58 protein-coding genes and 1 pseudogene (1 of these 59 only partly in view) are annotated in these 55,683 nt (G+C 63.2%); 31 read left to right on the forward strand and 28 right to left on the reverse strand.

Going from position 1 to position 55,683, the window contains the following annotated elements; genetic code table 11:
- The 10 genes from EOA13_RS02120 to EOA13_RS02165 all read left to right on the forward strand — a co-directional run.
- On the forward strand, positions 1-556 hold the 3' portion of the coding sequence (locus EOA13_RS02120; protein ID WP_127289271.1) for a DUF1428 domain-containing protein. 161 nt of this gene lie to the left of the window's left edge; only the last 556 of its 717 coding nucleotides appear in the window; the start codon falls outside the window, past its left edge; the stop codon is at positions 554-556.
- A 45-nt stretch (positions 557-601) separates the two neighbouring features.
- Positions 602-967, forward strand: a complete 366-nt coding sequence (locus EOA13_RS02125) for a YciI family protein (protein WP_127289273.1) — start codon at positions 602-604, stop codon at positions 965-967.
- A complete protein-coding gene (locus EOA13_RS02130; RefSeq protein WP_127289275.1) occupies positions 964-2,193 on the forward strand; it encodes an RNA polymerase sigma factor in 1,230 nt (409 codons plus the stop codon). Before EOA13_RS02125 ends, EOA13_RS02130 begins: the two co-directional genes overlap by 4 nt.
- A 226-nt stretch (positions 2,194-2,419) precedes the next feature.
- Positions 2,420-3,910 (forward strand): replicative DNA helicase, encoded by a 1,491-nt coding sequence (locus EOA13_RS02135; RefSeq protein WP_127261333.1) that lies wholly within the window; start codon positions 2,420-2,422, stop codon positions 3,908-3,910.
- 57 nt (positions 3,911-3,967) lie between these two features.
- On the forward strand, positions 3,968-5,371 hold the full coding sequence (gene radA, locus EOA13_RS02140; RefSeq protein WP_023813748.1) for a DNA repair protein RadA: 1,404 nt from the start codon (positions 3,968-3,970) through the stop codon (positions 5,369-5,371).
- Between the two features lie 63 nt (positions 5,372-5,434).
- Positions 5,435-6,094 (forward strand): CvpA family protein, encoded by a 660-nt coding sequence (locus EOA13_RS02145; RefSeq protein ID WP_127289277.1) that lies wholly within the window; start codon positions 5,435-5,437, stop codon positions 6,092-6,094.
- A 105-nt stretch (positions 6,095-6,199) separates the two neighbouring features.
- The gene (purF, locus tag EOA13_RS02150; RefSeq protein ID WP_013532528.1) at positions 6,200-7,669 is read left to right on the forward strand and encodes an amidophosphoribosyltransferase; all 1,470 of its coding nucleotides are present in this window, start codon (positions 6,200-6,202) and stop codon (positions 7,667-7,669) included.
- A gap of 44 nt (positions 7,670-7,713) precedes the next feature.
- Positions 7,714-8,454 carry an SDR family NAD(P)-dependent oxidoreductase gene (locus EOA13_RS02155; RefSeq protein ID WP_013532529.1) on the forward strand — a complete coding sequence of 247 codons (741 nt, stop codon included), beginning with the start codon at positions 7,714-7,716 and terminating at the stop codon, positions 8,452-8,454.
- Positions 8,455-8,590: 136 nt separating this feature from the next.
- Positions 8,591-9,220 (forward strand): hypothetical protein, encoded by a 630-nt coding sequence (locus EOA13_RS02160; RefSeq protein ID WP_127289279.1) that lies wholly within the window; start codon positions 8,591-8,593, stop codon positions 9,218-9,220.
- A 167-nt stretch (positions 9,221-9,387) separates the two neighbouring features.
- Positions 9,388-9,609 carry a hypothetical protein gene (locus EOA13_RS02165; protein WP_013532531.1) on the forward strand — a complete coding sequence of 74 codons (222 nt, stop codon included), beginning with the start codon at positions 9,388-9,390 and terminating at the stop codon, positions 9,607-9,609.
- Positions 9,610-9,612: 3 nt separating this feature from the next.
- Here the strand turns inward: EOA13_RS02165 and EOA13_RS02170 are convergent, their stop codons facing one another.
- Positions 9,613-10,119 carry an OsmC family protein gene (locus EOA13_RS02170; protein ID WP_127289281.1) on the reverse strand — a complete coding sequence of 169 codons (507 nt, stop codon included), beginning with the start codon at positions 10,117-10,119 and terminating at the stop codon, positions 9,613-9,615.
- Between the two features lie 214 nt (positions 10,120-10,333).
- Here EOA13_RS02170 and aguA point away from each other — a divergent pair, with 214 nt between their 5' ends.
- Genes aguA through EOA13_RS02180 form a run of 3 tightly spaced genes read left to right on the forward strand, consistent with a single transcriptional unit; the run spans position 10,334 to position 12,577 of the window.
- Positions 10,334-11,440 (forward strand): agmatine deiminase, encoded by a 1,107-nt coding sequence (gene aguA, locus EOA13_RS02175; protein ID WP_127289283.1) that lies wholly within the window; start codon positions 10,334-10,336, stop codon positions 11,438-11,440.
- A gap of 45 nt (positions 11,441-11,485) precedes the next feature.
- Positions 11,486-11,785, forward strand: coding sequence for an extracellular solute-binding protein (locus tag EOA13_RS38510; RefSeq protein WP_245490285.1), 300 nt, complete (start codon positions 11,486-11,488; stop codon positions 11,783-11,785).
- Between the two features lie 15 nt (positions 11,786-11,800).
- Positions 11,801-12,577 (forward strand): extracellular solute-binding protein, encoded by a 777-nt coding sequence (locus EOA13_RS02180; RefSeq protein ID WP_245490286.1) that lies wholly within the window; start codon positions 11,801-11,803, stop codon positions 12,575-12,577.
- Between the two features lie 24 nt (positions 12,578-12,601).
- On the opposite strand, the gene EOA13_RS02185 is transcribed toward EOA13_RS02180, so the two are convergent.
- Positions 12,602-13,351: a LuxR family transcriptional regulator gene (locus tag EOA13_RS02185; RefSeq protein WP_127289285.1), complete on the reverse strand. Its 750-nt coding sequence runs from the start codon at positions 13,349-13,351 to the stop codon at positions 12,602-12,604.
- Between the two features lie 105 nt (positions 13,352-13,456).
- Here EOA13_RS02185 and EOA13_RS02190 point away from each other — a divergent pair, with 105 nt between their 5' ends.
- From EOA13_RS02190 to EOA13_RS02200, 3 genes are all read left to right on the forward strand, one after another.
- On the forward strand, positions 13,457-14,974 hold the full coding sequence (locus EOA13_RS02190; protein ID WP_127289287.1) for an alpha/beta hydrolase: 1,518 nt from the start codon (positions 13,457-13,459) through the stop codon (positions 14,972-14,974).
- 178 nt (positions 14,975-15,152) lie between these two features.
- Positions 15,153-16,040 carry a DMT family transporter gene (locus EOA13_RS02195; RefSeq protein WP_127289289.1) on the forward strand — a complete coding sequence of 296 codons (888 nt, stop codon included), beginning with the start codon at positions 15,153-15,155 and terminating at the stop codon, positions 16,038-16,040.
- Between the two features lie 60 nt (positions 16,041-16,100).
- Positions 16,101-17,009 (forward strand): DMT family transporter, encoded by a 909-nt coding sequence (locus EOA13_RS02200; protein WP_127289291.1) that lies wholly within the window; start codon positions 16,101-16,103, stop codon positions 17,007-17,009.
- 167 nt (positions 17,010-17,176) lie between these two features.
- On the opposite strand, the gene EOA13_RS02205 is transcribed toward EOA13_RS02200, so the two are convergent.
- A complete protein-coding gene (locus EOA13_RS02205; protein WP_127289293.1) occupies positions 17,177-18,034 on the reverse strand; it encodes a LysR substrate-binding domain-containing protein in 858 nt (285 codons plus the stop codon).
- A 113-nt stretch (positions 18,035-18,147) separates the two neighbouring features.
- Between EOA13_RS02205 and EOA13_RS02210 the strand changes: the two genes are divergently transcribed.
- Positions 18,148-18,555, forward strand: coding sequence for a 4-oxalocrotonate tautomerase family protein (locus EOA13_RS02210; RefSeq protein ID WP_127289295.1), 408 nt, complete (start codon positions 18,148-18,150; stop codon positions 18,553-18,555).
- Positions 18,556-18,679: 124 nt separating this feature from the next.
- Entirely contained in the window at positions 18,680-20,902 is a 2,223-nt protein-coding gene (locus EOA13_RS02215; protein ID WP_127289297.1) for an AMP-binding protein, read from the forward strand.
- Between the two features lie 224 nt (positions 20,903-21,126).
- On the opposite strand, the gene EOA13_RS02220 is transcribed toward EOA13_RS02215, so the two are convergent.
- The 6 genes and pseudogenes from EOA13_RS02220 to EOA13_RS02245 all read right to left on the reverse strand — a co-directional run bounded on the left by EOA13_RS02220 (position 21,127) and on the right by EOA13_RS02245 (position 26,666).
- Entirely contained in the window at positions 21,127-21,873 is a 747-nt protein-coding gene (locus EOA13_RS02220; protein WP_224621703.1) for a phosphatidylcholine/phosphatidylserine synthase, read from the reverse strand.
- Positions 21,874-21,948: 75 nt separating this feature from the next.
- Positions 21,949-22,647: a phosphatidylserine decarboxylase gene (locus tag EOA13_RS02225; protein ID WP_127289299.1), complete on the reverse strand. Its 699-nt coding sequence runs from the start codon at positions 22,645-22,647 to the stop codon at positions 21,949-21,951.
- 282 nt (positions 22,648-22,929) lie between these two features.
- Positions 22,930-23,277 carry an antibiotic biosynthesis monooxygenase gene (locus EOA13_RS02230; protein ID WP_127289301.1) on the reverse strand — a complete coding sequence of 116 codons (348 nt, stop codon included), beginning with the start codon at positions 23,275-23,277 and terminating at the stop codon, positions 22,930-22,932.
- 106 nt (positions 23,278-23,383) lie between these two features.
- Positions 23,384-25,264: an ABC transporter ATP-binding protein/permease gene (locus EOA13_RS02235; protein ID WP_127289303.1), complete on the reverse strand. Its 1,881-nt coding sequence runs from the start codon at positions 25,262-25,264 to the stop codon at positions 23,384-23,386.
- Positions 25,265-25,334: 70 nt separating this feature from the next.
- On the reverse strand, positions 25,335-25,667 hold the full coding sequence (locus EOA13_RS02240; RefSeq protein WP_127289305.1) for a metalloregulator ArsR/SmtB family transcription factor: 333 nt from the start codon (positions 25,665-25,667) through the stop codon (positions 25,335-25,337).
- A gap of 67 nt (positions 25,668-25,734) precedes the next feature.
- A pseudogene (locus tag EOA13_RS02245) lies at positions 25,735-26,666 on the reverse strand (LysR family transcriptional regulator).
- 96 nt (positions 26,667-26,762) lie between these two features.
- On the opposite strand from EOA13_RS02245, the gene EOA13_RS02250 reads away from it, so the two are divergent.
- Complete coding sequence (locus EOA13_RS02250) at positions 26,763-27,554, forward strand: NAD(P)H-dependent oxidoreductase (protein ID WP_127289307.1); 792 nt, start codon at positions 26,763-26,765, stop codon at positions 27,552-27,554.
- Between the two features lie 27 nt (positions 27,555-27,581).
- On the opposite strand, the gene EOA13_RS02255 is transcribed toward EOA13_RS02250, so the two are convergent.
- On the reverse strand, positions 27,582-29,033 hold the full coding sequence (locus EOA13_RS02255) for a LysM peptidoglycan-binding domain-containing protein (protein WP_127289309.1): 1,452 nt from the start codon (positions 29,031-29,033) through the stop codon (positions 27,582-27,584).
- A 143-nt stretch (positions 29,034-29,176) separates the two neighbouring features.
- Here EOA13_RS02255 and EOA13_RS02260 point away from each other — a divergent pair, with 143 nt between their 5' ends.
- A complete protein-coding gene (locus EOA13_RS02260) occupies positions 29,177-29,788 on the forward strand; it encodes a TIGR00730 family Rossman fold protein (protein ID WP_127289311.1) in 612 nt (203 codons plus the stop codon).
- Between the two features lie 72 nt (positions 29,789-29,860).
- On the opposite strand, the gene EOA13_RS02265 is transcribed toward EOA13_RS02260, so the two are convergent.
- Positions 29,861-30,745, reverse strand: a complete 885-nt coding sequence (locus EOA13_RS02265) for a LysR substrate-binding domain-containing protein (protein WP_127289313.1) — start codon at positions 30,743-30,745, stop codon at positions 29,861-29,863.
- A gap of 108 nt (positions 30,746-30,853) precedes the next feature.
- On the opposite strand from EOA13_RS02265, the gene EOA13_RS02270 reads away from it, so the two are divergent.
- Entirely contained in the window at positions 30,854-31,144 is a 291-nt protein-coding gene (locus EOA13_RS02270; RefSeq protein WP_127289315.1) for a muconolactone Delta-isomerase family protein, read from the forward strand.
- A gap of 177 nt (positions 31,145-31,321) precedes the next feature.
- Positions 31,322-32,320, forward strand: a complete 999-nt coding sequence (locus EOA13_RS02275; protein ID WP_127289317.1) for a transporter — start codon at positions 31,322-31,324, stop codon at positions 32,318-32,320.
- Between the two features lie 16 nt (positions 32,321-32,336).
- Here EOA13_RS02275 and EOA13_RS02280 read toward each other — a convergent pair whose 3' ends face one another.
- The 9 genes from EOA13_RS02280 to cysS all read right to left on the reverse strand — a co-directional run bounded on the left by EOA13_RS02280 (position 32,337) and on the right by cysS (position 40,131).
- Positions 32,337-33,023, reverse strand: coding sequence for a glutathione S-transferase (locus EOA13_RS02280; RefSeq protein ID WP_127289319.1), 687 nt, complete (start codon positions 33,021-33,023; stop codon positions 32,337-32,339).
- 10 nt (positions 33,024-33,033) lie between these two features.
- On the reverse strand, positions 33,034-33,960 hold the full coding sequence (gene rarD / locus EOA13_RS02285; RefSeq protein ID WP_127289321.1) for an EamA family transporter RarD: 927 nt from the start codon (positions 33,958-33,960) through the stop codon (positions 33,034-33,036).
- 83 nt (positions 33,961-34,043) lie between these two features.
- Positions 34,044-35,660, reverse strand: a complete 1,617-nt coding sequence (gene cimA, locus EOA13_RS02290) for a citramalate synthase (protein ID WP_127289323.1) — start codon at positions 35,658-35,660, stop codon at positions 34,044-34,046.
- A 197-nt stretch (positions 35,661-35,857) separates the two neighbouring features.
- Positions 35,858-36,817, reverse strand: a complete 960-nt coding sequence (gene pip, locus EOA13_RS02300) for a prolyl aminopeptidase (protein WP_127289325.1) — start codon at positions 36,815-36,817, stop codon at positions 35,858-35,860.
- Positions 36,814-37,290: a GFA family protein gene (locus EOA13_RS02305; protein WP_127289327.1), complete on the reverse strand. Its 477-nt coding sequence runs from the start codon at positions 37,288-37,290 to the stop codon at positions 36,814-36,816. The genes pip and EOA13_RS02305 overlap by 4 nt, the downstream gene beginning before the upstream one ends.
- The gene (locus EOA13_RS02310; RefSeq protein ID WP_127289329.1) at positions 37,287-37,778 is read right to left on the reverse strand and encodes a GFA family protein; all 492 of its coding nucleotides are present in this window, start codon (positions 37,776-37,778) and stop codon (positions 37,287-37,289) included. The genes EOA13_RS02305 and EOA13_RS02310 overlap by 4 nt, the downstream gene beginning before the upstream one ends.
- 6 nt (positions 37,779-37,784) lie before the next feature.
- Entirely contained in the window at positions 37,785-38,171 is a 387-nt protein-coding gene (locus EOA13_RS02315; RefSeq protein ID WP_023812897.1) for a VOC family protein, read from the reverse strand.
- Complete coding sequence (locus EOA13_RS02320) at positions 38,168-38,653, reverse strand: endonuclease domain-containing protein (protein ID WP_245490287.1); 486 nt, start codon at positions 38,651-38,653, stop codon at positions 38,168-38,170. Before EOA13_RS02320 ends, EOA13_RS02315 begins: the two co-directional genes overlap by 4 nt.
- 41 nt (positions 38,654-38,694) lie before the next feature.
- Positions 38,695-40,131, reverse strand: coding sequence for a cysteine--tRNA ligase (gene cysS / locus EOA13_RS02325; protein WP_127289331.1), 1,437 nt, complete (start codon positions 40,129-40,131; stop codon positions 38,695-38,697).
- A 391-nt stretch (positions 40,132-40,522) separates the two neighbouring features.
- On the opposite strand from cysS, the gene EOA13_RS02330 reads away from it, so the two are divergent.
- Positions 40,523-40,669 (forward strand): hypothetical protein, encoded by a 147-nt coding sequence (locus tag EOA13_RS02330; RefSeq protein WP_127289333.1) that lies wholly within the window; start codon positions 40,523-40,525, stop codon positions 40,667-40,669.
- Between the two features lie 71 nt (positions 40,670-40,740).
- Here the strand turns inward: EOA13_RS02330 and EOA13_RS02335 are convergent, their stop codons facing one another.
- Positions 40,741-41,502 (reverse strand): SOS response-associated peptidase, encoded by a 762-nt coding sequence (locus EOA13_RS02335; protein ID WP_127289335.1) that lies wholly within the window; start codon positions 41,500-41,502, stop codon positions 40,741-40,743.
- 127 nt (positions 41,503-41,629) lie between these two features.
- Between EOA13_RS02335 and EOA13_RS02340 the strand changes: the two genes are divergently transcribed.
- From EOA13_RS02340 to EOA13_RS02355, 4 genes are all read left to right on the forward strand, one after another.
- Positions 41,630-42,064: an NUDIX hydrolase gene (locus EOA13_RS02340; RefSeq protein ID WP_127289337.1), complete on the forward strand. Its 435-nt coding sequence runs from the start codon at positions 41,630-41,632 to the stop codon at positions 42,062-42,064.
- A gap of 82 nt (positions 42,065-42,146) precedes the next feature.
- Positions 42,147-42,524, forward strand: a complete 378-nt coding sequence (locus EOA13_RS02345; RefSeq protein ID WP_013532565.1) for a TIGR02301 family protein — start codon at positions 42,147-42,149, stop codon at positions 42,522-42,524.
- A gap of 355 nt (positions 42,525-42,879) precedes the next feature.
- Positions 42,880-43,137, forward strand: coding sequence for a hypothetical protein (locus EOA13_RS02350; protein ID WP_008874920.1), 258 nt, complete (start codon positions 42,880-42,882; stop codon positions 43,135-43,137).
- Positions 43,138-43,207: 70 nt separating this feature from the next.
- On the forward strand, positions 43,208-43,996 hold the full coding sequence (locus tag EOA13_RS02355; protein ID WP_164779946.1) for a hypothetical protein: 789 nt from the start codon (positions 43,208-43,210) through the stop codon (positions 43,994-43,996).
- 35 nt (positions 43,997-44,031) lie between these two features.
- On the opposite strand, the gene EOA13_RS02360 is transcribed toward EOA13_RS02355, so the two are convergent.
- On the reverse strand, positions 44,032-45,363 hold the full coding sequence (locus tag EOA13_RS02360) for a dihydroorotase (RefSeq protein ID WP_164779947.1): 1,332 nt from the start codon (positions 45,361-45,363) through the stop codon (positions 44,032-44,034).
- Positions 45,364-45,438: 75 nt separating this feature from the next.
- On the opposite strand from EOA13_RS02360, the gene EOA13_RS02365 reads away from it, so the two are divergent.
- The 3 genes from EOA13_RS02365 to EOA13_RS02375 all read left to right on the forward strand — a co-directional run bounded on the left by EOA13_RS02365 (position 45,439) and on the right by EOA13_RS02375 (position 49,136).
- Positions 45,439-46,299: a folate-binding protein YgfZ gene (locus EOA13_RS02365; RefSeq protein WP_127289341.1), complete on the forward strand. Its 861-nt coding sequence runs from the start codon at positions 45,439-45,441 to the stop codon at positions 46,297-46,299.
- Positions 46,299-46,931 (forward strand): HD family hydrolase, encoded by a 633-nt coding sequence (locus tag EOA13_RS02370; RefSeq protein WP_127289343.1) that lies wholly within the window; start codon positions 46,299-46,301, stop codon positions 46,929-46,931. Before EOA13_RS02365 ends, EOA13_RS02370 begins: the two co-directional genes overlap by 1 nt.
- A 63-nt stretch (positions 46,932-46,994) precedes the next feature.
- The gene (locus tag EOA13_RS02375; RefSeq protein ID WP_127289345.1) at positions 46,995-49,136 is read left to right on the forward strand and encodes an EAL domain-containing protein; all 2,142 of its coding nucleotides are present in this window, start codon (positions 46,995-46,997) and stop codon (positions 49,134-49,136) included.
- Between the two features lie 12 nt (positions 49,137-49,148).
- Here EOA13_RS02375 and EOA13_RS02380 read toward each other — a convergent pair whose 3' ends face one another.
- Positions 49,149-50,039, reverse strand: a complete 891-nt coding sequence (locus EOA13_RS02380; protein ID WP_127289347.1) for a fatty acid desaturase family protein — start codon at positions 50,037-50,039, stop codon at positions 49,149-49,151.
- Between the two features lie 111 nt (positions 50,040-50,150).
- On the opposite strand from EOA13_RS02380, the gene EOA13_RS02385 reads away from it, so the two are divergent.
- Positions 50,151-51,062: a LysR substrate-binding domain-containing protein gene (locus EOA13_RS02385; RefSeq protein ID WP_127289349.1), complete on the forward strand. Its 912-nt coding sequence runs from the start codon at positions 50,151-50,153 to the stop codon at positions 51,060-51,062.
- Positions 51,063-51,080: 18 nt separating this feature from the next.
- Here EOA13_RS02385 and EOA13_RS02390 read toward each other — a convergent pair whose 3' ends face one another.
- From EOA13_RS02390 to EOA13_RS02410, 5 genes are all read right to left on the reverse strand, one after another.
- Positions 51,081-51,353, reverse strand: coding sequence for a DUF3303 family protein (locus EOA13_RS02390; RefSeq protein WP_127268533.1), 273 nt, complete (start codon positions 51,351-51,353; stop codon positions 51,081-51,083).
- An 18-nt stretch (positions 51,354-51,371) separates the two neighbouring features.
- Complete coding sequence (locus tag EOA13_RS02395; RefSeq protein ID WP_127289351.1) at positions 51,372-52,835, reverse strand: RimK family protein; 1,464 nt, start codon at positions 52,833-52,835, stop codon at positions 51,372-51,374.
- Positions 52,835-53,938, reverse strand: a complete 1,104-nt coding sequence (locus tag EOA13_RS02400) for a peptidase C39 family protein (protein WP_127257394.1) — start codon at positions 53,936-53,938, stop codon at positions 52,835-52,837. Before EOA13_RS02400 ends, EOA13_RS02395 begins: the two co-directional genes overlap by 1 nt.
- A gap of 310 nt (positions 53,939-54,248) precedes the next feature.
- Positions 54,249-55,040, reverse strand: coding sequence for an anti-sigma factor (locus EOA13_RS02405; RefSeq protein ID WP_127289353.1), 792 nt, complete (start codon positions 55,038-55,040; stop codon positions 54,249-54,251).
- Positions 55,037-55,555 carry an RNA polymerase sigma factor gene (locus EOA13_RS02410; RefSeq protein ID WP_023812879.1) on the reverse strand — a complete coding sequence of 173 codons (519 nt, stop codon included), beginning with the start codon at positions 55,553-55,555 and terminating at the stop codon, positions 55,037-55,039. The genes EOA13_RS02405 and EOA13_RS02410 overlap by 4 nt, the downstream gene beginning before the upstream one ends.
- Positions 55,556-55,683: the final 128 nt, after the last annotated feature.

Below are 55,683 nucleotides of genomic sequence, written 5' to 3' on the forward strand. Positions count from 1 at the left end.
CAAGGGAGCCGTGAAGGCAAAGCCGGATGAGGTCGTCATCACCTTTTCGTGGCACGAATACGCGGACAAGGCGGCGGCGGACGCTGCCTATCAGACGATAATGAGCGACCCGCGCATGGCGGAGATCGGCGCGTCCATGCCCTTTGACGGCAAGCGCATGATCATCGGCGGTTTCACGCCGTTCATCGACCTGAACACGACCGGCAAGACCGGCTATATCGATGGCTCGCTGGTGCCGGTGCCGGCCGCCAACAAGCAAGCCTACCTTGCCGTGGCGGCGAAGCAGGCCGCGGTGATCAAGGAACATGGCGCAACCCGCGTCGTCGAGGCGTGGGGCGACGATGTTCCCGACGGCGAGATCACCGATTACCGCACCGCCGTGAAAGCGACGGGCGATGAGGTTGTCGTCTATGCCTGGGTCGAATGGCCGTCGAAGCAGGTGCGTGACGACGCCTGGAAGAAGGTGATTGCCGATCCGCGCATGTATGCCGACACCATGCCCTACGACAACCAGCGCCGGGTCCATGGCGGCTTCGCACCGATCCTCGACGCCTGATCCCAAGAACCCTAGTTTCGACAATCCTGGAAAAGGAAACCCACCATGCGTTATGCCTGTCTCATCTACTACCACCCCAAGACGCTGTTCGGCGGCAGCCCGCAAGCCAACGCCGTGCTGGCCGAATGCGCCGGATATGACGAGGTGCTTAAGGCCAGCGGCCACTTCGTAACCGCCGAGGCCCTGGTGTTGCCGGAAGAGGCGATGACCGTGCAGGTCCGCGACGGCAAGATGTCTTCGGTCGACGGCCCGTTCATGGAGACCAAGGAAATCCTGGGCGGCATCATCGTCATCGAAGCCCGTGATCTCAATGAAGCGGTGCGGGTGGCGAGCGGCCATCCGCTGGCAACGATCGGCTTTATCGAAGTCCGTCCGGTCGTCGACTTCAGCCAGCCGCCGCCGGTCCTGTGAGCACCGCCGGCCCGCGCGACGCCCTGGAGGCGGCCTACCGCACCGAAGCGCGGCGCGTGCTGGCGACCTTGATCCGCCTGCTCGGCGGTTTCGACGCGGCGGAGGAGGCCTTGCATGAGGCCTTCACTGCTGCCGCCGAACAATGGCCGCGCCAGGGTGTGCCGGCCAATCCCTATTCCTGGCTGGTCTCGGCCGGCCGCTTCAGGACGATCGATCGCTGGCGCCGGGAAGCGCGGCTGACCGGGGCCCTGCCCGAGCTCACGGCTCTGGCCGAGCCGACGCCGGAACCAGCCATGCCGGAAGACATTCAGGACGATGAATTGCGGCTCATTTTCGTCTGCTGCCACCCGGCGCTCACGCCGGATGCACGCATTGCCCTGACCCTGCGCGAAGTGGGTGGCTTGACCACCGAGGAGATTGCTCGCGCCTATCTGACGCCGGCGCCAACCATCGCGCAACGCATCGTGCGGGCCAAGGCGAAGATCCGGGACGAGGCCATCCCTTACGAAGTGCCCGACCGCGACGACCTGCCGGCGCGTCTCGAGAGTGCGCTGCAGGTGATCTACCTGATCTTCAATGAGGGTTACGCGGCAACCGAGGGGCCGAACCTGACGCGGGCCGACCTGTGTGCCGAAGCGATCCGGCTCGGCCGGCTGATGGTCGAACTGCTCGACCAGCCGGAGGCGCAAGGGCTGCTTGCCCTGATGCTGCTGCACGAGGCGCGGCGCGCGACGCGGGTCGACGCCAGCGGCGACCTTGTCCTGCTGGAGGATCAGGACCGCACGCTGTGGGACCGTTCGCTGATCGCCGAGGCCGACGGCCTGATCGGTTGGGCGATCGCCTCGCGCCGCATCGGACCTTACATCCTGCAGGCGGCCATTGCTTCCGTCCACGCCGAGGCGGCAGGCACGGCGGAGACCGACTGGGTACAGATCGTCGCGCTTTACGATGTACTCGGCCGCGTCGACCCCTCGCCGGTCGTGGCACTCAACCGCGCCGCGGCCATAGGCATGCGCGACGGCCCGGAGGCCGGACTGGCGGCAATCGAGGCGGTCATGGGACAAGGCGGGCTGGACGGCTACCATCTGGCGCACGCGGCGCGAGCAGACATGCAGCGCAGGCTTGGCTTGACCGAAGCGGCAAGGACCTCCTACCGGCGGGCGATCGAGTTGACCCGGCAACCGGCGGAACGCCGGTTCATCGAGGGGCGACTCGGTCAGCTTTGAGCGGGATGGCTGCACAGGGCATCATTCTTGTCTTCCCGTTTTGTTCTCCCTGTAGATGCGCTACAATCGTTCTTTCGATTCGAGTCAATTGCGATTCTTTCCACCGAAAAAACTCGGCTGTGAATCGCGGGTATCAAAGCTGATTGGACAGACACTGGTGCAGATAAGTCAGCATGGACTTGTCACGTTCTGATATCGAGAAGCCGGGATCGAAATCGGGGACATCATGGCAGAAGCAGCGCGAAAATTCGGCGTCGCGGAAACACCGCTTTATCGAGAAGCGCCAAACAACATCGAGGCCGAGCAGGCGCTGCTCGGCGCCATCCTCGTCAACAACGACGCCTTCTATCGCGTCTCGGACTTCCTCAAGGCCAGCCATTTTTACGAGCCGCTGCACCGCAAGATCTTCGAGGTGGCGTCCGAGTTCATCCGCATGGGTAAGGTGGCGACGCCCATCACGCTGAAAACCTTCCTGCCCGCCGACGAGAAGGTCGGCGACATGACGATGGCGCAATATGTCGTGCGGCTGGCGGTCGAGGCTGTGACCGTCGTCAACGCCACCGACTATGGCCGCGCCATCTATGACCTTGCCACACGCCGCGCTCTGATCACCGTTGGCGAGGACATGGTCAATATCGCCTATGACGCGCCGGTCGACATGGCGCCCGGCGAACAGATCGAGGACGCCGAACGCCGCCTGTTCGAGCTGGCCGAAAACGGCCGCTACGATGGCGGCTTCGAGAGTTTTTCCGATGCGTTGAAGAACGCCGTCGACATGGCCAGCGCGGCCTATATGCGCGATGGCCACCTGTCCGGCATTGCCACCGGCCTGCGCGATCTCGACCACCGCATGGGCGGCCTGCAGCCTTCGGATTTGATCATCATCGCCGGCCGCCCAGGCATGGGCAAGACGTCGCTGGCCACCAACATCGCCTACAACATCGCTGCCGCCTATGAGCCTGCCCAGCAGGCCGACGGTTCGGTCAAGGCGGCCAATGGAGGCGTCGTCGGTTTCTTCTCGCTCGAAATGTCGTCCGAGCAGCTGGCCACCCGCATCATCTCCGAGCAGACCGAGATTCCATCGTCGAAAATCCGGCGCGGCGATCTGACGGAGGCCGATTTCGGCAAGCTTGTCGCCTACACGCAGGAGAACCACAAGCGCCCGCTCTACATCGACCAGACGGGTGGTATCTCGATCGCCCAGCTCGCGGCGCGCGCCCGCCGCCTCAAGCGCCAGCGCGGGCTGGACCTGATGGTCATCGACTATATCCAGCTGATGCAGGGTTCATCCGCCAAGGCGTCGCAGAACCGCGTCCAGGAAATCACCGAGATCACCACCGGATTGAAGGCGCTCGGCAAGGAGCTGGGCGTGCCGATCATCGCGCTCTCACAGCTCTCGCGTCAGGTCGAAAGCCGCGACGACAAACATCCGCAGCTGTCCGACCTGCGCGAATCGGGGTCGATCGAGCAGGATGCCGACGTGGTGCTGTTCGTGTACCGCGAGGAATACTACATCAAGAACAAAGAGCCGGAGAAAGGCACGCCCGAGCATCTCGCCTGGGAGACGAAGATGATCGAGGTCCAGGGCAAGGCCGAAGTGATCATCGCCAAGCAGCGCCATGGCCCGACCGGCACCGTCAGCCTTGCCTTCCAGGGCGAGTTCACCCGCTTCTCCGACCTCGCCGAGGAGCATCATCTGCCGGAAAGGTTCGAGTAGCTTTTTGACCTACCCCAGCCCACCTCGCCCAGGCCATTTTCAAGCAGCATCCCGCTGATGGCAAAGTCACGCGTCCAATTCATCTGCCAGAGTTGCGGATCGGTGCATCAGCGCTGGGCCGGCAAATGCGATGCCTGTGGCGAGTGGAACACGCTGGTCGAGGAAGGCACGTCCGGCGGCATCGGCTCGGGACCAGCCAACACGCGCAACGCCCGCAAGGGCCGCGCGGTGGTGCTGACCACGCTGTCCGGCGATATCGAGGACGCGCCGCGCATCATCTCGGGCATTGGCGAACTCGACCGCGCCACCGGCGGCGGTTTCGTGCGCGGCTCGGCGTTGCTGGTCGGCGGCGACCCCGGCATCGGCAAGTCAACGCTGCTCACCCAGGCGGCAGCGGCGCTGGCATCAAAAGGCCACCGCATCGTCTATGTTTCCGGCGAAGAGGCGGTCGCGCAGATCAGGCTGCGGGCGCAGCGGCTTGGCGTCGCCTCTTCTCCGGTGGAACTTGCCGCCGAGACCAATGTCGAGGACATCCTGGCGACGATCGCCGACGGCAAGCGGCCTGACCTCGTCATCCTGGATTCGATCCAGACGCTGTGGACCGACCTTGCCGATTCGGCGCCGGGCACCGTCACGCAGGTGCGAGCCGCCGCCCAGGCGATGATCCGTTATGCGAAATCCACAGGGGCGGCGATCGTGCTGGTCGGCCATGTCACCAAGGAAGGCCAGATCGCCGGGCCGCGCGTCGTCGAGCACATGGTCGACGCCGTGCTCTACTTCGAAGGCGAAGGCGGCCATCACTATCGCATCCTGCGCACGGTGAAGAACCGTTTTGGACCGACCGACGAGATCGGCGTCTTCGAAATGTCGGACAAGGGCCTGCGCGAGGTCGCCAATCCGTCCGAGCTTTTCCTTGGCGAACGCCATGCCAAATCGCCGGGGGCGGCGGTTTTCGCCGGCATGGAGGGGACAAGGCCGGTGCTGGTCGAGATCCAGGCACTGGTCGCACCCTCCTCGCTCGGCACGCCGCGCCGCGCCGTCGTCGGCTGGGACGGCGCCCGGCTGTCGATGATCCTGGCGGTTCTCGAAGCCCATTGCGGGGTGCGCTTCGGCACTCACGATGTCTATCTCAATGTCGCCGGAGGCTACCGGATTTCGGAGCCCGCGGCCGATCTGGCAGTGGCGGCCGCCCTGGTTTCCTCGCTCACCGGTCTTGCCCTTCCCGCCGATTGCGTCTATTTCGGCGAAATCAGCCTTTCGGGCGCCGTGAGGCCGGTTGCGCATGCGCAACAGCGCCTCAAGGAAGCCGAAAAGCTGGGTTTTGGAAGCGCGGTTCTGCCCTCGGGCAGCGGGGAACTGGCCGGGGGGATCGGGGCCGGTTCTTTCCAGCCGACCGAGCTTGCCGACCTCGTGGCACGCATAGCCGGCTCACGCCGAAGCCGCGTGGACGAGGAAGACTAGAGCATCGGACCCGGAGCCCGATGCTCCGCGTTATAATGCGGCTCATGGAGTGGGGCGAAAGACATGCCGATTACGCTGCTTGACGGAATTCTCGTCGGCTTCACTCTGGTCTCGGCGATGCTCGCCATGGTTCGCGGCTTCTCGCGCGAAGTCCTGTCCGTCGTCTCCTGGGCAGCGGCGGCAGCGGCGGCGTTCTTCTTCTACAAGCCGGTTGTGCCTTACCTCGCGCCCTACATCGAGAATGAAAAGGTCGCCATGGCGGCGGCCGCCGGCGTGGTTTTCATCATCGCGTTGATCGTCGTCTCGGTCATCACCATGAAGCTAGCCGACTGGATCATCGATTCCAGGATCGGCGCACTCGATCGTACGCTCGGTTTCCTTTACGGCGCCGCGCGCGGCATCCTGGTCGTTGCCGTCGCACTGCTGTTCTTCAACTGGCTGGCCGGTGCCAAGGCACCAGCCTGGGTCACGGAGGCCAAGTCGCGGCCGCTGCTCGAACAGATCGGCGCCAAGCTCGAAAGCCTGCTGCCCGAGGATCCGGAAAACGCGATCCTCAAGAAGCTCAATCCGAATCAGCCGGCCGCCGAGACGCCAGCGGCTCCGGACGCACCGGCCGCGGATGCTCCGGCGGGCGGCGACGATGCCAACACGCCGGCGCCTGACGACAATGACGCAACACCACCGGCCAACAACGCTCCGGCACCGGCGGCACCGGCAAACTGACGCCCGAAAACGGCCTCAGGATCTGACGATGGTGTGAACGACCGCACGGCCCGCGTTGCTTTCGGCGCGAACCCGCATTATATGGCGATTTTAGCGGAGCTTAAGATGGCAGACGCAGACGACGTGCTTTCCGCCGAGGCCGACGACCATTTCCACGACGAATGCGGTGTGTTCGGCATTTTCGGCCGGCAGGACGCGGCAGCCATCGTCACATTGGGCCTGCATGCGCTGCAGCATCGTGGCCAGGAAGCGGCCGGCATCGTTTCCTATGACGGCAGCCAGTTCCATGTCGAACGCCATGTCGGCCTGATCGGCGACACCTTCACCAAGCAGCGCGTCATCGACAGCCTGCAAGGCAACCGCGCCATTGGCCATACGCGCTACGCCACCACGGGCGGCGCCGGCATGCGCAACATCCAGCCCTTTTTCGCCGAATTGGCCGATGGCGGCTTCGCCGTCGCCCACAACGGCAATCTGACCAACGCCATGACCGTGCAGCGCGCGCTGCAGAAGCAAGGCGCGATCTTCTCCTCCACCTCCGATACCGAGACGCTTTTGCACCTCGTCGCCACCAGCAAGGAACGCGACTTGAACTCGCGTTTCATCGATGCGGTGCGGCAGGTCGAGGGCGCCTTCTCGCTGGTGGCGATGACGGCCAAGAAGATGATCGGCTGCCGCGATCCGCTCGGCATCCGGCCCCTGGTGCTCGGCGATCTCGACGGCGCCTGGATCCTGGCCTCCGAGACCTGCGCGCTCGACATCATCGGCGCGCGTTTCGTTCGCGACCTGAAGCCCGGCGAGATGGTCGTCGTCACCTCCAAGGGCATCGAGAGCCTATTCCCCTTCGAGCCGCAGAAGACCCGCTTCTGCATCTTCGAATATGTCTATTTCGCGCGGCCGGATTCCTCGGTCGAAGGCCGTAACGTCTATGAGGTGCGTAAGCGCATCGGCGCCGAGCTGGCGGTCGAAAGCCCGGTCGAGGCGGACATCGTCGTGCCGGTGCCGGATTCGGGCACGCCGGCGGCGATCGGCTTCAGCCAGGCCGCAGGCATTCCCTTCGAGCTCGGCATCATCCGCAATCATTATGTCGGCCGCACCTTTATCCAGCCGGGCGATTCGATCCGCCACATGGGTGTCAAGCTGAAGCACAATGCCAACCGCCGCATGATCGAGGGCAAGCGCGTGGTGCTGGTCGACGACAGCATCGTGCGCGGCACCACCAGCCAGAAGATCGTGCAGATGGTGCGCGACGCCGGCGCCAAGGAGGTGCATATGCGCATCGCTTCACCGCCGACACGCGCGTCCTGCTTCTACGGTGTCGACACGCCGGAGAAATCGAAGCTCCTGGCATCGCGCATGTCGATCGAGGAAATGGCCGAGTTCATCCGTGTCGATTCGCTTGGCTTCCTCACCATTGACGGGCTCTACCGCGCGGTCGGCGAGGCCAGCCGCGACAACGACCAGCCGCAATTCTGCGACGCCTGCTTCACCGGCCAGTATCCGACCCGCCTGCTCGACTTCGAAGGCCACGACAATGTGCGAACGCTGTCGCTGCTGGCGACGAGCGGGACGTAGGCCGGACCGTCATCAGCGTTAGTCAAATTCCCGGAATCCATCGCATGACCCTCGACCTTTCCGGCCGCGTTGCGGTCGTCACCGGCGCCTCGCGCGGTATCGGCTATTTCATTGCCAAGGAATTGGCTGCCGCCGGCGCGCATGTCATTGCGGTGGCGCGCACTGTCGGAGGACTGGAAGAGCTCGACGACCAGATCAAGGCGGCCGGCGGCCAGGCGACACTGGTGCCGCTCGACCTCGCCGACATGGCCGGTATCGACCGCCTGGGCGGCGCCATCCACGAACGCTGGGGCAAGCTCGACATTCTCGTCGCCAATGCCGGCGTGCTCGGCGTCATTTCGCCGATCGGTCATGTCGAAGCAAAAACCTTCGAGAAGGTGATGACCATCAACGTCACCTCGACCTGGCGGCTGATCCGCTCCGTCGACCCCCTGCTGCGGCTCTCCGACGCTGGACGAGCGATCATCCTGTCTTCCAACGCAGCGCACTCGGCGCGTGCCTTCTGGGCACCCTACGCGGCTTCCAAGGCCGCGGTGGAGACGATGATGCGCTCCTGGGCGCATGAGACGCAGAGCCTGCCGCTCCGGGTCAATGCCGCCGACCCCGGCGCCACCCGCACGGCCATGCGTGCCCAGGCAGTGCCGGGCGAAGATCCCGAGACCTTGCCGCATCCCTCCGAGATCGCCAAACGCATCGTGCCGCTGGCCAGCCCGGACCTGAAAGAGACCGGATTGATCTTCCAAGCCAAGCACAATCGGTTCGTCGCCTATCGCCAGCCGGAATAAAACTAGAGCCTTTTTTGCCGCATGTCGGTTTCCCAAAAACCACTGCATACTTTTAGGCGACATGCGTAGGGATTAAACAGGCCTCCGGCAACGTTTCTTCTGATGTAACCCGTCGAAGACCAACCGGAGGACCGACATGCGTAAACTGCTTCTCGCCACCGCCGCCACCCTGATCGCGGCCGCGGGCGCCGCTTACTCGCAAGATGCCAAGATGAGCTTCTTCGTCACCAGTGTCGGTTCCGGCAAGGGTGCCGACCTCGGCGGCCTCAAGGGCGCCGACGCGCATTGCGCGTCGCTGGCGGAAGCCGCCGGCGTCACCGGCAAGAGTTGGGCCGCCTATCTGTCGACCAGCGACACCGACGCCCGTGACCGCATCGGCAAGGGGCCATGGATGAACGCCAAGGGCGTCAAGATCGCCGACGATGTCGCCTCGTTGCACAGCGATGCCAACGGCATCACCAAGCAGACAGCGCTCAACGAGAAAGGCGAAGCGGTCAACGGCCGCAGCGACACGCCGAACCGCCACGACGTGCTGACCGGCTCCAAACCCGACGGCACCAAGATCGCCGACCAGACCTGCGGCGACTGGACGATGAGCGGGGCGGAAGGCGCCGCGATGATGGGCCATCATGACCGCACCGGTCTCGACGATTCGGCAGCCGCCAAATCCTGGAATTCCTCGCACGCCTCGCGCGGCGGCTGCAGCCAGGAGGCGCTCAAGGGCACCGGGGGCGATGGCTTGTTCTATTGTTTTGCCACCAACTGAGCCGATTTCGCTTCGAAATCGGGCTGCGAAACCCCCGTCACATCACGCGGCTGTGATGTGACGGCGGGAAGCTGTGCGGCGGTCATGCTTTCGTCATTTCCATGGAGTTGGTACGGTCACAGCGACTCCCACAACAAGCGCCCAACTGGCAGAATAAGGAAATCCCCATGGCTACGACCGCAGCAGCGTTGGTCTGGTATCTGGTAATCGCCGGCCCGCAAGGCGGCATGGTCGTGCTGCCCAGCACCTTCGACAAGCGCGAACAGTGCACCGCCGCCATCACCGAGTATCAGAAACAGCCGACACCGGCCGGCTGGTCTGTACAATGCGTGCCGAGCGCCTCGCCATTCACTGACGAGGGCGACGCCGAAGAACCGTCAGCGCAGTAAGCATCAGCGGCGTGCGCTGACCGTCAGCTCCGGCTTCTGGCTGATGGTCTGGAATACCACGCAATAACGCTCGGTCAGCTTCAGCAGCGAGTCTATCCGCTCCTGCGGCTCAGCGGTGTCGAGGGTGAAATTGAGCCGGATGGCGCGAAAGCCGACCGGTGCATCCTTGGCAACGCCGAGCGTGCCGCGAAAATCGAGATCGCCTTCGGCTTCCACCGTGGCGGCGCCGAGCTTGAACTCGAGCGCCGTCGCTACCGCCTTCAGCGTCACCCCGGCGCAGGCGACCAACGCCTCCAGCAGCATGTCGCCCGAGCAGAGTTCAAGCCCTGAGCCGCCTGTTGCCGGATGCAAGCCGGCGATGGCGAGCGCCCTGCCCGTCTCCACCTTGCAGGCAACCGACTGGTCATCGATCGAGCCCTTGGCGCGAAGCGTGATCAGGGCCTGCGAAGCATCGTCACGATAGGCCTGCTTCAGCGGCGCCTGCATGGCCTTCAATTCGGTCGCATCCATCCGCTGTCCCCTTTCGTCGACTGTTTCCGCCGCCGGCATAGCGCCGTCCGGTCGAGATTTGCGCCGATCGCCATGGAAGGCAATGCCATTCCGCAATACAGGCCAGTCGCCGCCGGCGCGCAAAGACCGATATCCCAAATGGGACATTGACGGACAAGGCCTCAAAAACGTCTGATCCGGGCAAGTCGTCACTCCATTTTCCGGCGGTCCCCAGATGCCCCGTACCCTCTCGACAAAGCCGAAACAGGATGGGTTTCGTGCGCCCGGCGAATTCGAACCCAAATCAGGCTGCTGGATGATCTGGCCGGAGCGGCCGGACACCTGGCGCCTCGGCGCCAAGCCCGCGCAAAAGCTGTTCGTGGATGTCGCCGCGGCGATCGCGCAAAGCGAGCCGGTGACGGTGGCGGCCTCCACTCGCCAGTGGCAGAATGCCAGGGCGCGATTGCCCGGCCATGTGCGCGTCGTGGAAATGTCCACCAACGATTCCTGGCTGCGCGACAGCGGTCCCAATTTCGTCGTCAACGATCAAGGCGACGTGCGTGGCGTCGATTGGATCTTCAACGCCTATGGCGGTTTCGACGGTGGCCTCTATTCGCCATGGGACCTGGATGACCTGGCGGCGCAAAAAGTGCTCGAAATCGAGAACATGGATCGCTACCGCGCACCTCTGATCGCCGAGGGTGGCGGGTTACAGTGCGACGGCCAGGGCACCCTCATCACGACGGAGCAATGCCTCCTCAACCGAAATCGCAACGCCCATCTCGGCAAGGCCGAAGTGGAACGGCAGCTTGGCGACTATCTCGGTGTCGATACCGTCATCTGGCTGCCACGCGGCCTCGCTTTCGACGAGACCGACGGCCATGTCGACGACGTCTGCTGCTTCGTGCGCCCCGGCGTGGTCGTGCTGAGCTGGACCGACAATCGGGAGGATCCGCAATATGAGGTCGTGCGGGAAGCCGAGGACGTGTTGCGTTCGGCCCGCGACGCGCGCGGCCGCGCGCTGGAAGTTCACCGGCTGCCCCACCCCTTGCCGATCGAGATGACGCCGGAAGAAAGCGACAGCGTGGACCGGCTGGATTCGACCTGGGCGCGACCGGCCGGAAACCGGATCGCGGCGAGCTACATCAACTACTATCCGGGCAACAGCGTCGTGGTGGTACCGCAGTTCGGCTGCGATCTCGATGTGAAGGCCAAGCAGACGCTGGCCGAGTTGTTTCCCGATCACCGAATAGTCGGCATCGAAAACTCGCGCGAGATCCTGCTAGGCGGCGGCAATGTCGCCTGCATCACCTTGCCGGTCTATGCCCCGCAACGGCGTTGAGGGACGGGGCATGCCGAAAACAGATAGCGAAAACGGAGGACATTTATGCGCGCTCTGATCTTCTCAACCCTGCTTGCCTGCGGCATCTGCGCAAATGCGGCTTCGGCTGACGAGGAAAAGATCGTCAACGTCTACAACTGGTCCGACTACATCGCGCCGGATACGGCCGAGAAATTCGAGAAGGAGACGGGCATCAAGGTTCGCTACGATGTCTATGACGGCAACGAGGTGCTTGAAACCAAGCTGCTCACCGGCGGCTCGGGATATGACGTGGTCTACCCCTCAGCCTATCCGTTCCTGAAGAACCAGGTGAAGGCGGGGGCGTTCCTGGACCTCGACACATAGAAGCTTGCGAACCATTTGAAGATCGATCCGCAAGCCCTGGCGCTGATCGCGGGCGCCGACCCACAGAACCTGCATGCCGTGCCCTATATGGCCGTCACCGACGGTATTGGCTACAACGTCGCCGCAGTGAAGCAGAGGCTACCGGACGCGCCGACGGATTCCTTCGCCATGGTCTTCGACGTCGATGTGGTCAAGAAGCTCTCCGACTGTGGCGTGGCCATGATCGATGCGCCGGCTGAAGTCATCCCGATGGCGATGAACTATCTTCACATTGACCCCAAATCGACCAGTCCCGACGACCTCGCCAAGGTCGAGGACCTGATGGGCAAGGTGCGGCCCTACATCCGCTATTTCCATTCGTCCAAATACATCAACGACCTCGCCAACGGCGACATCTGCGTGGTGTTGGGCTGGTCGGGCGACATACTCCAGGCAAGGACCCGTGCGGAGGAATCCGTGAAGAAGCTGGAGATCGCCTATTCCATCCCCAGGGAAGGCACGCTCATCAACTTCGATACGATGGCGGTGCCGAAAGATGCGCCGCATCCCGACAACGCCCAGGCCTGGATCGACTTCAATCTGCGGCCCGATATCGCCGCGGCCAATTCCAGCTATGTCTCCTACGCCAATGCGATACCGGAGTCCCTGCCGCTGATGGACAAGGCGATAGCCAGCGATCCCGGCGTCTTTCCGCCTGATGCCGTGAAGGCCAAGCTGTTTGTGGTGGACAACAATGACCCAAAGCTGCTGCGATCACAAAACCGCATGTGGACGCGCATCGTGACGGGATAATAGAGCCGGCGGGAGCCGTCAGGCTCAAGCGGCTTCACGGATGGCCGCCAGCAACTCGACCTGGGAGTGCACGCCGAGCTTGCGATAGATCTGCTTGATGTGGTTGCGGACGGTCCCGGGCGAGATGGCGAGGCTTCGCGAAATGCTCTTGGCATTGCCGCCATCGACCAGATGCCGCGCAATCTCGGCCTCGCGCCTGCTCAGCCGCGAGCGAGCGTCACCGATTGCGGCGCCCTTGTGCCGGAAGCGGCACAGATGAAGCAATCTTTCCAAAATGAGCCTTGTCGCGCTGCTTGCCGCGCAAGCCGTTGCCAAATCCTGCTCGCCAAACGGTTCTGCCCCGTTTCGCCTGAGAAAAGTGACATAGCCAGCGGTCAGCCCGTCGAGATTGAAGACGCCGGTAATCTCGTCGAAACTGTCGGAAGGGCCGAAGAATTCGCGATAGTAGGGGGTGCGCTGGAAGTCGCCATTGCGGAGTGCCGACAGCGGCAACAGGAAATCCTGCCGTGTGCTGGCGAACCTCTGGAAGAAGGGATCCTGGCGATACAGTCGTGCATCGTAGTCGCGGTTCCAGCGATCGGGACCGGCATCGTCGATGGTCAGGGATGTGATGTCGCGACGGTAAAAGCCGACATAGGCGCGGTCGGAGCCAAGCAACTCGCTCGCCGCTGCCGTGAAGCGAGCCGACAATTCTTCGGGAGTCGCGGCAACGGCCGCAGCGGCCACACCGCCGCTCCAGCGTCCAAACTGATCGAGGGAAACGTTCGACTGCATTCCGGCTCACACTAGCGCAAGCCGTTGCAAGTTCAAACCAGCCATTTCCTTTGACTTCGACCCTCTCGGCCATACCTATGCGGGAGTCGTTGTCGCGGAGTCATCATGCCGGTCAAGCTGAAACTGATCTGCCTTATCCTGCCGATGCTTGCCGTCCTGGCGCAGCCCGTCCTGGCTGAAACAGCGGAGCGGCCGGCGCCCTCGGGCGGCGTTCTGTCCCTGCTGCCGCCGCCGCAGACAACCAACCATTCGATCACGCTGGCCGGAAGCAAGCTGGATTACCAGGCAAAAGCCGCCACCCTGTCGCTGCTTTCCGGCAAGGGCGACGTCACGGCGGAGATCTTCTATGTCGCCTACACGCTGGAGCCGCCGGCAAGCGGGGCCAAAGGCCCGCAGCGGCCGATCACCTTCGTGTTCAACGGCGGCCCTGGAGCAGCGTCCGCCTATCTGCATATCGGCGCACTCGGTCCACGGATAATCGCGACGGGAGCCGACGGGGAATTCCTGCCGTCACCGCAAAGACTGATCGACAATCCGGACAGCTGGCTCGACATGACCGATCTCGTCTTCGTCGATCCGGTGGGAACCGGCTATAGCCGCGAGGCACCGGGGCAGGACACGCGCGATTTCTGGGGTGTCAACCAGGATGCCAGCTCGATTGGCGCCTTCATCCGGCTCTATCTCGCGCAGAACGGCCGCACCGGCTCGCCGCTGTTCCTTGCCGGTGAAAGCTATGGCGGGTTCCGCGCGGCGCTGCTCGCCAGGACATTGCAGGAAGATATCGGCATCAGTCCGAACGGCATCGTGCTGATCTCCCCGGCGCTGGAGTTCACGCTGGTGCAGCCCGACGAATTCGAGCCGCTGCATTGGGCGCTCGAACTGCCTTCACTGGCGGCGGTGCGCCTGCGCGCCGAAGGCGTCAGCGGCGATGCATTGCGGGAGAAGCTGGCAGACGTCGAACATTATGCGATGGGCGATTACCTTACGGCGCTCACCAGCGGACTGGAGCAAGGCAGGCGGCTGGCCAGCCAACGCGTGGCTGACATCACCGGCCTGCCGCTCGACCTGGTGCAGCGGAACTCCGCCCGCATTCCCACCGGCCTGTTCGCAAGGGAGTTCGCCCGCGCCAGCGGCAAGGTGCTCAGCCCCTATGACGCCACGATCGGCACGGCCGACATCGCGCCCGAGAGCGCCCGCATCGCCGGCCCGGATCCGGTGCTCGACCGCAGCGTACCGGCGCTGACGTCGGCTTTCGTCGGCTATATCCGCGACGAACTGAATTTCCGCACCGATGTCAGCTATCGGCTGCTCAATGGCGAAATCAGCCACAATTGGGACTACGGAACCAGCGCGTCACGGCAAGGCTATGCCGGCGTGATGGACGATCTGCAACGGGCACGCTCGCTGAACCCCTCGCTCGGCGTCGTGATCGTCAACGGCTACACCGACCTGGTCACGCCTTACCTCGCCTCGCGCTACCTGGTGAACCAGATCCCGTCGCTCGCCAATGCCAAGCCTATCCGTCTCGATGTCGTCGAGGGCGGGCACATGATGTATTTCCGATCCGATGGTCGGCGCGCCCTGAAAGAGGCCGCTTCGGAGCTTTACCAGGCGACGCAATAGGCTTGGCGACAGTGCAACCCGCCATGGACCCCTGCCCCAACATAAGCACCGGGCTGGCGTAGCGCCGCAGCGATTTTCGCCCGTATAGCTTGGTGCCAAGGGAGCTGAATTCACAGCTCCCTTGTGTCGCTCCTCACAGCATTTCTGCCGCTCCGGCAATTTTGGTCCCACGCGCCTTATGGCTGATATCGCCATTCTCGAAACACGCGAGCGGGTTCTTGCAGGCATCCTGCTGACCGGTGCGGCCTATCTGCTGTTTTCGACACAGGATGCTTCGATCAAGCTACTGGTCGTCGGCATGAGCGTCTGGCAGATCATGTTCTTCCGCAGCATCACCATTCTGGGTGCGTGCGCGGCGATCGGCGGACGACAGTTGTTTGCCGACACGATGCGCTCGCCGATCGTGCGGCCGATGCTGTTGCGCAGTGCCTTTACGCTTGCTGCGTGGCTCTGCTACTACAACGCGGCGCGCAGCCTGCAGCTCGCCGAACTGACCACCGTCTATTACGCGGCCCCAATCATTGTCACCGTGCTTTCGGTGTTCCTGCTCGGCGAAAAGGTGCCGATGCTGCGCTGGCTGGCGGTTCTCATCGGCTTTGCCGGTGTCTTTGTCGCCTGTGATCCGACCCATCTCGGCCTGTCCGTGCCGGTGCTGCTGGTGCTGGCGGCCGCCTTTTTGTGGGGCATCGCCATCGTGCTCTTGCGCAAAACCGCCCTTGCCGAGCGCTCGATGATCCAGCTCCTGCTCAACAATTTCTATTTCCTGCTGTTTTCGGCGGTGCCGGCGGTGCTCTGGTGGCAGACGCCAAACCTGACGCAATTGCTGCTGCTTGCCAGCGTCGGCGCACTCGGCGGCCTGGCGCAGTATCTTCTCTTCGAGGGCATGAAGCGCACACCGGCCTCGGTGCTGGCACCGCTGGAATACACCTCGCTGTTGTGGGCATTCGCGCTCGGCTTTGCGATCTGGGGCGACGTGCCGCGTCGCGAAGTGTTCCTGGGCGCTGCGCTGATCGTCGCCGCCGGCCTGTTGATCGTCGGCACCGAGCATTTCCGCAAACGCCTATGATGTGCATGGCCATGACTGCTGACACTACGATGTCAGGACCATGCGGCGTAGGCTGGCGACATGACTGAGATTGCAGCTACCATCGACACCGCCGCGGAGCGTACGCTCGGCATCATCTTGGTGTCGTCCTCGGCGGCCGTCTTCGGCCTCACTGGCGTTCTGACAAAATCGATCCATGCCGACCCGCTGACCATCATCTGCTGGCGCGGCTTCGTCGGCTCGATCCTGGTCAGCCTCTATGTGCTGTGGCGGCGCCACCGCTCCGGCGGGCGTGATAGCCTGCGGCTTGGCTGGCGCGGCTGGCTGCTGGCGGTGGAAGGGGCTCTCGCCAGCATCGCTTTCATATCAGCATTCAAGTTCACCTTCGTTGCCAATGTCGCCGTCATCTATGCCACAGCACCTTTCGTCACCGCGCTGCTGGCCTGGGTTCTGACGCGCGAACCCTTCCGGTTGCAGACGATGGTCGCTGCCGCCGTGTCACTGTGCGGCGTGGCGATCATGGTCTGGTCCGGCTTCGGCACCGGCAATCTGTTCGGCGACGGACTGGCACTGCTGATGACCATCGGCAGCGGCCTCTACATGATCATGGTGCGCGCCTTCCGCGACACGCCCGTGGTGTGGGCCGGTGCGGTTTCGGCCTTCCTGTTGTTCGTGCTCGGCTGGTTCGTCACCGATCCGCTGGCTGTTTCGCCAAGGGACGCCGTTCTGCTCGCCACTTTCGGCGCGTCCTTCGCGCTGTCCTCGATCCTGTGGACGGAGGGCGCGCGACTCATCCCGCCGGCCGAATCCGGGCTGCTCGGCTCGGCCGAAGTGCCGTTCGCGATCCTGTTTGCCTTCCTGTTCCTGGGCGAGATTGCACCAGCCGCCAGCATGATCGGCGGCGCCATCGTGCTGTGTGCGGTGTTTGCGCATGCGGGGCGGGATTGGCTGATGGCGCGCTCGCAACGCATGGCGTCAAATATTTCTTAAAAAAGTGACACAGTCACGGAACCATCATCGTGGTCAGGCATTATGAGTGAGACGGGCCATCCCCAAGTCCCCCCAAACCCCTCGGCCCGTCCTACTCCAAGCCGACCGTAAGGTCGGCTTTTTCTTTGCCGCTTGGCGACCGCAAGGTCGGTTTTTTCTTTGGGCATTCAGCCAGCCGACAAGGCAAGGTTGCCGCTGAGCAGTGTCGCCAGGTCGCCCGCCGGACCATCGGCACCGGCGCGCAGCCGGATCGCGAATTCAGCCATTGGAACTTGCGGCAGGCCAAGCTCGCGCGGCGCCTCGACTATGCCGGAATGGGCAAAGCGGGCCGTTCGCAGCGTCAACGCGACACCGGCATTCACCGCCGTGCGCAGGCCGGCCAGACTGGCACTGCCGGCAGCGATGCGATAGCGGCGGCCGGCCGCATCGAGCGCGGCAAGTGCCGCTTCGCGAAAACCGCAATATGGATCGAGCAGCGCCAGCGGCAGTTCTTCCTGCCGCGAGGCCAGCCCTTTCTGCGAACACAGCCATATCATCGGCTCACGCAGCACGCCGACTTCGTCAGAAGCCGCAGGCTGACGCATGACGATCGCCAGATCGAGGCCGCCGGACTGCAGCGCCTGCGCCAGTTCGGCGGAACGGCCGACCCGCAGTTCGATCCTGACGCGCGGATGGCTGCCGGCGAAGGCACGCAGCAGATCCGGCAGGCCGCTGTCGGCGAAATCCTGTGTCGTGCCGATGGCGACGCGTCCGGCAGCGCGGGCGCCCTTAAGCGCCAGCCATGCCTCGCGATGGGCGGCAAGGATCCGCCTGGCATGGCCGACGAGGTCTTCGCCTGCAGGGGTCAAGCCGCGCCCTCGCCCTTGCGGCGCCAGCAGCGGCTCGCCGACGATTTCCTCCAGCCGCTGCATCTGGGCGGTCACCGCCGAGGGCGAACGTGCGACGCTTGCAGCCGCCTTGGCCAGTGAGCCGCTGTCGACGAAAGCTAGGAAGGTTCGGAGCAGATCGGGATCCAGCGTTTCCATACTTCGATCTAATCGAATCTTCAGTTAAAAACAATTCGATTTTTTTGATCGAAAGATGGTGGCATGATTGTTTCAACGGCGATCGGACGCCGCTCAAGCCAAGGAGAAGAAAAATGCCCATCATCAACATCAGCGTCACCGGCAAACCTGACGCGGCTCTTTCCGCTCGCATCGCAAAGGAGGCCACCGAAATCACCGCGACGCAGCTGCGCAAGGACCCGACGATCACGGCAGTTGCCGTGTCCTACGTCGATCCGCAGCACTGGTTCGCCGGCGGCAAGTCGCTTGCCGAGCACGGCACCAACACGTTCTGGCTTGATATCAAGGTGGTCGACGGCACCAATACCAAGCTTGAACTGGAGGCCTATCTGAAGGCGATCTTCGCAGCCTTCGGCGGTCTGCTTGGCGGCGTGCATGAGGAGAGCTACGCCTTCGTGCATGAAGTGCCGGCAGCCGCTTACGGCTATGGCGGCAAGACGCAGGAATTTCGTTTCATCAGTGGACGGCTGCAGGCGGCATGAGAAGCAGCTTCCCGCACCAAGGGAAGCAAAAGCTCCGCATTGACCTTGCTCCCACATCGTCTAGGTTCTGGCCGACACGGCCGCAAAGAGCCGAGATGCTAAAAAACGTTGGGAGAGACGCGGCATGATCCTGACACTGGCGCTGCTTGCGGGTCTTGTTCTGGCCTGGCTGCTGATCGGCGTGGCGGAAAAATTCCGCCTCGGCCTGCGCTTCACCCAGGCGCTGCTCTATGTGCCGTTCAAGCTCGCCTACCGGATCGGAGACAGCCGCATCCGGGTCGCCCGCAAGGCGCAGGCGCCAGTCATCTACGTCATCTCGCATCAATCGCGCTTCGAGCCGGCGCTGATGCTGTCGCTGCTGCCGGAAGACACGCTGCATATTCTCGATGAGGTCTCGGCGCGCTCGCCGTGGCTCGAACCTTGGCGCGAGCTTGGCCGTACCATCGCCTTCAACGCCGAACATGTCTTCGTCAGCCGCCGGCTGGTGCGCGTGCTCAAAGGCAAGGGCCGGCTCGCCGTCTATCTGCCTGATGCGGTCGAGCCCGACGTCAAGACGTTTCGGTTGTTTCGTGCCGTCACCCGCATCGCCATGCAGGCCGATGCCAAAATCGTGCCGATCTTCGTCGGCGGCGCGCGCAGCCTGCCGGTGTCGTTGACGCCAGCGGACAAGGCACCACGGCAATGGTTTCCGCAGCTGTCGATCAGCGTGCTGGAGCCGATGACCATCGCCGAGCTGGTGGCGCGCAACCCCGACCAGGCCTCGAACACCAATGCGCTGTTCGACCGTATTGCCGAAGCCCGGCTTTTCGGCACCGACCTCGATCGTGGCCTGTTCCTGGCGATGCGCGATGCCGCCGACCGCGTCGGCGCTTCACATCCGATCATCGAGGACGTCATCTCGGGTGCGTTGAGCTACCGCAAGATGTTCATCGGCGCCCGCGTCCTGGGCAGGCGCTTCGAGGCCGTCACGGCGCCGGGCGAAGCGGTCGGTGTGATGCTGCCCAACGCCAACGGCGTCGTGCTGTCGATCACTGGCCTTCTGTCGGCCGGCCGGGTGGCGGCGATGATCAACTATACGGCCGGACCGGCGAGCGTCACCGCTGCCGTGCGCACGGCGGTGATAAGAACCGTGATTTCGTCCCGCGCCTTCGTCGAAAAGGCCGACCTTGCCGATATCGTCGCGGCGGTCGAAAAGGGCGGCGCCAGGCTGCTTTGGCTGGAGGATGTGCGGGAAAGCGTAACCACATTGGACAAGCTTGCCGCCGCCTTGCTGTGGCGCTGGCCGCTGCAGCGACAGGATGCGGCCAAGCCGGCGGTGATCCTGTTCACCTCCGGTTCGGAAGGCACGCCGAAAGCGGTCGTGCTGTCGCACAAGAACCTTTACGCCAACGCCATGCAGGCCGAGGCGCGGATCACCATCTCGCCCGCCGACATCCTGCTCAACGTGCTGCCGGTGTTCCATTCGTTCGGCCTGACGGGCGGCACCATCCTGCCGCTGGTCACCGGAGTAAAACTGTTCCTCTACCCCTCGCCGCTGCACTACAAGATCATTCCCGAGGTCGCCCGCAAGGTGAAACCGACCATCATGTTCGGCACCGACACGTTCCTCGCCAACTATGCGCGCACCGCCAAGGACGGCGATTTTTCCAGCCTGCGCTTCGTCGTCGCCGGCGCCGAAGCGGTGAAGCCGGAAACCCGCCGCGTCTATCGCGAGCGCTTCCAGGCCGAGATCATCGAAGGGTTCGGGCTGACAGAGGCGGCACCGGTGGTTGCCGTCAACACGGCAATCCATGGCCGCGACGGCACGGTCGGGCGGCTGCTGCCGGCCATGCGCATGAAGCTGGAGCCGGTCGAGGGCATCTCCGACGCCGGCCAATTGTGGCTCGACGGACCGAACCTGATGATGGGCTACATGACATCGGACCGTCCCGGCGAGCTACAGCCGCTGACCGGCTGGCACGACACCGGCGACATCGTTGCCGTCGACCGCGAAGGCTTCATCACCATTCGCGGACGCGCCAAGCGCTTCGCCAAGATCGCCGGCGAGATGGTGTCGCTGGGTGCGGTGGAGATGCTGGTGCAGTCACTGTGGCCGGAAGAGCACCACGCGGCTGTGGCCGTGCCTGACAAGAGGCGCGGCGAGCGCATCGTGCTGGTCACCACCGCCGACGACGCCAACCCCGACGAGTTGCGCAGATTCGGCAAACAGGCCGGTGCCGCCGAACTGATGGTGCCCAACGACATCGTCAAGGTCGAGGAAATCCCGGTGCTGGGATCCGGCAAGACCGACTATGTGTCGACGAGAAAGCTGGCGATCGACAGGCTGGGGCTCGGCGTCGCGGCGTAAATACCTCGCGGTCGTCATCCTAGGGCGAAGCAAGGAGCGAAGCGACGCGGCGCAGACCCTAGGATCCATTCCGTGACATTCACGTCACGCGCGGCCATTCAGAAGGCGACCGGCGCCAAGCGATTGCCAGTTCTCGTCCGTTGCGCTTTTTGGCTGAGGTCACGGCATGGATCCTAGGGTCTTCGCAACGTCGCTTCGCCCTAGGATGACGAAAGCGTAGGGTTCTAACCTATATCCGAAGGCGGCACCTTCTCGCCCTCCAGCTTGGCGCGCTTCGAATAGGCGCGCACGCTGAACGGCAGGAAGATCAGGTAGCCGGCAACCGAAGCGGTCAGCGTGTACCAGGGGTAGGTCATCAGCAGGAGTACGTAGAGCACGACACCCAGGATGATCGGCAACACCCTGTCGCCCGGGATTTTCAGGCTCTTGCCGGAATAGACAGGCAGCCGGCTGACCAGCAGGAAAGCGACCAGGATGGTGAAGCCGGTGGCGACGAAGGCTGCTGGACGACTGGGCTCCAGACCTGTGCGCAGGAAATAGAGATAAAGCGGCAGCATCACCAGCACGGCGCCAGCCGGCGCCGGCACTCCGACGAAATATTCGGACTGCCATATGGGGCGGTCGGCCTTCTCGTCATCGAGCACGTTGAAACGGGCGAGGCGCAGCCCGCAGGCGATGGCGAACAGCAGTGCCGCGATCCAGCCCGGCGAGCCGGCGCGGTCGAGCAGGAAGGCATAGAGCACCAGAGCCGGCGCCACGCCGAAATTGACGATGTCGGCCAGCGAATCCATCTGAGCGCCGAATTTGGATGTCGCCTTCAGCATCCGCGCCAGGCGGCCGTCAATGCCGTCGAGGAAGGCTGCAAGCAGCACCATCACCACCGCCGGCTCGAAGCGGCCTTCGAAGCCGAAGCGGATGCCGGACAGGCCGGCGCAGATGGCAAGCACCGTGACCAGATTGGGCAGCACCATGCGCATCGGGATTTCGCGGATGCGCGGACCGCCGCTGGCATGGGCCTCGAACTTTTTGTATTGCGTGCCCACGGGTCAGGAAATCCGCACGAGGGGAGTGCCGGCGACACCGCCGAATTCGGCCAGCACCGTTTCGCCGCCGACCGCAGTCTGGCCAACGGCAACACGCGGCGTGGCGGCCAGCGGCAGGAACACATCGACACGCGAGCCGAAGCGGATCAGGCCGAAGCGCTCGCCAATGGCGATCGAACCGCCGGCCTCTGCCCAGCAGACGATGCGGCGCGCCACCAGGCCGGCGATCTGCACAGCCGCAACCGTGCCGTTGGGGCTCTCGATGACCAGGCCGTTGCGCTCGTTCTCGGTGCTGGCCTTGTCCAGTTCGGCATTGAGGAATTTGCCCGGCCGGTGTTCGATTTTCGCAATACGGCCGCGCACCGGGGCGCGGTTCACGTGGCAGGAGAAGACGTTCATGAACACCGAGATGCGGGTCATCTCGGCATTGCCGAGGCCGAGTTCGCGCGGCGGCACGGCGGGTCCGACCGCCGAGACGATGCCGTCGGCGGGGCTGACCACCAAGCGGTCGTCGACCGGCGTGACGCGCTCGGGATCGCGGAAGAAATAGACGCACCAGGCGGTCAGGATAAGGCCGATCCAGAACAGGATCGAGGAGAAATAGCCGAGGAAAAGCGTTGCCGCGCCAAAGGCCGCGATAAAGGGATAGCCTTCGCGATGGATCGGTACGAACGCGTTCTTGACCGTATCGACAAGGCTCATCGGGCTGAGGCGGGCTCCGTTTCAATTGCGGCCTCAATAGCCGAAAGCCCCCCTCGCCGCAACGCAACAATAGGGAAGGCCGTATTGGGTGCGCCGGCAGGGGTCGCGATCCGCTTGCCAGGTCGGTGTCGTTGTCGGCAGAATTCGGGACACCGACGGTCAAGGCGCCGGAAAAGGTTGCCCGTCCATGATCCCAAATCCGAAGGCTTCTGAAGCCCGCACCGGCCAGGTGCTCAGCGTCGAAGCGCCGGCACCTGGCATCGGCTGGCGGTAGCAGCCTTGCTACAGCCCGGGAACCCTCTGATAGTTGGCGATGTCGGCGCGAACGCCGAGCCGGGCGATCGTCTCCTGCGGGTTGAAGGGGATGCGCTCGTGCGCGGCCTTGACGATCGGCACGACCTTGTCGACGGCCGCCTGGCTTTCCCATTCGACGATGGTGACGAGGTTGAATTCGCCCGGCCCGGAGAATTGTTCGAGCAGGAAGTCCTGAACGAAGCCCTGTTGCAGGCGCAGCAATTCATGCGTTGTGCTGACCTTGGCGAGTATCTCCTCGCGGGCAGCGGCCGGAACGACGAATTTGTCCACCCTGAACACGCTGCCACCGTCAACGTTCTGATTTGTCTTGCTCATTTCGATTGTTCCGTTCCTGGATCCTGGTGTTTTGGGCTCCAGGAACGGCCTACAATCTCAACTTAAGTTGAGGTCAAGCGCAAAAATCAACTCACACGCCGAACCTTCAATTCACCTCCGACGTCCGCCGGCGGACGATGACACCAAACTCGTCGCCCTCGCGGGCGATGCGTAGGCGCTCCTCGGCCTCGGTCGCCTCGCGCTGGCGGTCCCACATCGAGGCGTAGAGGCCATGCTTGCGCATCAGCTCGGCGTGCGTTCCACGCTCAGCGATCTGGCCGTCCTGCAGCACGATGATTTCGTCGGCCGTAATCACCGTCGACAGGCGGTGGGCGATGACGATGGTGGTGCGGCCGCGGCTGACCAGATCGAGCGCGGCCTGGATCTCCTGCTCGGTGTGGCTGTCGAGCGCCGAGGTCGCTTCGTCCAGCATCAGGATCGGCGGCGCCTTCAGGATGGTGCGGGCGATCGCCACGCGCTGCTTCTCGCCACCCGAAAGCTTCAGCCCGCGCTCGCCGACCATCGACTTGTAGCCGTCGGGCAGCCGCTCGATGAACGGGCCGATCTGGGCAAGTTCGGCGGCCTTCTGCATATCCTCCTCGCTGGCGCCGATGCGGCCGTAGCGGATGTTGTAGGCGATGGTGTCGTTGAACAGCACGGTGTCCTGCGGCACCATGCCGATCGCGCCGCGCAGGCTCTCCTGCGTCACGTCCCTGATATCCTGGCCGTCGATCAGCACCTGGCCGGACTGAACGTCGTAAAAGCGGAACAGAAGCCGCGAGATGGTCGACTTGCCGGCACCCGAAGGCCCGACAATGGCGACGGTCTTGCCGGCCGGCACCTCGAAGCTGATGCCCTTCAGGATCTTGCGGTTCGGATCATAGGAAAAATGCACGTCGCGGAACTCGACCTTGCCGGCACTGACCGCGAGTGGCCTGGCATCCGGCTTGTCGACGATCTCCTGCGGCACATCCAAAAGGTCGAACATCTGCTCGATGTCGGTCAGCCCCTGGCGGATTTCGCGGTAGATGAAGCCGATGAAATTGAGCGGCACCGACAGCTGCATCAGCATGGCGTTGATGAAGACGAAGTCACCGACCGTCTGCGTGCCGGCCTGCACTTCCAGTGCCGACATGCACATAACGATGACGGTGCCGAGGCCGAAGATGATGCCCTGGCCGAAATTCAGCCAGCCGAGCGAGGTCCAGATCCGCGTCGCGGCGACCTCATAGCGTGCCATGGAGCGGTCGAAGCGCTCGGCCTCCATGCCTTCGTTGTTGAAATATTTGACCGTCTCGTAATTGAGCAGCGAGTCGATCGCCTTGGTGTTGGCGTCGGTGTCGCTGTCGTTCATGTCGCGGCGGATCGAGATGCGCCAGTCGCTGGCGCGGACCGTGAACCAGACATAGACCCAGACGGTGACCGCGACGACGACCACATATTTCCAGCCATAGGTGTAGGCGAAGATGCCGGTGGTCAGCGCGAATTCGAGGATGGTCGGCGCCGTGTTGAGCATGATGAAGCGCACGATCGTCTCGATGCCCTTGGTGCCGCGCTCGATGATGCGCGACAGGCCGCCGGTGCGGCGCTCGAGATGGAAGCGCAGCGACAGTTGGTGCATGTGGACGAAGGTGCGGAAGGCGAGCTGGCGCACCGCGTATTGGCCGACACGGGCAAACAAGGCGTCGCGCAATTGATTGAAGCCAAGTTGCACCAGGCGCACGACATTGTAGGCGACGACCAGCATGACCGGCGCCAGCAGAAAACTCGGCAGCGGCGGCACCGATTTGGCGTCGCCGGCCAGCGCGTCGGTCGCCCATTTGAAGAAATAGGGACCGGCGACCAGCGTCAGCTTGGCGACGACCAGCAACAGCGTCGCCCAGGTGACCCGAGCTCTCAGATCGGCGCGATCCGCCGGCCACATATAGGGCCACAAATTGAGCAGCGTCTTGAAGGTCGAGGAATCGGAGACGGTTTTTTCGGCCATTTCTTGTGCCTTCTTCTTATGTCTTTTTGACCATGATCTCGTCCGAAAACCGGACCCCACATTTCGGGATCTAGCGGCCGGAGCAGCAGGAATTGACGAGCGCGGCCACCGATGCGGAAATATCGGCAAGTGCGGCACGATCGACCTCGTAGCGCGAGCGCTGACGGTCAGGTTCGAACCGGACCAGCCCGGCTTCGACCAGTATCTTCAAATGTTGTGACACAGTGGACTGCGCCAGATCGAAACGGTCGACGACCTCGCGGCAGCAGCAGGAGTTGCTTGCGGACAGGTATTTTAGGATTTCGATCCGAGCCGGGTGCGAAAGTGCTGCCAGCCGGGTGGCAACGGCTCGGCTGTCCGGGGCGCAGCCGGGTATACCTATTTCAGCTAGGGATTCGCTCATCCTCCATCGGCGATAAACGATGGTCGACGCTGCCGCAAGCTACTCTTCTGGGCAGAGCAGATAGCGGCTAACGCTGTGAACTGGACTTCTCGATCCCCGGGATGCCGGCAATTCGCTCAGCCAGGAAGTCGACCATCAGGCGAACCCTTGCAACACCCGCGCGCTCCGGGACAATCAGCATGTTCAAAGGGGCGGACGGCAGTGAATAATCATCCAGTATCGTCTCGAGCAGGCCCGCCGCCAAAAGATCGTCGACAAGCCATCGGTGAGCCGGTGCGACCCCTCGACCCGCGAGCAAAGCCTCGCGCGCGGCAAGCCCATGGTCGACACGCAGGCGCCCCGCGAAAGGCACCATATGGCGCTCGCCTCCGGCGCCCTGCAAGGCAAGAGTTTCACTCCCCGCCACGTTCGACATCCGGATACCCTCATGTCCAGACAGATCCGACGGGATAGCCGGTCTGCCTCGCTCCGCCAGATAATCCGGCGATGCCACGAGCAGGCGCCGCGACAGGCCGAGGCCTCGCAGCCTCAATGAGCTGTCGGTGAGCGGCCCCAACCGAAGCGCGATGTCGACACCTTCCCGGAGAGATCGACACGCTCATCGCTGAGGCTGAGGTCAACGCCGATGTCGGGATATCGGTCCTGAAAGTCGAAGATGAGTCGGCTGGTGTGCAAGACCCCGAAAGCGGCAGTACAGGATATCCGGACGGTGCCGGCCGGCGCGCCACGTGCGCCCCGCGCTTCGTCGCCGGCCTGCTCGACAAGGCGCAAGATCTGGACGCTGTTGGCATAGTACCGGCTGCCCTCGTCGGTCAGCGTGACCCGCCGGGTGGTCCTGCTGAGCAAAGGCGCACCCACTGCCTCTTCGAGTTCCTGCAGATGCCGCGTGACCGTCGATTGTCCGATACCCAGTTCACCGGCAACCAAGGACAGGTTGCCCCGTTCCGCAACGCGAGCGAAGGTGCGCATGCGTTCGAGGGTGATATCCGATTTATCCACTATTCGGCACAATCTTATGCATTACGGATATATAGCGGATTGTTTCGATATTGCCTAGCTAAGGGACCAGTTTTTCAATCCCCCGGAGTCCCCCGCATGAAAATCCTACTTGTCTTCGCACATCCCGAATCCCGCTCGCTCAACGGCGCGCTCCGCGATGTCGCCATCGGTGAACTCGATACACAAGGCCACGAAGTGCGGGTGACGGACCTCTACGCCCAGGGTTGGAAATCAGCGGTTGATCGGGCCGACTTTCCGGTTCTAGCGCCGGACGCGCGGCTGATGCCTGCCGCAGCGTCAAAAAAGTCTTTCGAGGCCGACGCGCTGACAGAGGACGTCAAGGCCGAGATCGCAAAGCTGCTATGGGCGGATGCCCTGATTCTCCAGTTTCCGCTCTGGTGGTTTGCCATGCCGGCGATCCTCAAGGGCTGGGTCGACAGGGTCTTCGCCTACGGCTTCGCTTACGGTGTGGGTGAGCATAGCGACAAACGATGGGGCGACCGCTACGGCGAAGGAACCTTGATGGGCAAGCGCGCAATGCTGATCGTCACCGCCGGCGGCTGGGAGGAGCACTATGCCCCTCGCGGCGTCAACGGACCAATCGATGATCTGCTGTTCCCGATAAACCACGGGATTCTCTACTACCCGGGCTACGATGTCCTTCCGCCATTCGTCGCCTATAGCGTCGACCGCTTCTGCGAAGCCGACTTCGAGCCCACAGCCGAGCGCCTGCGCGAGAGGATGAGAACGCTCGCGACCACGCAACCCATCCCTTATCGCCGGCAAAATGGCGGCGACTATTTGATTCCGAGCATGAAGCTACGCCCCGACTTGGCAGATCCGAACATAATCGGATTCAAACTGCACCTGAGCGGTTCAACAAACTAGCTGACGTCGGCCTTTGGATGGCCTGGACTAGTTGGTCTTGGCCGGCGCTGTCGTTGCCTGCTCGCCCATCGCCTTGAGGTCGGCGGCTTCGCCTTCCTTCGACTTTTCCGGGACCTTGAACACCTGCCCCGGCCAGATGCGGTCGGGATCACTGATCTGGTCCTGGTTGGCGAGGTAGATGGTCGAGAAGCGTACGCCATGGCCGTAGACGCGCCGCGAGATCCGCCACAGCGTGTCGTTGCGGCGGATGATGACGGCGCCGTCGGCATGTTCAAGCTTGGGCGCCACGGTCTCGGGCACATCGCTCGGCGGCGTTGCCTCCGCCACAACGGCCGGAGCCTCGGTGGCGGGAGCAGGCGTCGTGGCCGGAGCCGTCTCGGCCGCGGCCGGCGCCTCGGTGGCGGCAGGTGCGGCCGGCTTGGGCTGAACGGGCTTCGGCGCCGAGGGTGCCACGGCGGCGACCGCTTCGCCAGGCTCGCGCTCGAACGGCACGGCTGCGCGGGCCACAACTGTCACACCGTCGGTATCGAGGCCGTCGACACGAATTGTGTAGCTGCCGACCGGAATGTCGCGCGTCGCCTCGACCAGGAAATGACCGTCCGTCGAAGTTTGCGCATCACCGAGCAGGATATCGTTGGCATAGGCGCGCACCTTGCGGCCGGCATCGGCGAGACCGGCGACAAAGATCTTGCTGCCGTCGATCTCGACCGCCTCGACGACGATCTTGGGCTCGGTCACGCCTGCAGCGGGCGGCGTCGCCGGCGCTGCAGGAGCCGGTGCTGCGTCGACCACGGCAGGTGCCGGGGCGGCTGGTGCCGGAGCAGCTGCGGGCGCTTCGGCTGCGGGAGCAGCCGGCGCGGCGGCCGGAGCAGCCGGCTTTGCCTCGGGCGCGGGAACGGTCAGCAATTCGGCCGGCTTGCCCGGCTCCTCGACCATGGCCAGCACCTGGCCGGCCGCATCCTTGGGAACCGAAACGACGGCGGTCTGCACCGAGGGCGTTACGACATCGCCCGTGGTCGCGCGCAGCGCGATGGTATAATCGCCGGGCTTCAGCGGATCATCGAGAACGATAACGAAGGCGCCATCGGGACCAGCGACCGTCGAGCCAAGCACCGTCGAGCCGTTGAGGATCTCGACCTTGGCGTTGGGCGCCGCATTGCCGGCGACGACAATCGAGCCATTGCTTTCGACGCGCACGACATCGAAGGACGGTGCGACCGGACCGGCCGCAGCCGGCGCAGCCGCGGCCGGTGCCTGGGGCACCGCGGCGGGAGCCGCAGGGACTTCCGCGGCGGGCAGCCGCGCTTCGGTGCCGGGATCGGCCGATTTTGGCGCTGCGGGCGGCGTCTGCGCCGCCACTTGCGCCGGCGGCGTGGGATTGAGATACGGGTCGAGTGCGCCCGATACATAGGCGGTTCCCGCGGCCGCAACGGTCCCACCCGCCGCGAACAGGAACGCCTTCAGTGGATTAATTGCCATATTTCCCTACCCCTTAGCCACCTAACGCCGGTCTAGCCTGTTTTGCCAATGCCGACAAGAAAAACGGGCCGACAAGAAAAAGCCCGGGCTTGTTGACCCTTGGGGCTTGACCACGCTTTCAGACCCAATCACCAATCATCGGCATGAACACGATTCGATCCGTCTGCGTCTATTGCGGCTCGTCTCCGGGCCGCGATGAAACCTATATCAAGGCCGGGCACCTGCTCGGGCGCTCGATTGCCAAAGCGGGACTGCGGCTGGTCTATGGCGGCGGCACCAAAGGCATTATGGGCGCTGTCGCCGAAGGCGCGCTCAAGGCCGGCGGCAAGGTGACGGGCATCATTCCGCGCTTCCTGATCAACAAGGAGGCGAGCGAAACAGCGCTTGACCGGCTCGATGAACTCTTGATCACCGACAACATGCACGAGCGCAAACACAAGATGTTCGAGAAATCCGACGCCTTTGTGGCACTGCCGGGTGGCATCGGCACGGTCGAGGAGATCATCGAGATCATGACCTGGGGACAACTTGGCCATCATCGCAAGCCGATCGTCTTCGGCAATGTCAAAGGATTTTGGGATCCGATGCTGGCGCTGCTAGATCACATGGCCGCCGAAGGCTTCATCCACACCGCACAGCGGGTCAAGCCGCTGGTCATTGACGACCCCGAAGCGATCGTCGCCGCCATCATGGTGGCAGGGTCATCCGTCGACGCCCCGACCGAGGGCGTGCAGTCGGTGATAGACAAAATGTAGGGGAATACGGAGTAAGGCAGTAGGGGAATATGTGAAGTGCCTGGGAACGGCGCCCCCTATTCCCCTATTCCCCTATTCCCCAGCTGCCTGCCGCAAATCGGCAATCACCGCGCGCCGGTCATGACGCCGCCAGGCGAGATAGATGGAGACCGTGCGGTCGAACCACGGCAGGTCGCGAAATACGATCCGCGGCGGCGCAGCGGCACGCAGGCTGGCTTGCACCGTCGCAAGGCCGAGACCGGCGCTGACAAGGCCGAGCGAGGTCAGCGGGTCCGCCGTCTCATAGGCGATGTCGGGCCAAAAGCCGGCCTTGGCGCAGGCGGCAAGGAACTGGCCGCGATTGGTGTCGTCCGGCTGGCGCACGACGGTGATCCAGGTGCGACCGTCAAGGTGGTCGGGCTCAATCTCTGGCACTTCAGCAAGCGGATCATCTTCAGGGATCGCCAGCACCAGCGGCTCATGCCGCAGCGCTATCGCGGCGACATCCGGGTCATCATCGGCTGGCGGCGAGTAGACAAAGCCCAGATCCAGCGACTGCTGCCGTAGCCCTTCCAACTGCGCCGCCGAACGCAGGCTTCTCAGCTGCAGGTGGAAATCCGGCCGGTCGCGACGGAACTGGCGCAGCATCCCGGCGACAAGCCCGGCATGAACGGCCCCTTCGACATAGCCGATGGCGAGCCGGCCGACGGCGCCGCTGGCCAGGTTGCGGCCGAACTCCTCCAAACGTCGCGCATTGGACAGCAGCGCGCGGGCCTCCGTGAGGAAGGCGCGGCCCTCGGCGTTGAGGTGGACCCGCTGTTTTGCCCGCTCGAACAAAGCGACGCCGAGTTGCTCCTCGAGCTGGATGATCTGCCGGCTGAGTGGCGACTGAGAAATATGCAGCATTTCGGCGGCGCGCCCGACATTGCCGGTTTCGGCGACGGTGACGAAATAGCGGAGCTGACGCAGATCGAACATTTTTCTCCAGGCTCCAGTCCCCGCAGGTCTCAACTTTAGCCTAACCAGTCTTGGACAGTCTGACCAGCGGGAGCGATAATTCGGCCATTCCAACCAAAGGAGACCGCCATGCAGTTCTTTGCCCTTCTCACCCGCAACACCGAAAATTTTGCCGATGCCGATTTCGCTCCGCTTCTGCCCGGCGAAGCCGAACAGCGGCGCACGCTCTATGCCGAAGGCGCGGTACGCCAAGTGTGGAACCGGGGCGACATCCCGGGCAGCGGCATGATGTTCGAGGCAGCCGATGATGCAGAGGTTCGCGGCCACCTCGCCACCTTGCCGTTGGTCAAGGCCGGCATGATGGACATTGCCGCAATCGTATCCCTAAAGCCCTACCCCGGCTTCGGCCCGAAGCACTGACTGGGGCACAATCCGGGGTGGCGAAGGCGTCACCTCCGCATTGCCACGGCTGATCGACAGACCGTGATCGGCTGTCAAGAAACCGTCACACGGAACCGGGTTCGCTCGTGCTAGAAATCAAGGCCAGGCAGCCGCCGTGCGGTGCCATCTTCGGAACATGCATCTGGCACCGCCCCCATGGATATCACTCTCGCCCCGGAAGGCACCGACCTGTCGCCCTACCTGCCCGACGAGCACGGATTGTTCTTCATCTATCACTTCACCGCTGAGGGCGTGCGAACCAGGGACGCCGCCGCCGCGCACTGGACATGGCGCAGCTACCAGCTTTCCGACATGCGCGCTCGCCATGAGATCGGCACCGATCAGGCTTTGCCGGCACCGGTGCGTGAAGCTTTCCTGTCCGCCAGCCATGGCTGCCACATCGACCTCGAGGATGACTGGCTCTACGGCGACCTGCCGGACCTGCGCCACGACTATTCGGCGGAAGCGGGCGGGCTTGGCCATTTCCGCTTCGCGCTCAACGACACGATGCTGGTCGGCGCCCGCAAGCAACCGCTACAGTCGGTCGACAACATCCGCAAGGCGATCGAGAATGGGTCGCGCAAGTTCCGCTCGCCAGCCGAGTTGATCGAGGCTGTCGTCGGCCAGTCGTTCGATGGCATGGTGGCGGAACTTGCGGCACTCGGCGACAGTCTCGACGGCATCGAAGACCGTATCGTCTGCGACGCATGGCACAATGAACGGCAATCCCTCGTCGACGCGCGCCGGCATCTGGTGGTGATCCATCGGCAGATGGCGACGCTCACCAATCTGTTTCGCCATCTCGACCATTCGCACCGTAACGACCTGCCCGATTCGATCAATGACATGGCGGCCCGGCTTTCGCACCGTGCGCAGACGCTGCATTATGACGGCGAGCAATTGCAGGCGCGCGCCCGGCTGTTGCAGGACGAGCTTATGGCAAAGCTGACGACGCAGTCGAACCGGCTGCTGTACGTACTGTCGGTGATGACGGCGGTGCTGTTGCCGATGACCATCATCTCAGGCCTGTTCGGCATGAATGTTGGGGGCCTGCCGCTGGTCGACACGCCAATGGGCTTTTGGGCGGTGACGGCGGTGTCGATGGTGATCGCGGGTGCGACCTATCTCTTTGTCAGGCGGCTCGGACAGATGTAGCACCCGCCGGCGGCTTTCACGCCGTGGCGCGAAGATCCTCGATGACGGTGCCGGCGGCGGCGACTTCCGCTTCGTGATCGGCCTCGCGCCAGGTCTCGGCAAGACCAGCCGCATACCATTCGCGCATCGCCGGCAGAGCAAGCAATTGGGCCGGATAGGCCGCAGCCGCAGCCTCGAAGGAGAGCCCATAGGACCGGGCGCGAAACGCCACCGGAGCAAAGAAAGCGTCGACGGCGGTGAAATGAGCGCCGGCCAGAAACGGCCCCCCGAAACGGGCAAACCCATCGTTCCAGAGATCGCCAAGGCGAAAGAGGTCCTGCTTCAGCCCATCGGACATCGGGAACGGCTTTACCCGCACGCCACAACTCATCGGGCATGCCCCGCGCAATGCGGTGAAGCTCGAATGCATCTCGGCGGCGGCCGAGCGTGCCCAGGCGCGCGCCTTGGCCTCGACAGGCCACACGCCATGGTGGCGTTCGGCCAGATATTCGACGATGGCCAGCGAATCCCAGACCGCCCAGCCATCGTCGATCAGGCACGGCACCCGGCCGCTGGGCGAAAACGACCGGTAGAGTTCCCAGCTCGGTCCGGTCGGGAATGGCGTCAGCCGCTCCTCGAATGGGATGTCCAGTTCTCGCATCAACACCCAGGGCCGCAGCGACCATGAGGAATAATTCTTGTTGGCGATATGCAGCAGGTACATCCGAAATCCCTTACCGTGCGGGCTGCGGCGCGGCCCTACGCGCTGTCGTCAGCATCGACCAGGAATAGACCGCCAAAGCCGCCCAGATCAGCGCGAACGCAACCGCCTGGGTGGTGCCGAAAGGCTCGTCGAAGATCAAAACGGCGATCAGAAACACCATGGTCGGCGCGATATATTGCATGATGCCGATGGTTGACAGGCGCAGCAGTTTGGCGCCGAAGGCGAACAGCAGCAGCGGTATCGACGTGACTGGACCGCAGCCGATCAACAGCGCCCTATCGGCACCGCTGCTGGATACGATGTGGTCCTGTCCGGTCGCGATGAGATAGACGATGTAGCCGAGCGCCGGCACCGCCAGCAGAAGCACTTCGAGCAAAAACCCCTGGCTCGGGCCGATCGGCAGCGTCTTGCGGAAGAAGCCGTAGGCGGCGAAGGAAAAAGCCAGCGCCAGCGACACCCAGGGCAGCTTGCCGCCCTCAATGGTCAACACCGCGACCGCGACGGCCGCCAGCACCACCGCCGCGATCTGCAGCCGGTCGAGGCGCTCGCCAAGCAGCAGCGCGCCGACAACGACGCTGACCAGTGGATTGATGTAGTAGCCGAGCGCGGTCTCGACAGTGCGGTCGACGGCAATCGCCCAGACATAGATGCCCCAGTTGACCGAAATCAGCGCAGCCGTCAGCGCGGCCATGGCGATGGTGCGCGGCGAATGCAGCGCCGCCTTGAAATCCGCCGTGCGGCCGGCCCAGATCAGGACGGCGGCGGCGATCGGCACCGACCAGACGATGCGATGGGCAATGACTTCGGCGAGCGGCAGATGAGCGACCGCCTTCATGTAAAAAGGCAGCAGCCCCCATAGCAGATAGGCCCCCAGTGCCAGCAGGAAGCCGCGACGGGCCTTGGAATCCGCATCCAGGGTGATTGTTTCAGTGGCCATGGGCCAACGCTATGGCCCAGTCACCTTGGCAAGACCATCGCAAAGTTCTGATGGATCAATGGACTTTCGCTGATGGTTCAACCCTATTCGGCGGCCACCAGTCCGGCCATCTCGCGGTTCTTCATCAGCTTGTAGACGATGGAATCCATCAGCGCCTGGAACGAGGCGTCGATGATGTTTTCGGAAACGCCGACCGTCCACCAGCGCGCGCCGGTGCCGTCATGCGATTCGATCAGAACGCGGGTGATCGCCTCGGTGCCGCCATTGAGGATACGCACCTTGAAGTCGGCCAGTTCCATGTCGGCGATCTCGCTCTGGAACTTGCCAAGGTCCTTGCGCAGCGCAATGTCGAGTGCGTTGACCGGGCCATGCCCCTCGGCCACCGACATCTTCTCCTCGCCGTCGACCACCACCTTGACGATCGCTTCGGAGACCGTCTTCAGCTGGCCGTTGGCGTCGAAGCGGCGCTCGACCATGCAGCGGAACGAGGTGACGTTGAAGAACTCCGGCAGGCCGTGCAGCATCTTGCGTGCCAGGAGCTCGAAGCTGGCATCGGCGCCCTCATAGGCATAGCCCTCGGCCTCGCGCTCCTTGACCACTGATATCAGCGCGTCGAGCCGGTGATCATCTTTCGGCACGTCGATGCCGCGCCGCTTCAACTCGGCGAGGAAATTGGCCTTGCCGCCCTGGTCCGAAACCATGACGCGGCGGCGGTTACCGACCGTTTCCGGCGGCACATGCTCATAGGTCGCCGGCTCCTTGGCCAGCGCGGAGGCATGGATGCCCGCCTTGGTGGCGAAAGCAGAGGCCCCGACATAGGGCGCTTGCGCTTCCGGGGCGCGGTTCAAGAGTTCGTCGAAGGCGCGGGACAACCTGGAAATGCCGGTCAGCGCCTCAGCCGAAATGCCCGTCTCGAAACGATCGGCGAAGGCCGGTTTCAACGCCAGCGTCGGCACGATCGAGATCAAATTGGCGTTGCCGCAGCGCTCGCCGATGCCATTGAGCGTGCCCTGGATCTGGCGCACGCCGGTCTCGACAGCGGCGAGGGAATTCGCCACGGCCTGGCCGGTGTCGTCATGGGCATGGATGCCGAGATGATCGCCTGAAATACCTGATAAAATAACCTTCTCGACGATGGCGCGGACTTCCGACGGCTGCGTGCCGCCATTGGTGTCGCACAGCACCACCCAGCGCGCGCCGGCATCATAGGCGGCCCTGGCGCAGGCCAGCGCGTAGTCGGGATTGGCCTTGAAGCCGTCGAAAAAATGCTCGCAGTCGACCAACGCCTCCTTGCCGGCGGCGATCGCCGCCTCGACGGAGGCCTTGATGGCGTCGAGGTTCTCCTCATTGGTGCAGCCGAGCGCGACGCGGACGTGATAATCCCAGCTCTTGGCAACGAAACAGATGGCGTCCGATTTCGACTGCACGAGTGATGCAAGGCCGGGATCGTTGGACGCAGAAACCCCTGCCCGCTTGGTCATGCCGAAGGCGACGAATTTGGCACGTGCCGTCCGCTTCTCCTGGAAGAAGGCCGTATCGGTCGGATTGGCGCCGGGATAGCCGCCCTCGACATAGTCGAGGCCGAAGGTGTCGAGCAGTTTTGCGATGGCGATCTTGTCCTCGACGGAAAAGTCTATGCCCGGCGTCTGCTGGCCATCGCGGAGGGTGGTGTCGAAGAGGAACAGTCTTTCCTTTTTCATGACAGCAAGGTGCTTGAGCACCCCCCTCTGGCCTGCCGGCCATCTCCCCCGCAAAGGGGGAGATCGGCAGCTGTGACGACAGCGCTGGTCCTGCAATGTCGGCGATTGGCGAAAGCGAAGGCGACATCCAATCTCCCCCCTTGCGGGGGAGATGTCCGGTAGGACAGAGGGGGGTGTGAAGGATCGCCGTGCATCGACTATATCTTCCCTGCAAACCGATCCGTCGCCCGGATCAATTGGTCCAAAATCCCCGGCTCCGAATACGCATGGCCGGCGCCCTCGATCAGATGGAAATCCGCCTTCGGCCACGCCTTATGCAGCGACCAGGCATAGCGCGCCGGGCACGGCATGTCGTAGCGGCCATGGACGATGGTGCCGGGAATGTCGCTCAGCTTGTGCGCGTCGCGCAGCAGCTGCCCTTCCTCAAGCCAGCCGGCATGGACGAAATAGTGGTTCTCGATGCGGGCAAAGGCGACAGCATAGTCGTCCTGCCCAAAAGGTCCGCTGGTCTCCGGCTCGGGCAACAGCGTGATCGTCTCGCCCTCCCACAGACTCCAGGCGCGGGCCGCCTCGATCTGCGCCTTGCGATCCGTGCCGACCAGCCGCTTGCGGTAGGCGGCCATCATGTCGCCACGCTCGGCCTCCGGGATCGGCGCCAGAAAGCGCTCCCATTTGTCCGGGAACATTTCCGAGACGCCGAACTGATAGTACCATTCGAGTTCCGCACGTGTCAGCGTGTAGATGCCGCGTACCACCAACTCACTGACGCGTTCGGGGTGCGTTTCGGCATAGGCGAGCGCCAGCGTCGACCCCCAGGAGCCGCCGAACACCAGCCATTTGTCGAAGCCGGCCATTTCACGCAGGCGTTCGATGTCGGCGACCAGGTGCCAGGTCGTATTGGCTTCGAGCGAGGCGTTGGGCGTCGATTTTCCGCAGCCGCGCTGGTCGAACAGAATGACATCGTAAAGCTTCGGGTCGAACAGCCGCCGGTGTTTTGGTGAAATGGTGCCGCCCGGTCCGCCATGCAGGAACACCGCCGGCTTGGCGCCTTTGGTGCCGGAACGCTCCCAGTAGACCTGATGGCCGTCGCCGACATCCAGCATGCCGGACTCGAAGGTCTCGATCTCGGGATAAAGCGTACGCAATTGACTGCTCATAGCTGCAAACCTTTGGTCGGCCAGTCCGCTGTTTCATGGTCTGGGTGCTGGAAGGAGATGATGGATTCCTGCCTGTTGTAATAATCAGGATCCTGGTGGACGGGCTGATCGAAGATCGTCTCCACCCACGGCAGCCGCGCGGCATAGTTGACCTGGATCTGCGGTGCCAGATCCGAACGGTCGTCGAAGGCACCGATGGCGATTTCCAGTCCGCCGGGCTGCCGATATGTCAGCGGCGTGCCGCAGCGGGCGCAGAAACCCCGGTCGATGTTGATCGACGACTGGAAATAGCTCGGCTCTTCATGGGTCCATTCGACGCCATCCCTGGGCACCGTGACCAGCGCACCGAAGAACGAGCCGAACTGCTTCTGGCACATGCGGCAATGGCAGATCGACGGACGGCCGAGCGCCCCATGAATGCGGAAACGCACGGCGCCGCATTGGCAGCCGCCGGTTCTTACTGTCTCGGTCATGATCTTTCCTTTGGCGGCCATTGTTCGGTGTCGTGGTCCGGATGCTGGTAGGAGACGAGATCCGCCAGATAAGAAGCCGACGACACGTCGGCCATCGTCTCCTCGCCCGGCAATCGCGGGATCGTATCGACATAAGGCAGCTTTGCCTCGACACCCCATTGGATCAGCGGCACGATCTCCGCCGGATTGTCGAACGCGCCGATGGCGAGGCCAACACCATCCGGTGCGGTGAAGGTCAGCGGCGTGCCGCAATCAGCGCAAAAACCGCGATCGACATGGTTGGAGGAGCGGAAGTATTTCGGCTCGCCGCGCGTCCAGTCGAGCCGGGCGCCACGCACCGAAACCAGCGGCGCATAGAACGAGCCGAACGCCTTCTGGCACATGCGGCAATGGCAGACCGAAGCGTCGCCGAGCGCGCCTTCAACGCGAAAGCGCACCGCGCCGCACTGGCAGCCGCCGGTGTAGATCGGCCGGTTGTCGAGGCTCATCTCGGCTCACTCCGGCGCATGGCAGACAGCTTCGACATTGTTGCCGTCGGGATCGAAGACGAAGGCGCCATAGTAGTTCGGGTGATAATGCCGGCGCAGGCCCGGCCCGCCATTGTCCTTGCCGCCGGCGGCAAGGGCCGCTGCGTGGAAGGCATCGACCTCGGCGCGGCTGCGCGCCGTGAAGGCGACGTGCTGGTGATCCCTGGGCTTGTCCTTGGCCGAACTCAGCCAGAACACCGGCCGGTCACGGCCATAGCCGCCGACTTTGGCGCCGCCGGTGTATTCCAGCGGTACCATGTAGAGGAGCGCTGCACCAAGCGGCGCCATCGCCTTGTCATAGAACGCCTTCGAAGCATCGAAATCGGCAACGGTGATGCCAAGATGGTCTATCATGGAACGGACTCCCTAGCTGGTTCGATCGCCGGCACTTCGGCAGCGCCCAGGCCGGCCTCGATGACGATGTGCTGGCAGACATTGTCGATATCGCGAATGACGTCGTCGTTCCAGAAGCGCAGGATGGTCCAGCCACTGCTCTTGAAATATGCGCTGCGTGTCTCGTCTTGTTGTAGATTTTCGCTATCCGCATGCTGGCTGCCGTCTACCTCGACGATGAGACGATAGGCCGAGCAAGCAAAGTCAACGATATAAGGTCCGATCGGCACCTGCCGTCGAAAGCTCATCCCCATAAGCCGGTGAGCACGCAACTCATTCCAAAGTTTCAACTCCGCATCGGTCATGACACGACGCACGGATTTGCATTCCGGCGGTGTCGTTGCGGAACGAGATCGTGTCCCATCAAACTCCCCTTCGCCGGTGATTAGCGAAATCGGCGACGAGGGCTGATCTCCCCCGCAAGGAGGGAGATCGGCTGTCACCAGCGCCTCCGCCAAACTTGTAAAGGTGTTTCGCGCCACCCTCACCGCTTGACCTCCCACGTCGTCACTCGCTCGCCGTTGACCGGATCCTTGCCGTCCTTCAACTGTACACCTTGCGCCAGCAGTTCGTCGCGGATGCGGTCGGCCTCGGCCCAGTTCTTGGCGGCGATGAATGCGAGACGCTTGGCGATGGCCTTGGCGACGTGGTCTTCATCAACCGTCGCCGACGCGACATCGAAGCCGAGGAACAGCAGCGACGCCTTCAGCGACGCAGCCGCATCGTTGCCGTCCGCCGCCTCGCCGGCCAACTGCGTCAGGGCCTGGAAGGCGGCATAGGTGGCGAGATCGTCGGACAAGGCATCGATGATCTCCACGGGCACCTGCCCCGCCGCCGCCGGCGCCAGATCCGCCGCCCGCTTCCATTTGCGCAGCATGTTCTCGGCCTCTTCCAGCTTGCGCACGGAAAAGTCGATCGGCTCGCGATAGTGCGTCATCAGCATCGCCAGCCGCAGCACCTCGCCCGGCCATTTGCGGCCGCCAAAAGTCTCGGTCTCCAGGAGTTCGTTGATCGAGTAGAAGTTGCCGAGGCTCTTCGACATCTTCTGCCCTTCGACCTGCAGGAAGCCGTTGTGCATCCAGATGTTGGCCATCACGTCCGTGCCATGGGCGCAGCGCGACTGAGCGATCTCGTTCTCGTGGTGCGGGAAGATCAGGTCGAGGCCGCCGCCATGGATGTCGAACACCTCGCCGAGATAGGCGGCCGACATTGCCGAGCATTCGATGTGCCAGCCCGGCCGACCCCTGCCCCATGGCGAATTCCAGCCAGGCTCCTCCGGCGACGACAACTTCCACAGGACAAAATCGCCGGGATTTTTCTTGTGCGCGTCGACGGCGACGCGAGCACCAGCCTGCTGCTCGTCGAGATTGCGCTTCGACAGTTGGCCGTAGTCCGGCATCGACGCCGTATCGAACAGGACTTCGCCCGCGGCAACATAGGCATGGCCGCGTTCGATCAGGCTTTGAATCAAGGTGATCATGTCGACTTTGCCGTCGGCGCGGGGCTCGACGAATTCGGTGGCGCGCGGCTCGACCGTCGGCTCCAGGCAGCCGAGAACCGCCGCGTCCCGATGGAACTGATCGGCGGTCTTTTCGGTGACCCGCCTGATCGCCTCGTTGAGCGAAAGTGTTCCGGAAGCGATCTCGCCGCCGAAGTCGCGCAGAGCGCGCGCGTTGATCTTGTCGTCGACGTCGGTGATGTTGCGCACATAGGTGACGTGCCCCTGCCCATAAACGTGACGCAGCAAGCGGAAAAGCACGTCAAAGACGATCACCGGCCTGGCATTGCCGATATGGGCAAAGTCGTAGACGGTCGGGCCGCAGACATACATGCGCACATTGTCTGGATCGATCGGGACGAAATCCTCTTTCGTCCGCGTCAGCGTGTTGTAGAGGCGCAGGCTCTGAGATGCGTCGAACATTCGTGCCTTCCCGGTTCAGAACTCAATTTGACGAAGCCAGCCCTGCGCGAAACGCAAATCAGGCTCCAGCCTGCTGGCCGGGGCGTTTGTCCAATCTGGGGAAAGATGAGGCGAAAACGTCCGGACCAGCGCGAGGCTAGCCAATAATGCAAATGCCACAAATGGCGAAAGACGTCTTCATGGGCGGCTTTATCGCCTTGGCATGTGTTGCCGTCAAGTCGCAAGTTTCGGCAAAAACGTCGCTGGATCACAGGTAATGATGCACTGAAACATTTTATTAAACATGTCGGCACAGTCATGAAACATTCGCCGGCTAGATCAGCGGGCGTCACGATTTGGTCAGAATCAGCCATCAAACGCAGACACGAAAATGTTACCTGGGAAGAGAAACATGCCCCGAACCAAGCAGGAAGCCAAGCAGCCGGCACTGGCCAACCACTATCGCGCGATCGGCCCGGCCGCGATCGTCGCCGCCCTCCTTCACACCGCGAAGAAGAAAAAGCCGGTACAGAAGATCGTGTCGCCCCGCGCCGCCTGAAGTGGTGTGCGGCCCTGCGTCAAGGGCGCCTGGCAAATGGCGCAGACATACGCCGCTGAAGAACAGTTCAACTAGAACAACGTCATCTGATTGTCGTCCGCGCCGGGCTTCTGGCGCTTGACCTTTTCGGGCTCCGGTCCGATCTCGCCCCGCTCCTGAATCTCCGGTCCGGTGTTGGCGACCTTGTTGACCAGGTCGGAGACGGGAATGGCCTCGAAGAAATCGAGTTGAGCCGGCCGCAACAGATCGGCGACATCACGCGGTTCGAGCGTGCGGCAATCCAGCCAACGGGCGAAATCCCTGGGGTCGATCACCACAGGCATGCGGTCGTGGATATGCGCGATGTCGGCATTGGCGTTGATGGTCAGGATGGCGCCGGTGTCCATTTCCGAACCGCCCGGCTCGGCATAGGTCTCGATCAGTCCGGCGAAGGCGACCAGCCCGCCACGCCTTGGGCGTATCCAGTAAGGCTGGCCTTTCTTGCCGCCGGTTTGCCGCCATTCATAAAAGCCGGACGCCGGCACCAAGGCGCGGCGATGGCGCATGGCGGCCTTGAACGACGCCTTTTCGGCAGCCCCTTCGGAGCGCGCGTTGAACAGCAGCGGAAACTCGCCTGTGTCCTTCACCCAGGTCGGGATCAGCCCCCAGCGCACCAGCATTGGCTGCCGGTCCGGCAGATTGGAGCCCGGCGCCCGCAGGGGGCCGGCGACCGCCATCAGGATCGGCTGGGTCGGGGCGATGTTGTAGCGCGCCGGGAAATCCTCCAGTTCCGCCAAGCCTAGCAACGCGGCAGTCTGGTCCGGCGTCGCGGTCAAGGCAAAACGTCCGCACATGGTCGATTGGCGTCCTTCGAATGGTTCAGCTTGAAAGTGGCGATGCAACCGGCGTTGCGCAACCGCTAAAGCTTGCCCATGCTGGGCGATCCACAACAGACCTGCCTACACGCCTGATCGGGAACCCATGAACGAAGCGCGCAAAACACTTCCGGCAGTCTCGGTCGCCGTCGTGCGGGCAGACACCGTGCTTCTGGTCAAGCGAGCCCGGCAACCCTCGCAAGGGCTCTATGCCTTTCCGGGTGGCAAGGTCGAAGCCGGTGAGACGCTGGAACAGGCCGCGGTCCGCGAACTGTTGGAAGAGACCGGCTTGCGGGCCACCGATTACCGCCCGCTGCGGGAAATCCACATCGACGGCAGGGATGACAGCCACCCGGTCGATTATCTCCTCACGGTCTTCGGCGCCGCCTATGCCGGCGGCGAGGCGGTGGCCAGCGACGATGCAGAGACGGCGGCCTTCTATACGCTCAGTGAGATGGCGGCATTGCCGCTCGCCGGCTCGGTGTTCGCCGTGGCCGAGGACTTGTTGGACCCGGACGGAGACGACGGGCCGAAGCCCTGAAACCGCCTTGCAGGCGACAAATTGTTTCGCCACAAAGACTTATCCTGTTTGGCAGAGCCACGCCGTTGGTTAGAGAAGGCTTATGAACCGTCCGTCCATGCTCCTCGCCGTGTGTCTTGCGGTCGGTGCGACCGTTTCGATACGGCCCGCGCTCAGCGCCGAATCGCCGTTCGAGCCTGGGTTGATGCGGCTGGCGGAGGTTCTGGGCTCGCTGCATTTCCTGCGCAATCTGTGCGGCGAGAAGGGCGACCAGTGGCGTGTCGAGATGACAAAACTGCTCGATTCGGAAAATCCGGACGCCGAGCGGCGCGCCCGCTTCATTGCCAGCTTCAATCGCGGCTACCGCTCCTTCGGCGGCACCTATACGAGGTGCACGCCCTCGGCGACCGAAGCCATCAGCCGCTACATGAAGGAAGGCGAGACGCTGTCTCGCGATATCGCCTCGCGTTACGGCAACTAGGCACTCGCTCATCAACAACTATCCGGATCATTGCTGGGCACAGCCGATATATCGGCTTGTGCCAGGCGATATCTTGGTGCAATCCTCATGTTGCACTTCTGCAACAGTATTAACGAAACCTTACCGCGCGAAAGCGGAATTAACTCAAACTGAAGGTTTTCGCCCCGCAGGCCGCCCCAATCGGCTAAGTTTGACTCGAGCTGAACGCAGCTTCGCACAAGGCAATCGGGCTTTGTAAAAGACGATCAAAAAAATGTCGTATTTACAAACACTTAATTGCCCCTGCGTGTGAAATGAACAGATCAGGCCTGATCCACATCGATGGATCGCAGCTTGAAAGGGTGGACATTCGCTTATGGAACATGGTGTCAACGACATCGACGCGCTGGTCAGGGAAGAAAAACGCCTGACCGCCGTGGAAAGCCACAGCGAGGCCTGGGCGGAAGGTCTCTCCGCCGGGATAGAGCCCGAGATCATTGCCGAAGCAGCGCTCGAAACAGCCTTCGGCGAGATGTTGCGTGCCAATGGCGAGACCTCGGCCCTTGCCCTGCTCGACCGTATGCGTGAAAAGGTGATTGCTGGCGCCTTCGAACCTGAACGGCTGCGGCACTGAACCGACCTCCGGTTCTTTGACGGCAACATGCCGCTCGGGCGTCATGCCCGGAAGCAGGGAGAAACGGGCAGTGAGTTTTTCGATGTCAGGCAAGCCGTGTGGCTTGATCCTTCGCATCTCCTTCGCCGCTTGCTGTGCCGCGATTCCCCTGCTTGTGTGTCTCGCGAGCAGCCCCGTGTATGCGCTGAGCGAAATCAAGCGCGAAGAGCTCCCCCCGACAGTCACGCCGCCGGCCGACGACGACATGTCGCCCCCCGGAAGCGCCGTGCCAATGCCCAACCCGGTCGGAACACCGCCGCCGGCCGGCCAGCCGACTGCTCCTGCCGAAGCCGAGCCGGACAGTCCGGCGGATGGCGGCGTGACCAGACCGCGCGTCGATCCGGAAACGCCGGTGCCTGAGGTCGTCTACGATCTCGGCAAGCTGCCGGAACCGGTGCGGCGCATGCACGATCTGATCGTCGAAGCCTGCGAGGGCGGCGATATCGAAAAGCTGCGGCCGTTGATCGGCACGGGCGAGAGCATGACACAGATATCGCTGACCGACATAGACGGCGACGCCATCGCCTTCCTCAAGGGCCTCTCCGGAGACCCAGACGGCCAGGAGATTCTGGCCATCCTGGAGGAGGTGCTTAATGCCGGCTACGTCCACCTCGATGCCGGCACGCCACAAGAACTCTATGTGTGGCCGTATTTCTTCGCCCTGCCGCTGGACAAGCTGGACGCCAAGCAGCGGGTCGAGCTCTTCAAGATCGTCACCGCCGGCGATTTCAATGATATGAAGCAGTTCGGCGCCTATATCTTCTACCGTGTCGGCATCACGCCTGCCGGACAGTGGTCGTTCTTCGTCGCCGGGGATTGAGCTTTCTGCCTCTGCCCTTGCAGAGATCCGGGAGCCTAGACGGGCAATGCCTCGGAAAACTCCACCGCTTTGCCTTGGCCTGGCGTGACGATTTCGCCCTCCCACATGACACGTCGGCCTCGAATGACGGTGCCGACCGGCCAACCCGTCACTTCCCTGCCATCATAAGGCGTCCAGCCGGCTTTCGAGCCGGCCTGCGCATTGGTGATCATCTCGCGCCGCATCATGTCTACGATGGTGAGGTCGGCGTCGTAGCCGGCAGCGATGCGGCCCTTTCTCGCCATGCCGAAGATGCGTTGCGGGCCGTGGCTCGAGAGGTCGACAAAGCGCTGCAAGGTCAGCCGGCCGGCATTGACGTGGTCGAGCATGATCGGCACCAGCGTCTGCACGCCGGTCATTCCCGACGGTGAGGCCGGATACGGCTTGGCCTTCTCGGCCAGCGTGTGCGGCGCATGGTCGGAGCCGAGCACGTCGACGACGCCTTGCGCAATGCCGTGCCAGACGCCGTCGCGATGGCGGGCGGCGCGCACCGGCGGGTTCATCTGGATCCGCGTGCCAAGCCGTGCATAGTCGTCGGCGCTCAGCGTCAAATGATGCGGCGTTGCCTCGCAGGTCGCGACATCCTTGTGTTGTTCGAGGAACACAATCTCCTCGGCCGTCGAGATGTGCAGGACATGAATGCGGGCGCGAACGCTGCGCGCGATGCGTACAAGCCGTTCGGTACAGCGTAAGGCGGCGATCTCGTCGCGCCAGACAGGGTGCGATGCCGGGTCGCCCTCGATGCGCTCGCCAAGACGCTCGCGCAGCCGGAATTCGTCTTCCGAATGAAAGGCTGCACGGCGGCGCGTGTTTCTCAGGATCGAGGCGACACCTTCGTCGTCCTCGACCAGCAGATCGCCGGTGGACGAGCCCATGAAAACCTTGATCCCGGCCGCGCCCGGCAATCGCTCAAGCTCGCCGACATCCCCGGCGTTTTCGCGGGTGCCGCCGACCCAGAAGGCAAAATCGCAATGCATGCGATCCGTGCCGCGCCGAACCTTGTCGGCAAGCGCTGCCTCGCTGGTGGTCAAAGGATTGGTGTTGGGCATCTCGAACACGGTGGTAACGCCGCCAAGCACGGCCGCGCGCGAACCCGTTTCCAAATCTTCCTTGTGCTCCAATCCCGGCTCACGAAAGTGCACCTGGCTGTCGATGACGCCCGGCAGGATATGCAGGCCGCGGCAATCGATCGTCTCGCCCGCCGAGGCCTGGCGGAGATCGCCGATGGCGGCGATGCGCCCGCCCTTCACGCCGATGTCGCGAGCCCCTTCGCCGTCGTGGTTGACCACGGTGCCGCCTGTCAGGATGAGGTCGTAGATCATGGCCATGCTCTCTTGCGGGGGGAGTGCCAGCGGCTTACGTAAAGGCCGACCGTTTTGCAAGATCAGGTTGCTTTTCCGCCCATGCCCTTTGCCCAGCTCAAAGACCGCGCCCTCATTTCCGTATCAGGTCCGGATGCCGAGCATTTTTTGCAAAACATCGTGACCACCGATCTCGACATCCTGGCTCCCGGCGAAGCCAAGCCCGGTGCGCTGCTGACGCCGCAAGGCAAGATCCTGTTCGATTTCCTGATCTCGCGCACCGGCGAGAATGCATTCCGGCTCGAATGCCGTGCCGACATAGCGGACGATTTCATACGCCGGCTGACGCTCTACAAACTGCGCGCCAAGGTCGAGATTGCCAAATCCGATCAGGCATTTGTCACCGTCGCATGGGGACATGAATCAACACCCTCACAATCTGATTCAACGGCAGCCGCCGACACACGCTTTCCGAAGGGTGCCGTCACGCGTTCCTATGGCGAAACAGATGAGCGCAGCGATCTTGCCGCGTGGCAAGCCTTCCGCATTGCCGGCGGCATTGCCGAAAGCGGCAGCGACTACCAACTCGGAGACGCCTTCCCCCACGACGTGCTGCTGGACGAAACCGGTGGCGTCGGCTTCAAGAAGGGCTGCTATGTCGGCCAGGAGGTCGTCTCGCGCATGCAGCATCGCGGCACGGCCAGGCGGCGTGTGCTGATTGTATCGGCCGACGGGCCCCTGCCCGCGCCGGGCACCGAGCTAACCGTTGCAGGCCGGCCGGTTGGCACGCTCGGCTCGACCACCGGCACGACCGGTCTGGCCATTGCACGCATCGACCGGGTCAAGGCGGCGCTCGACGCCGGCCAGCCGATCATGGCCGGTGACGCCACCGTTTCACTCGCCATCCCGGTCTGGGCAAAATTCGCCTTCCCGCAGGAAGCCGTCAGCGCGGAGGAGGCCTGATGGCTGCCGACCGCGTCGGCGCGCCGGCACGCGCGTGGCAGCGCATGCTGTCGGGCCGCCGGCTCGACCTGCTCGATCCCTCGCCGCTCGACATCGAGATTTCAGACATTGCGCATGGGCTCGCCCGCGTTGCCCGCTGGAACGGCCAGACCAGCGGTGAGCATGCCTTTTCGGTCGCCCAGCACTCGCTGCTGGTCGAAGCGCTGTTCCGCGACCTGGTACCCGAGGCTTCGGCCGACGCCCGGCTGGCGGCTCTTCTGCACGACGCCCCCGAATATGTCATCGGCGACATGATCTCACCGTTCAAATCGGTAATGGGCGGCAGCTACAAGGATTGTGAGTTGCGGCTGCAGCGCGCCATCCATCTGCGCTTCTCGCTGCCGGAACCGGGTGCTGCGCTGCGCAAGGAGATCAAGCGCGCCGACCAGATCGCCGCCTATTTCGAGGCAACGCTGCTCGCCGGCTTTTCGACCGCCGAGGCGACCGAGTTCTTCGGCCGTCCGCGCGGCTTCAATGCCGACCGCTTCGATTTCACGCCACGCTCGGTGACCTGGGCGCAAAATGCGTTCCTGAAGCGGTTTTCCGCGATCGAGACATCGCGACACCAGGTTTCGGCGACCGCAATCGACTAAAAACGCTAAATTAACCGGCGGCGGCCACAATAGCGCGTTCGATCACGGTCCGCAGGCGCGCTCATGCCCGTCGCTGATGCCAAGGATGGTTCGACCAACCCGAAACGGGAGGCCGAAGGCATGGACCGCTCCCGCCACATGGAAAACGAACTGCGCGAGCAGAACCAACGCTTTTCGGCTGCGGTCGAGAACATGTCGCACGGCCTGTGCATGTTCGACGCCGACGAGCGGATGATCATCTGCAACGGCAACTACCTGAACATCTTTTGCCTCGAAGCCAGCATCATAAGGCCCGGCATCCGGTTCCTCGACATTCTGCGCCACAGCGTCGATATCGGCATCGCCTCGCAAACCGCCGACGAACTCTACGCTATCCGCAAGCCCTATATCGATCAGGCAAAGCCCTCGACCTACGAAGAAACACTGTCGGACGGCCGCATCGTCAGCATCTCGCACCGCCCTCTGGCTCTGGGCGGCTGGGTCTCGATCTATGAGGACATCACCGAGCAGCGCCGCGCGCAAGAGGATCTCAAGGAGCAGCACCGCCGCTTCGACGCAGCGCTCGCCAATATGTCGCAAGGCCTGCTGATGTATGACGCCGACGGCAAGATGATCGTGCGCAACGGGCGTTTCCTAGAACTCTACAACGTCACCGCGGCGGACTTCCCGCTTGGAACGACGCACCGCGACGCGCTCGAACGATTGCTGGAACTCGGCATCTATACGAAGATCGATGTCGACAGCGAAGTCGCCAAGACCGAAGCCTGCCTGGTGGCGAAAAAAATGCATTCGGCCTATCGGCATCTTACAGACGGCAGGACGGTTCTGGTCACCCGCCAGCCGATGAACGGCGGCGGTTGGGTGGCGACCTTTGACGATGTTACGGAGCGCCGCCGTACCGAAGAGCGCATGACCCATCTTGCGCATCACGACATGCTGACCGGACTGCCCAACCGCTCGATGTTTCGCGAACGGCTCGACATTGCGCTGGAGGACACGGCGGCCACGCCGCTCGCGATCTTCTCGCTCGATCTCGATCGCTTCAAGGCGGTCAACGACACTTGGGGACATCCGGCCGGCGACTGGCTGCTGAAGAGCGTGGCCGAGCGGCTGCAGCGCTGCCTTCATAATGAAAACGACGTCGTTGCCCGCTTCGGTGGTGACGAATTCGTCATCATCCAGTGCAATTTCAAGGGCATTGCCAATGCTGAAAAACTCGCGAAGCGCATCATCGAGACAATCGGAAAACCGTTCCGCGACAAGAGCCGCGAGATGCATATCGGCATCAGCCTGGGCATAGCGGTTTTCCCCGACGACGGTGGAGATGCCGACACGCTGCTGAGGAACGCCGATACGGCGCTTTACCGGGCGAAGAGCGAAGGGCGCAATCAGTATCGGTTCTTCGAACCCGGAATGGACGCTATGGTACAGGCACGGCGTGCGCTGGAGATCGACCTCGAGACCGCGCTGCCGCGCCAGGAATTCGACCTCGACTTCCAGCCCATCATGAACATCGCATCCGGGGAGATCGTCGGCGCGGAAGCCTTGATGCGCTGGCATTCGCCGACACGCGGCACGGTGGCGCCGGACAGCTTCATTCCGGTCGCCGAAGACACTGGATTGATCGTGCCGCTTGGCGAATGGGCGCTGAGGAAAGCTTGCACGGCGGCGGCCGACTGGCCCGCCGGCCTGCGCGTCGCGGTCAATGTCTCGGCCGTGCAACTTAAAAGCGGCAGCTTCGCCCGCAGCGTCATCTCGGCGCTGGCTTTCTCCGGCGTGCCAGCCGATCGGTTGGAGCTTGAAATCACCGAAACCGTGCTGATGGACGAAAGCGAGGCGGTGTTAAGGACGCTGCGGCAGTTGCGCGAACTCGGCATCCGCATCGCGCTGGACGATTTCGGCACCGGCTATTCCTCGCTCGGCTACCTCAGGCGTTTTCCCGTCGACAAGATCAAGATCGATCGTTCGTTCATCCACGACCTGGGCAATCGTGACGCCGCGGCGATCGTTCGCACCGTTATCGGGCTGGGCGCCGAGCTTGGCATCACTGTCACCGCCGAGGGGGTCGAGACCGAGGTGCAACTCGACATCCTGCGCGGCAATGGCTGTACCGAGGCGCAGGGCTATCTGATCGGCGTGCCGTCAACGGCCGCCGAGATCCAGCGTCTGTTGAAATCCCGAGCGCTCCACAGCCAGACCGGCTGAGGCCGGCCATCGTCAACGCAGCGTGTCGATGTATTTGCCGTGGAAGCTGACATAGCCGGGCTCGACCACCTTGAGATGCCGCTCGATCAGCGCATGAAACCGCGGCAGTTGATGAAACGGCACGCCGGGATAGGCATGATGCTCGGCATGGAACGGCATGTTCCACGCCAGCCTGCGGACCAGCCAGTTGGTCAACGTGGTCCTGGTGTTCTCCAGCATGTTGGCGACGAACGGACAGCGACCATGTTCGGCCAGCAAATAGAGGCGCAGAAACGGCTGCCCCAACAGAGCGGGCAAGATCCAGACATAGACAAGCACCGAGAGCCGGAAATAGAGGGCCAGCAGAAGGACCACGGCATAAAAGGCAATCATGGCGCGTGCTTCGATGCGCACCTTGTCATAGCCCTTTGGCGGGACGTAGCTTTCGCGACCACGGTCCGCCGCGTTGGCATAAAGCGTCTTGAGGTGGCCCCACCATAACGGGATGCCGGATATGTGGACGAGGTATTGCCGCCATGTCTCCGGTTTCGGGAAGGCCAGTTCCGGGTCATTGTCGGGATCTTGGGTGTATCGATGGTGGGCGAAGTGGAAGTAGCGGAACCAGTCCGCCGGCAGTGCGATCGCCAGGCTGCACACCCGCGCCACGGCATCGTTCAGCCGCTGCGCCTCGAAAGCCGTACGATGAACCGTCTCGTGCAGCAGCGTGAACAGGAAGACGATGAGGATACCTTGCGGCAGCATCAGCAGTGGCCAGAACGGCACCTTGGCGGCGATCAGCGATCCGACGACCACGATCGCGCCCCAATGAGCAGCAAGCTGAACGAGGCCCGCGGCATCAGACTTGGCGGTCAGCCGGTTGCGCTCCTCCTGCGTCAACGATGAAATTACGTCACGATGATCCACGTGCTTCGATCCAGACTGGAGTTTGATGAACCCACTGTAGCCAATGAACAACCTTTCCAAAAACGACGATTTCTGCAATTTAGATAAGCTGAACTTATCTATTCGGTGATTATGGCCGTACCTCCCTCTCTCAAAGGACTTCAAGCTTTCGAGGCTGCGGCCCGTACAGGCAGCTTTGCCGCGGCGGCGGAAGAGCTTTCGGTATCGGCCGCCGCCGTCAGCCAGCTCATCCGCGCCGTCGAGGAGCAGATGGGCCGCAAGCTGTTCCACCGTGTCAACCGGCGCGTCGTCCTCACCGAGGCCGGCGTCGAGATGCTGCCCAGGCTGACCATGGCCTTCCAGGAGATCGGCAGCGTCTCGCGCGAACTGGGCGGCGATGCATTCCGCCCGCGCCTTGTGGTGTCGGTGCCGCCATCCATGGCCATGGGTTGGCTTTCGCAGCGTCTCGCTGGTTTTGTCTCAAGCCATGGCGCGGTCGACATATCGCTCAGAGGCGACGACGACCCGGTGCCGTTCGACCGTGAACTGATCGACATCAGGCTCTCCTATGGGCCGCATTATCGCGAGCACCCGACCGAGGATATCGTCCAGGACGCGGTCTATCCCGTGTGTGCACCCGGGCTCGCGGACACGATCAAACCCGACGGCCTCGCCAGCCTGCCGCTTATCCATACGGGCTGGGGACCGACCGGTGCGTCCTTCCCGTCCTGGCACAACTGGTTCGAGGCGGCCGGCATCGAGCCCGGCCGGGCAGCGCAGCGCGGCCTCTCGGCCAACTCATCGCGCGCGGCACTCGACCTTGCCATTTCGGGATTGGGCGTGGCGCTGGCGCAAGGAATCTACTGTGCCGCGGCGCTGGCAGACGGCCGACTTGTCAGGCCCCTCGCCCAGGCACTGGAGCTGCGCCAGCCCTATTGCCTGACGATCCCGGAGCGCGGCGCAAGGCGCGATGTCGTGGCGGCGTTTCGCCAGTGGCTGATCGACGAGTGCCGGCGCGCAGTCGGCTCGCCGGCACTGCGTTGACGTGACGTGCGGCGATGGTCAGAGGTGCCCGCTCAATGCCTCAGCCATGTCCTTGTTTGTCGCCACGGGGATGATCTCGAATTCCACCAGATCCGCCCATTCGATGACCCAACGCTGCAGCAGCGTGACGTCATCGGTCTCCACCAGCAGGAAGCAGCGGCTCATGTCCGCCGCGATCCAGCTGTGGTGCACGAGAAGCTCGTCAGGTTTCAGGCGGCCGCGGTCGCGAAAGCGGCGGTAGATCTCCTTGCGATCGCAGCCGGTGAAATCCTCGATGACGATGAACTGCATGTTCTACCCCCGATCAAATTACCGCCCCGGCCGGTCCAGCCGCTCCAGAAACCACTGCGTCAGCCGCACCCAGACCTCGTCCTTCTCGCCGGAATCCTCCCAGCCATGGTCGAGGTTGGGATTGTCGTTGACCTCTATGACGAAGACGCCGTCCTTGGTCTCCTTGAGATCGACTCCATAGAGCCCGTCGCCGATGCAGCGCGCCGCCTTCACTGCCGTCTCGACGACATGCGCCGGCGTCTCCTTCAGCGTGAAGGTCTTGATGCCGCCCTGGTCGGGCTTGCCGTTGGCCTTGTGGTTGACGATCTGCCAGTGCTTCTTGGCCATCAGATAATGCACGGCAAACAGCGGCTGGCCGCCGAGCACGCCGACGCGCCAGTCATACTCGGTCGGAATGAATTTTTGCGCGATCAGAAGGTCGGAATCCTCCAGCCATTCGGTAGCAAGCGTCTTCAGTTCCTCGAAATTGGCGCATTTCTTGACGCCGCGCGAGAACGACGAATCCGGGATCTTCAGCACCAGCGGAAAGCCCAGCGTCTGCGCCGCCAGTTCGAGATCCGAGGTGCCGGCGATCATCACCGTCGGCGGCACCGGGACCTTGTTGTAGGCCATCAGCTCGTTGAGATAGACCTTGTTGGTGCAGCGGATCATCGACAGCGGATCGTCGATGACCGGCATGCCTTCCTGCTGAGCGCGGCGGGCGAAACGATAGGTGTGGTTGGAGATCGAGGTGGTCTCGCGGATGAACAGCGCGTCGTAATTGGCGAGCTTGGCGAGGTCCCGCTTGGTGATCGGCTCGATTTCGACGCCCATCTTCTCGGCGATCTTGGCCCAATAGCGCAGCGACGATATCTCCGAGGGCGGCAATTCCTCATGCGGGTCGACCAGCGTGGCGAAGGTGTAGCGCGCCGGCGTGCGGCCCTTGGTGTCGCGCCATTCGCGGTTGGTGTAGGTCTCCAGGCACTGGATGAAGCTTTTTTCCTCGTCCTCGGTCATCCGCGCCAGCGGATGGAAACCGATCTTGCGGATCGAGGCCCATTCGGCGCTGTCCTTGATGTGGACTTCGAGCGCCGGCGCGCGGAACCAGTCGAACAGAAGTTTGGCGAAGCGGTCCCAGATTTTCGACGGGCCGATGCCGAAGAAAATGCAGACCTTTTGCGGAAAAACGCTGCCGAGGTCCTTGCGGCATTTGTTGAGCGCCAGCTCCAGTTCCGGCAGCGCGTGTTCATAGAGCTTGCGCTCCGAAAGGTCGATCATCGTTTCGACCGTCGGGATCACCTTGTGGCCGCGCGAGCTTGCCAGCAGCGACGCATAGTAGCCGCGGCTCTGGTAGGCGTAATTGTTCGACAGGTTGATGACCTTCGGCCGCTGGCCGCGAAACAGTGACGGATGCGCGAGATAGTCGCGATTGGTGATGATCTTGTGCGGTGTCGCCACCTGGTCGAGATCGCTCTGCCTGCCGGTAAGGATGACCCAGGTCATTATCTGTCACGCTTTCCCAGAGTGATGGCGGCACGCAGTCCATCGCGACCGAACTGCGCCATGTTCATGAAGATGCCGTAAGGCACGGGAATGTTGGCTGCATCAAGAATGGTCTCCTGCCTTTCATCCTCGACCCAAGGGTCGTGGATCAGGATATGGTCGCCGTCATCGCCGATCGCCAGCACCCAGTGCGGCACCTTCTTGCCGAACATCAGGAAGCCGCTGATCAGCACCAGCACCAGCTTTCCCCCAGCGATCGCAGCGCGAATATCGTCGATTGTGAATGCACGGTAATTCACCGGGATGCCGTAAAGTTCCGCGCGTCGGCGAAAGTCGACCTGGGCCAGTTCCATCACCCTGCGCTTGTCCTCACTGCGCACCGATTGCAGGAACAGCGCGCCATAAAAGGAAACGTAGATCTCCACCGCGAGCCCGCTTTCGTAGCCGGAGACAGCAAGGCCGAATGGCTCGCAACCACCGGGACCCGACATCATGAAGACGGTCGTCGCTTCACGCCACAGGCGGATTTCCATGACCGGATCCGGCACGAAGCCGCGATCGAAATTGGCCATCGCCATCATCAGGCAGCACGGGCCGCAGGTGAATTCGCAGGTCTGCGGGTAGAACGGAACCTTGGTGGCGATCGGAATGTCGCCACGCAAGGTCTTTTCGTAGCGAAGTGCCGTTTCGCCATCCTCATAGTAGCCGGGCTCGCGGCCGATCTTGCGATAACCGGCCCGTTCGTAGATGCGGATCGCGCGGCTGTTGTCCTCGCGAACTTCGAGGCGCAGCATCATGCGGTCGTGCTCGAAGGCGGCATCTTCGGCGGATCCGAGCAGCATGCGGCCGACACCCAGCCCGCCGAAAAACGGACTGGTCGCAATCGAGTAGAGGCGTGCCACGCCGCTGCCCTTGCGAAACAGCACGATCGCATAGCCGGCCACACGGCCATCGACTTCGGCGACCAGCGTCTCGGCGGTTTCACGCTCGATGAACAGGCGGAAGGAGCGGCGGGAAATACGGTCGCTTGAGAAAACAGCTTTCTCAATGGCGGCGAGATCATCGACGTCAGACGCGCGGGCCGTGCGGATCTCGGCAGGCATGCGGCTTCAGAAAACCTCGATTGGTGGTGGAAATGGCCCTACTCGAACACGTCCTTGACGCCAACCAGGGCGTTGGGAAAACCGGCGTCCGCCTGGGCGCACGAAGTCCGCTCCACCACCTTGAATCTTCGCCTCGTATTTCCAAAAACCGTTTCCGATTTTCGGGGCGATGCGACGGCATTCATCAAGCGCTATCGCACCTCGATTAGGGCCGAATTGTGACAAATCCGACGCCGGCCCGACGGGCGCAAAAGGTCCTTCGGCCGGATCAGCATTCTTGGATCGACGGCACCGGCAAAAGCGATGCCGTTCAGCTTGCCAGCCCGTTTACAAGTTGCGTGTAGGCGCTCCTCGCGACCTCGGCCAGCCGCTCGCGTGGCAAAGAGCCGACCACGGCGCAGCCATAGCCCTTGTCCAGCCAATAGACGGCCTCGGGTCCGTCTCGCGTGGCCGCGTAGGTGCCCCTGGCATTCTCCATCGATTCCGTGGTGACGAACAGCGATATACGCTGCCCATTGCCGTCCTCGTAAAGCAGCATGGCGGCCTTGCTCTCGCCTGCCGGCAACAGCCGGCCGCCGACCAGCTGGAATCCGTCGGCGGTCAGGTCCGGCGCCACCAGCTTCAGCCCTACCCGGTTGGACAGCCAGGTCTGCAGATGGTCCTTGTCGCTGGCCGGCACCTCGACGGCATGCCGCTTTTCGGCGGCATAGATGACATGGGCCGCGATTGCCTGCTCGGCCAGCCGATCCTCCGCCGGATCCTCCTGCCCGATGCCGTCGATGCCGGCAAAATAGCCACCAAGTCCGCCTACGACCAGAAGCACGGCAGCAGCAGCGGCAAGCCACCAGCGTGAGCGTGGCACAGCTGCCTTGACCGGCGTCTCGCCAAGCACGACCTTGCGCAACCGCGCAGGCACGGCTTCGTCCAGCACGCCGGCGAAGGCGGCACTGAGCGCCGCCCGGTCGGCGGTGAAACGGGCGCTCTTGGCCTTCATTTCGGGATTGGCGTCGAGCCAGGCATCGTAGGCCGCGCGCTCGTCGCTGGGCAGCTCGCCATCGAGCGTCATGTGGATGTCACGTTCGGAAAAGTCGCGGCGGATCATTTCTCGACGATCCTTATCGCGCGGCGGCGCGCCGTGTCGTCCAGCAGCCCGCGCAATTCCTCACGCCCGCGCGCAATGCGCGACATCAGCGTGCCCGCAGGCACGCCCAGAATGTTGGCGGCTTCGGCATAGGAAAAACCTTCGATGGCAACCATGACAAGGGCTGCGCGACGGTCGGGGCTGATCGCCTGCAATGCGTCGATGATCTCGCGCGAGGCAATGCTCTCCATCTGCTCGGCCGGCTGGGCAACGGCCTCGCCCGCCTCCAGCGGCAGCATCGCCGCCTCGCCGCGACGGTTCACCTTGCGCATCTGGTCGATGAACAAATGATGCATGATCGTAAACAGCCACCTCCGGGGGCTTTCTCCTGTCTGCCAATTGTCGAGCCGCACAAGCGCCCGCTCGAGGCAATCCTGGACAAGGTCGTCGGCAGCGTCGCGGTCGCGCAAAAGCGAGCGTGCGTAGCGGCGCAGGCGCGGTATTTCGCCAAGGATTGCTGCCTTCTTTTCGTCCATGACCGCTGTTTCTGGGGGTCGCCTTGTTGATCTCGATTGAACGCGCCTTCTCGGCGCGGCGCAAGCGGCCAGCGCGAAGCGGTCCGTCGCCCCGGTCACCCAAGCAATGAGATAACGCTGGCTGGTGC

Source organism: Mesorhizobium sp. M7A.F.Ca.US.011.01.1.1 (genome assembly GCF_003998295.1).
Lineage (GTDB): Bacteria > Pseudomonadota > Alphaproteobacteria > Rhizobiales > Rhizobiaceae > Mesorhizobium.

Bases quoted from the DNA above. Each gene is read 5' to 3' on its own strand.
- EOA13_RS02125 (WP_127289273.1), top strand. From the start codon at position 602: ATGCGTTATGCCTGTCTCATCTACTACCACCCCAAGACGCTGTTCGGC.
- EOA13_RS02135 (WP_127261333.1), top strand. From the start codon at position 2,420: ATGGCAGAAGCAGCGCGAAAATTCGGCGTCGCGGAAACACCGCTTTAT.
- radA (WP_023813748.1), top strand. From the start codon at position 3,968: ATGGCAAAGTCACGCGTCCAATTCATCTGCCAGAGTTGCGGATCGGTG.
- EOA13_RS02145 (WP_127289277.1), top strand. From the start codon at position 5,435: ATGCCGATTACGCTGCTTGACGGAATTCTCGTCGGCTTCACTCTGGTC.
- purF (WP_013532528.1), top strand. From the start codon at position 6,200: ATGGCAGACGCAGACGACGTGCTTTCCGCCGAGGCCGACGACCATTTC.
- EOA13_RS02155 (WP_013532529.1), top strand. From the start codon at position 7,714: ATGACCCTCGACCTTTCCGGCCGCGTTGCGGTCGTCACCGGCGCCTCG.
- EOA13_RS02160 (WP_127289279.1), top strand. From the start codon at position 8,591: ATGCGTAAACTGCTTCTCGCCACCGCCGCCACCCTGATCGCGGCCGCG.
- EOA13_RS02165 (WP_013532531.1), top strand. From the start codon at position 9,388: ATGGCTACGACCGCAGCAGCGTTGGTCTGGTATCTGGTAATCGCCGGC.
- EOA13_RS02170 (WP_127289281.1), bottom strand. From the start codon at position 10,119: ATGGATGCGACCGAATTGAAGGCCATGCAGGCGCCGCTGAAGCAGGCC.
- aguA (WP_127289283.1), top strand. From the start codon at position 10,334: ATGCCCCGTACCCTCTCGACAAAGCCGAAACAGGATGGGTTTCGTGCG.
- EOA13_RS38510 (WP_245490285.1), top strand. From the start codon at position 11,486: ATGCGCGCTCTGATCTTCTCAACCCTGCTTGCCTGCGGCATCTGCGCA.
- EOA13_RS02185 (WP_127289285.1), bottom strand. From the start codon at position 13,351: ATGCAGTCGAACGTTTCCCTCGATCAGTTTGGACGCTGGAGCGGCGGT.
- EOA13_RS02190 (WP_127289287.1), top strand. From the start codon at position 13,457: ATGCCGGTCAAGCTGAAACTGATCTGCCTTATCCTGCCGATGCTTGCC.
- EOA13_RS02195 (WP_127289289.1), top strand. From the start codon at position 15,153: ATGGCTGATATCGCCATTCTCGAAACACGCGAGCGGGTTCTTGCAGGC.
- EOA13_RS02200 (WP_127289291.1), top strand. From the start codon at position 16,101: ATGACTGAGATTGCAGCTACCATCGACACCGCCGCGGAGCGTACGCTC.
- EOA13_RS02205 (WP_127289293.1), bottom strand. From the start codon at position 18,034: ATGGAAACGCTGGATCCCGATCTGCTCCGAACCTTCCTAGCTTTCGTC.
- EOA13_RS02210 (WP_127289295.1), top strand. From the start codon at position 18,148: ATGCCCATCATCAACATCAGCGTCACCGGCAAACCTGACGCGGCTCTT.
- EOA13_RS02215 (WP_127289297.1), top strand. From the start codon at position 18,680: ATGATCCTGACACTGGCGCTGCTTGCGGGTCTTGTTCTGGCCTGGCTG.
- EOA13_RS02220 (WP_224621703.1), bottom strand. From the start codon at position 21,873: ATGGTGCTGCCCAATCTGGTCACGGTGCTTGCCATCTGCGCCGGCCTG.
- EOA13_RS02225 (WP_127289299.1), bottom strand. From the start codon at position 22,647: ATGAGCCTTGTCGATACGGTCAAGAACGCGTTCGTACCGATCCATCGC.
- EOA13_RS02230 (WP_127289301.1), bottom strand. From the start codon at position 23,277: ATGAGCAAGACAAATCAGAACGTTGACGGTGGCAGCGTGTTCAGGGTG.
- EOA13_RS02235 (WP_127289303.1), bottom strand. From the start codon at position 25,264: ATGGCCGAAAAAACCGTCTCCGATTCCTCGACCTTCAAGACGCTGCTC.
- EOA13_RS02240 (WP_127289305.1), bottom strand. From the start codon at position 25,667: ATGAGCGAATCCCTAGCTGAAATAGGTATACCCGGCTGCGCCCCGGAC.
- EOA13_RS02250 (WP_127289307.1), top strand. From the start codon at position 26,763: ATGAAAATCCTACTTGTCTTCGCACATCCCGAATCCCGCTCGCTCAAC.
- EOA13_RS02255 (WP_127289309.1), bottom strand. From the start codon at position 29,033: ATGGCAATTAATCCACTGAAGGCGTTCCTGTTCGCGGCGGGTGGGACC.
- EOA13_RS02260 (WP_127289311.1), top strand. From the start codon at position 29,177: ATGAACACGATTCGATCCGTCTGCGTCTATTGCGGCTCGTCTCCGGGC.
- EOA13_RS02265 (WP_127289313.1), bottom strand. From the start codon at position 30,745: ATGTTCGATCTGCGTCAGCTCCGCTATTTCGTCACCGTCGCCGAAACC.
- EOA13_RS02270 (WP_127289315.1), top strand. From the start codon at position 30,854: ATGCAGTTCTTTGCCCTTCTCACCCGCAACACCGAAAATTTTGCCGAT.
- EOA13_RS02275 (WP_127289317.1), top strand. From the start codon at position 31,322: ATGGATATCACTCTCGCCCCGGAAGGCACCGACCTGTCGCCCTACCTG.
- EOA13_RS02280 (WP_127289319.1), bottom strand. From the start codon at position 33,023: ATGTACCTGCTGCATATCGCCAACAAGAATTATTCCTCATGGTCGCTG.
- rarD (WP_127289321.1), bottom strand. From the start codon at position 33,960: ATGGCCACTGAAACAATCACCCTGGATGCGGATTCCAAGGCCCGTCGC.
- cimA (WP_127289323.1), bottom strand. From the start codon at position 35,660: ATGAAAAAGGAAAGACTGTTCCTCTTCGACACCACCCTCCGCGATGGC.
- pip (WP_127289325.1), bottom strand. From the start codon at position 36,817: ATGAGCAGTCAATTGCGTACGCTTTATCCCGAGATCGAGACCTTCGAG.
- EOA13_RS02305 (WP_127289327.1), bottom strand. From the start codon at position 37,290: ATGACCGAGACAGTAAGAACCGGCGGCTGCCAATGCGGCGCCGTGCGT.
- EOA13_RS02310 (WP_127289329.1), bottom strand. From the start codon at position 37,778: ATGAGCCTCGACAACCGGCCGATCTACACCGGCGGCTGCCAGTGCGGC.
- EOA13_RS02315 (WP_023812897.1), bottom strand. From the start codon at position 38,171: ATGATAGACCATCTTGGCATCACCGTTGCCGATTTCGATGCTTCGAAG.
- cysS (WP_127289331.1), bottom strand. From the start codon at position 40,131: ATGTTCGACGCATCTCAGAGCCTGCGCCTCTACAACACGCTGACGCGG.
- EOA13_RS02330 (WP_127289333.1), top strand. From the start codon at position 40,523: ATGCCCCGAACCAAGCAGGAAGCCAAGCAGCCGGCACTGGCCAACCAC.
- EOA13_RS02335 (WP_127289335.1), bottom strand. From the start codon at position 41,502: ATGTGCGGACGTTTTGCCTTGACCGCGACGCCGGACCAGACTGCCGCG.
- EOA13_RS02340 (WP_127289337.1), top strand. From the start codon at position 41,630: ATGAACGAAGCGCGCAAAACACTTCCGGCAGTCTCGGTCGCCGTCGTG.
- EOA13_RS02345 (WP_013532565.1), top strand. From the start codon at position 42,147: ATGAACCGTCCGTCCATGCTCCTCGCCGTGTGTCTTGCGGTCGGTGCG.
- EOA13_RS02350 (WP_008874920.1), top strand. From the start codon at position 42,880: ATGGAACATGGTGTCAACGACATCGACGCGCTGGTCAGGGAAGAAAAA.
- EOA13_RS02360 (WP_164779947.1), bottom strand. From the start codon at position 45,363: ATGGCCATGATCTACGACCTCATCCTGACAGGCGGCACCGTGGTCAAC.
- EOA13_RS02365 (WP_127289341.1), top strand. From the start codon at position 45,439: ATGCCCTTTGCCCAGCTCAAAGACCGCGCCCTCATTTCCGTATCAGGT.
- EOA13_RS02370 (WP_127289343.1), top strand. From the start codon at position 46,299: ATGGCTGCCGACCGCGTCGGCGCGCCGGCACGCGCGTGGCAGCGCATG.
- EOA13_RS02375 (WP_127289345.1), top strand. From the start codon at position 46,995: ATGCCCGTCGCTGATGCCAAGGATGGTTCGACCAACCCGAAACGGGAG.
- EOA13_RS02385 (WP_127289349.1), top strand. From the start codon at position 50,151: ATGGCCGTACCTCCCTCTCTCAAAGGACTTCAAGCTTTCGAGGCTGCG.
- EOA13_RS02390 (WP_127268533.1), bottom strand. From the start codon at position 51,353: ATGCAGTTCATCGTCATCGAGGATTTCACCGGCTGCGATCGCAAGGAG.
- EOA13_RS02395 (WP_127289351.1), bottom strand. From the start codon at position 52,835: ATGACCTGGGTCATCCTTACCGGCAGGCAGAGCGATCTCGACCAGGTG.
- EOA13_RS02400 (WP_127257394.1), bottom strand. From the start codon at position 53,938: ATGCCTGCCGAGATCCGCACGGCCCGCGCGTCTGACGTCGATGATCTC.
- EOA13_RS02405 (WP_127289353.1), bottom strand. From the start codon at position 55,040: ATGATCCGCCGCGACTTTTCCGAACGTGACATCCACATGACGCTCGAT.
- EOA13_RS02410 (WP_023812879.1), bottom strand. From the start codon at position 55,555: ATGGACGAAAAGAAGGCAGCAATCCTTGGCGAAATACCGCGCCTGCGC.